Below are 57,671 nucleotides of genomic sequence, written 5' to 3'. Positions count from 1 at the left end.
ACGCGCAACTATGGTGTGGCGCGCGCTACGGGCGAGTACCTCGCCTTTATCGATTCCGATGACTGGGTGGACCCGGAAATGCTGGAAACCGTCTATGCGGCGGCAAAGGAGCAGGAGGCCGACCTGGTGGTGTTTAACTATATGCGCGAAAACCTGATCGATGGGGAGAGCCGCGCGTGCAGCGTGCCATTGCAGGCGGGCGAGTCGGATGAAGAGCGCAACCGGGCATTGTTGGAAGAATTGATCGGCCCATCGGTGAGCGGGAGTTCCTGGCGCACCACGGAGATGCTGGGCTGTGCATGGCGCAGGCTCTACCGGCGTGCCTGGTTTGTGGAAAATCATCTGGCGTATTTCAATGAGCAGGAGATCATGCTGGAGGATCTGCCGGTGTCCATTATGGCGCATACATTGGCCAAGAAGATCGTCTTTGCCAAAGGCGCTTATTATCACTACCGTTACAACCCGGAGTCCCTCAGCACCCGTTACCGTCCGCACAAGATGGAAATGATGACGAAGTGCTACCAGGTTGTGCAGAAATTTCTGAAACAACAGGGGATGGATAAGCAATACCGGGAACGCCACTTGGCTTGGCTGCTCCGCAATGCAGCGCATTCTGCGCTGGTGAACTGCTTCAGCCCGCACAACCCTGCGGACGCCAAGCAGCGCAAGGCGGAGGTGAAGGGGATCTTGGAGACCCCGCTGTTAAAAGAAGCGGCGGCTTCTTCCTATCTGTTGGGCGGGAATCGGTCCGATCAATTGATCTTGCGGGTGATCCGCACGGGGAATCCGTCGATGGTCTATGCATTTTATCGCTTCTATAGCCATATGCTGTTCCGTGATACGCAAAAAAAATAACCGGAGGAGGGGTCGTCATGTCCCAGAAAAAACAGGTGCTTTTTATCAATTACAGTTTGCACAGCGGTGGGATTGAGAAAAGCCTGGTGACATTGCTCTCTCTGTTCGATTTTACAAGATATGACGTTGATTTGCAGCTTTTTGCCAATGAAGGGCTTTTTTTAGAGCGCGTTCCGCCCCAGGTGAACTTGCTTCCGCCCCTTTTCCCGGCAGAGTATAAGCTGAATATCCGCAAAGCGCTGTTTGCCTTGGTAAAGAGCGGCCACCCGCTGGCAGCGGTCTGCCGCTTGCTGGTGACCTTTGCAGGGAAAACCCCTGGGGGGATGGGGGACCGTTTGGCGCGCATGTGGAAAATTGAAAAGCACTTTGTGCATCCGGCCCGCAAAGAGTACGATGCAGTGGTGGCCTTTATGGAGGGGCAGCCCATCTATTATGCGGTCACCAAGGTGCAGGCCAAGCGGAAGATTGGGTTTATCCACGGGGACTACAACGCTATGGGGTTGAGCCAGGACTTCGACCGGTCCTATGTGAAGCAGCTGGACGCACTATGTACGGTCTCAGAGGGCTGTAAGATGGCGTTAGAGGATAATTTTCCGGAGTTCCGGGAGAAATTCCATGTGGTCTATAACATCCTTTCCGCGCAGTTCTTGCGGAAAATGGCGGAGGCGCCCGCGGATTTTGGGGACCGCTATTCGGGCAGCCGTGTGTTGTCCATTGCGCGCCTCTCCGTACAGAAGGGGTTAGACCTCGCCTTGCCCGCGGTTGCTTCCCTTCGCGAGAAAGGGCTGGAATTCCGCTGGTATATCATCGGTGTCGGTCCCGAGGAGGCCGCTTTGCAGGAGCAAGCGCGCTCCCTTGGAATCGAACAGGACGTCTGCTTCCTGGGGGAACAGGCGAATCCTTATCCGTTTCTGCGGGCTTGCGACGTGTATTTGCAGCCGTCGCGCTTTGAAGGGAAGTCCATTGCCGTGGACGAGGCAATGGTGTTGTGCAAGCCTATTTTGCTGACGGATTTCTCCACAGCAGCGGATCAGGTGACCTCCGGGGAAAATGGCTTGATCGTCCCCATGACGCCGGAAGGGATTGCGGAAGGCCTGGAAAAGCTGTTGACCGACGGAGAGCTGCGGCAGCGCTTCCACGACGCCTTGGAAGCAGAGGACTATACAAACGAAAACGAGATCGAAAAGGTATATTCACTGATCGGCTCGGAATAAACATAATTGTTTCCAATAGAAACAATGAACGATGGAAAGGAAGCGCCCTTTTGGACGCATCGGGGAAAGGTTATGCTTTTAAAAGATTTACTGGAAGGGTTGGAGTATCAGAGTTCCGGCAGTACGGAGTTGGAAATCTCCGATCTCATTTATGATTCGCGCAAGGCAAAGCCTGGATGTGCGTTTATCTGCCTGTGTGGGGCGAACGCAGACGGCCATCGCTATGCACAGCAGGCGGTAGAGGCAGGAGCCGTGGCGGTGATAGCGCAGCATGGGGTGGAGGTATCGGGGGCCACCGTCGTATTGGTGGAGGATACCCGCTATGCGCTTGCCGTGCTCTCTGCGGCGTATTTTGGGCATCCCGCGAAGGATCTGCGTGTTGTGGGCCTTACGGGGACGAAAGGAAAGACCACCACCTCGTATATGATCCGTTCCATTTTGGAGGATGCAGGGATCAAGACCGGCTTGATCGGCACCATCGGTACGGTGATTGGCGATCGGGTAATTAAGACGGAGAACACAACGCCGGAGTCGTATGAAGTGCAGAAGTCCCTCCGCCGGATGGCGGACGAGGGGTGTGGGGCGGCGGTGATCGAAGCTTCCTCCATCGGCCTGCGGGATCACCGGGTATCCGGTTTCACGTTTTCCATCGGCTTGTTTACGAATTTTTCGCCCGACCATATCGGCGGAAATGAACATAAGAGTTTGGAGGAGTACCGCGCATGTAAGGCGATGCTGTTCCGCCAGTGCGAGCTGGGGATCGTCAACATCGACGATGAAAATTGGAAGGCCATCACAGAAGGGCACACCTGCCAATTGGAGACCTATGGTTTCCATCCGGAGGCGCAGCTGCGTGCCAAAGGGGAGCGCTTACTCTCCCGCCCCGGCTATTTAGGGGTGCATTTTGAATTGGAGGGACCCTATCGGTTCGGCGTGGATGTGGATATCCCAGGGCATTTCAGCGTGTATAACGCGCTGGCAGCCATCGCGGTTTGCCGTCACTTCGGCGTAACCGAGGAGAACATCCGGCGCGGTTTGAATGCGGTCAAGGTGAAAGGGCGTGTGGAGCCGGTCAAGGTGCCGGGAAATTATACGCTGTTGATCGATTATGCGCACAACGCCGTCAGCATGGAGAACATCCTGGAAACGCTGCGGGAATATCATCCAAACCGGCTGATCTGCCTGTTTGGAGCGGGCGGCAACCGGGCGCGCTCCCGCCGGTATGAAATGGGGGAGGTCAGCGGGCGGCTGGCGGACCTTTCCGTAGTGACCGCCGACAACTCCCGGTTTGAGGATGTCATGGACATTATCTCGGATATCGAAGTGGGGCTGCACAAAACAGACGGGAAGTATATCGTGATCCCGGACCGCAAAGAGGCCATCAAATATTGCATGGACCACGCGCAGGAGGGGGACATTATTGTCCTCGCTGGCAAGGGACATGAAGATTATCAGGAGATCAAAGGGGTCAAATACCATCTGGACGAACGGGAAGTCGTTGCGGACATTTTAAAAGAGGAAGGGTTGTCCTGAATTTGGAACGCCCTAGAACATCCAAGAGAAAAGGAGGCAGAACCATGAAGATGACGGTGGAAGAAATTCGTAGAGCCTGTGGAGGGAAACTTCTGTGTGGGGACCCGGAAGCGGTTGTGACTTCTGTGAGCACCGACAGCCGGAAAATAGAGCCCGGCGCACTGTTCGTCCCCATCAAAGGGGAACGGACCGATGCGCATGCATACATCACGGCGACATTTGCGGCCGGCACGGTGGCAACCCTGACAGAAGAACATACGGAGATGGAGGATTCCCATGCTTGGATCCGGGTCCCCAATACCCTTTCCGCGTTGCAGCTGATCGCCACCGCATACCGCCAGCGGTTTTCAATCCCGGTGGTCGGCGTGACGGGAAGCGTCGGGAAGACGACGACGAAAGAGATGATCGCGCTTGCCCTTTCTGCGGAAAAGAAGGTTATGCGTACGGAAGGAAACCACAACAGCCAGGTCGGATTGCCGCTGACGATGTTCCGTCTGGAGCCGGAGCATGAGGTCGCTGTTGTGGAGATGGGGATGAGCGATTTTGGCGAAATGAGCCGTCTGGCGGAGATCGCAGCGCCCAATTGTGCGGTGATCACCAATATCGGGATTTCCCACATTCAGCAGCTCAAAACACAGCAGAACATCCTGGGGGAAAAGCTGCATATCATTGACCGTTTTCAGGAGGATTCTGTCTTGTTTTTGAACGGAGACGACCCCATGCTGGCGGGCTTGCGGGGAAAGCTCCGGGTAAAAACGCGGTACTTTGGGATGCAGCCATGGTGCGATGACCGCGCCGAACAGATCGCTTTCCACCCCAATGGGGTCCGGTTTGTCTTCCGAACAAATGGGATTGCACAGGAAGTGGATCTGCCCGTTTTGGGGCTGCACAATGTGACGAACGCACTGGCCAGCCTTGCGGTGGCACATTCCCTTGGAGTGGATTTGGAAAAAGCGGCCAAAGCCCTGCAGGAATATCAGCCCCTTGCCATGCGGCAGCAGCTGCACCGCCATAAGGGGATCACGGTCATCGACGACTCGTACAATGCAAGCCCGGATGCACTCAAAAGCAGCTTGGATATGCTGGAAAACCTGCGGGAACAGGATGGGCGTTGCATTGCGGTCCTGGCGGATATGCTGGAGCTTGGTGCCCTGGAGCACCGCGCGCATTTTGAGGTGGGCGCTTACGCAGCCGGAACCGGCGTGGATGCATTGGTGACGGTTGGAACGCGTGCGGCGGCCATTGCAGAAGGAGCGCGTTCTGTCAAACCGGAAATTCCCTGCCATGTTTGCGCTTCCAATGAGGAAGCGGTAGAGGTCTTAAAGGGGCTTCTTCGCTGCGGGGATGTTGTTTTAGTAAAGGGGTCCCGCGGGATGCACACCGATGAAATTGTGAAAAAGCTCTTGGAATATCTTGGCTAAGGGACTTTGCCCTGCCGTTTTACCGCCGGTAACATTTTTGTTACTTTTTAGTTCGAGAAAACCTGCGTAAAAGATGGATTCTTCCCGTCTTTTGCGCAGGTTTTTATATGTTTTTGAGGATTTTCTCCCTCCAACTGGTTACAATTTGTAATTTTTTTTCATGAAAGGGCTTGTCATCCAGTATAATCTGTGCTATACTGTAACCAATTTGTTACAGATTGTAATTTGTATGTAAAAATTGTTACATACTCGAATAAAACGGACAAGCTGTTTCCGCGGGAAGCGGCAGAAAATTGGAGGGGTTACCATTGAATCGGATAAACCGGAAATTTTTGCTTTTCTTTACGTTGCTGTTTGCAGCGCTGACGATTACAGCATCGTTTGGACACAGTGTGACGGCGCAAGCAGCGGAGGAAAAAACCGGCGTGTGTTTGGCGGATCATGTCCTTTTAGCATATAAGAATGGCTGGAAATACCGCAGCGGTTGCTATGGACAGTTCGTGGGAAATAAGCGTGCGAGCGATTGTTCCGGTTTGATTAAATCCTACCTTTGGTGGCAGGGAGAGGGCCAGAATCCAAATCCGGGATCGATGTCGGTGGCTGGCAGCTCCGGTGCGATGCTCCAGAGTGCCGAGGTTTCCGGAGACATCAATTACAATGATCCTTCCTCTCTTCCGCGTATCCACGGCTTGATCCTCTATCAGCCTGGCCATGTAGGGGTTTATGTTGGAAACAATATGGCGATTGATAATCGAAGCTCCGGGGAAGATATGAAATATGAAGAGGTCTTCGGGCGTAGAAACATCAAGTGGACAAAGTGGTTTAAGCTTCCCCAGATTACATATCCGACGACGGGATGGGCTACATATGATGGGGACAAGTACTATTATGAAAACGGACAATATGTGATCAACACGATCCGCATTATTGATGGTATTTCTTATACATTCGGTGAAGACGGAAAGATTGTAGAGCAAAAGCCATATGTCGCTTCATAAAGGGAGGGAATAATCCTCTGCAAAGAGAATCTCTTTGCAGAGGATTATTTTGTTTTGCATTGTTTCAACAAAGTACCGGTTGTTTTTTATCTTCCATTGTTTGAATCATATGTCAAAAATAGGTTTTCATAAAAATATGAATAAATTTTAAAAAAGGATTGCCCTAGTTTGTCCACTTTTGCAATTTTTTGTCGTTGTTAATAGATGTATCAATTTTAAAGGAGGCAGTTCCTATGTTTAAGAAATTCGCAGCCGTATTTTGCGCATTCTGCATGATTGCCAGCGTTGGTACCAACGCGATGGCCGTGGCAGAAGTGCAGCCCGATGAAGTAAGCGCGATTGAGATCCAGCCCCGCTACACTTACGCAGACTATGTAGACAGTTGGCTGGATGTCAGCGGAGGCACCGCTTATGTAGAGGCGGAAGCGGCAGGTAAGTCCAATGTAACCAGTATCCGTTTGACTGTTACGCTTCAAAAGAAGAGCGGCAGCAGCTGGTCGTCTGTCCGCAGCTGGACAGAGTCGGATTCCAGCGATTTTGTAAGCCTCTCCAAGGAGTTGTCCGTTTCTTCCGGAACGTATCGTGTGAGAGCAACAGCCGTCTTCAACGGTTCTGAAACGGTCACGGTTTATAGCAACACAGCACCGTAAGCTACCGATCTTTTATTTAAGACCGTCTAACGGATTTTGGATCAAAATAATTCCATGCGGATTGTTTTGATGGTGTCTTTCCAGCCGCGGGACTACAGTGGCTGGAAAGTGGGTTTCTGTTTTGTACCAGCGGAGCAAGCTCCGTAAAATCTTGCCTACATGCATTTACCAATACAACCAAACGAGAGGGCCGCCCTTCCCCGGGCGGTCCTAGTTTTTTGTCATAAATAATATAAAAAATACCGCTGTAGCGTTTTAACACTACAGCGGTATAGGTCTTTATGGGTGAATTTTTATCGATTGCCGATCATATAATTCAGGAACATGCTCTCATCTTCCGGATTTTCCACCTTCAACTCAGCGGAAACCTTGGAGCTTTTTGCTCCATCCAAGAGAGCCCGAACACCATACAACTGGCACAGCTTGCTTTTCAGGTTGAGGGTGTTTCCATCCTCTGTTACCAAATATACATTTCCTTGTGCTTTATCGAGAAGGTCAAGAAGCTTTTGAATATCGATGTCGTAAAGTTTCATAGTTACTCCCTCCAATGAATTTATAACTTGGGTCTATTATACCATGTAAACTACAGAATTACAATGTGAATGATAGACAAGATTCCAAAGGTTAATCCGCCATTATGTCTTAGTCCACCCACTTACTTTTGCGCAGCGGGACATCCAATAACGGCAAAACATTTCTTCATCTTCTTTGTCTTCAACGATAATTTCAGGAGAGATTTTGTTATCTTTTGAATCCTCGAGCAGCATCTTAATGCCATACAGCTGTGCCAGTTTGCTGTTCATTCCAAAAGAGACGCCCTCTCCCGTAACTAGATAAATGTTCCCTTTTGCATGTTCAAGCAGGTTCACAAATTCACCCACGCTAATGTCGTATAGTTTCATGTTTCCCTCCTTGTAGTTTACATAAAGGATTATATCATACATGTTGCATAATTGCAAGCCTAATTCTTTGTACAATATTTAAAATCCTGTAAAAAATTGGTAAAGGAATTGTGTATTATTGAGAGATAGGCTCCCACTTGCACACTTTTGCTTCATTGGGTTAAAGTATGCGGGCAGCGCCAAGCATGCTACAGGATTCTTTCGATACGTTATCAAAAGGCGAGAAAAACGGGTAATCACATTCACTTCTTGTCCTTGTAGCACATAAGATGGAGTGGCGTTTTTTATAATCAGTAAAGGAGAGAGTTTTCATGCCATCAATTGTTTATACAGTAAGAGAGGGAGATACCCTTTGGAATATCGCAAAAGCTTATGGCACGACTGTCAACGATATCGCCCGATATAATGGAATTGTCGAAACCGATGTGATTTATCCTGGACAGAGACTGCGGATTTTTGTCCCGGAGGAGAGCACACCGAAATGGTATGTCGTCCGTCCCGGTGATACCTTGACAAAAATTGCGGAGAAGTTTGGGACAACAGTGCAACGCTTGATGTGGCTCAACGATATTTCCGACCCGAATCTGATCTATCCGAGGCAGAGGCTGCGGATCCGTCCGTAAGTGCTTTTACGGCGGCTAGACATAGAAAATCCCCGCTCCATAGATCCTGATGGGGCGGGGTTCTCCTTTAAGAGTTTTTAGAATACGGGTAAACCTTTTCACTTAGCGGTGTACGGCATTCGCCTACCGAGGCAGAGTTTTGGCTGTACAACATTACAATTTCCCACATATCACGGATGAACGTGCGGTACTCTTCCTCAGTAATTGGCTTTGGCCAGCTTAGGATCAACAGCTGATGCGGCGTACAACCCTTTTGATAGGAGGGATGAATATAATAATATCCGTTGTAGTGAAAGCCCAGCCGCTCGTAAAAGCTTTTTCTCCGAATGGATATGTCGTCGATCGGCGGGTCGATCTCTAAAACGATCTTTTGGTTCCGTTTGCAGAATTCTTCTAGGCACCGGGAACCGATACCGCTACCCCGTAGGCTAGGTTCAATGGCAAGATGCTCAATATATTGAAATCCGCTCAATTCCCAATAAAATATTAAGCCGCAAAACTGTTCCCCCTCCCAGATGGTTTCACAGAAAAACCTTGGGTCAGCTAGCGCACGGATGTGGTCATCCAGGGAACGCTGTTCCTTCTCTGGGAAACTCACCTGATATAGAGAAAATGCCTTTTGAAATATGTCGTCCTTTTGGTCCATGTGCCGGATAAATTTCATAATATTCTCGTCCCTTCTATGTTGATGGATTAATTTCTTCATATGGTTTTGGAGCAGACCATTTCCATTCTAGCATATGCCTTGTAAAAAGTCACGGTTCCATGTTTGAAAGGGGAGAGAATCCTTGGCCGTTTAAGAAAAATGGAAGAAAACGCCAATTGATATCAATTCAGAAAATCAGACACGGCGGCAGCCGCCTTGCTTTGCTAAACAGAGAAAAATTTACATATTGTTAATTAAATACTGATGGAGGATATAGTAGAATACTAACGAGTCCAATTTATAGAATTTCGAATGAAAATCGAAAAAACGCGGCGAGGTTCCCTTTGAAATTGGCACGTGGATAGCGGGCTTTGCTTGCAGGTAAAATGCCTATAAGGGGGTGGCCTTGTGTTTGGATATGTCCGGCCTCAGAAGTCTGAGTTACGTGTGCGCGAATATGAAGCATATCGGGCGGTTTATTGTTCGTTATGCCGGCAGCTTGGAAAGAGCTATGGGATGTTCGCAAGAATGACGCTCAGCTATGACTGTACCTTTTTCGCATTGTGGCTGATGGCGCTGCACAAGAAATGCTTGGGTTTTCGAGAAGGGCGTTGCGTGGTGAACCCGCTCAAGAAATGTGGAGCTTGTATAGGGGGGGAAGACGAACTCCGTCTGGCTTCTGCGTTATCGGTGATTATGGTTTACCAAAAGGTGCGGGATAATATTGCAGATGACCGTTTTTTAAAGCGTATGAAGTCCTACATGGTACTCCCGTTTGTCTCCCAAATGCGCAGGAAAGCCGCAAAGGACTATCCGGAGCTGGACAAGATCGTGGCCTTGGCGATGATGGAGCAGGCGGCTGCGGAACAAAATCCAGGGCAGAGTATTGACTTTTATGCAGAGCCGACCGCGAAGATGATGGAGCAGGTTTTCGCCTTTGGTGCGGCTGCCCCGGAACTGAGCCCCGAGGACCGTCTTGTGCGGCAGGCGGGGTATTTTTTAGGCCGCTGGGTCTATATTATAGATGCGGCGGACGATTTGGAAAAAGATTTATATGAAGGAGCATTTAACCCTTTTATCATTAAGGAGCAGTTGCAGCCCAACTGTCCGACGGAACGGCTGAAAGAAGTCAAAGAGGAAGCAAACCGGATTTTAAATGCGACGCTTTCCCAGCTGATCGCAGCAGTCAACTTGATGGACCTTGAGCAGCTCGGCGCGATTGTTTCCAATGTGATGTTTCTCGGCTTGCCGGAGATGCAGCGAGCAATCCTGTTTGAGAAGGAGAAAGAAAAGCATGTCTGACCCGTATAAAATTCTTGGGGTACCTCCCACTGCAACGGACGATGAGGTCAAAAGTGCTTACCGGGCACTGGCAAAAAAATATCATCCCGATAATTATGCCGGCAGCCCTGTTGCAGATCTCGCGGATGAGAAGATGAAGGAGATCAACCAAGCGTATGACACAATTATGGCCCAACGCAAAGGACGCACAACAAGTGGTGCGCAGCAGACGGGGTGGGGTTATACAGGATATTCCTCCTATGCCAATCCTAGGTCCGGTTTTAATGATGTGCGAAACTTGATTATGACCGGCCGGATTGCGGATGCAGAGCAGATTTTGAATGGTGTCCCTGCGGAAGGGCGCGATGCAGAATGGCATTTTCTGAAAGGGACCGTATTGTATAAACGCGGCTGGATGGAAGAGGCATACAATCATTTTTCAAGCGCCTGCCAGATGGACCCCAATAATATGGAGTACCGGGCGGCAATGAATCAGGCGATCAACCAACGCAATGGCGTTTACGGCGGATACAACCCGAATGTCCAGACCGTGGGTGGTTGTAGCTTTTGTGATATTTGCGCAACGGCAATTTGCTGTGATGCTTGTTGTAATCCGTATGGTGGGGGCGGCTGCTGTTGAGAAACAATACCATAAAGCTGGCGTTCAGCAGTATGCTGGCTGCATTGAGCACGGCGCTGATGTTTATGACCAATTTGTTTCCCGCTGCATCCTATACGCTTCCAGCGATCGCGGGGGCTTTGATGATGCTGACGGTGATCGAACTGGGCAAGAGATGGGCTTGGCCATCGTTTGTAGTGTCGGCTGTATTATCGTTTTTGGTGGTAGCCGATAAAGAGGCGGTCGCGATATTTGTCCTCTTTTTTGGATATTATCCCATTCTAAAAGCAAATTTCGAACAGCTCCCCAAGCGGTTGTTCAGGTGGCTTGCCAAGTTCCTTTTGTTCAATGTAGCGATGGTTGTGGAGTTTTTCCTCTCCATCCATTTGCTGGGCGTGCCGGAGGAAAGCTTTACGGTTTTTGGCGTGTATCTCCCTTGGGTCTTCCTGTTGGTCGGGAATGTGGCGTTTTTGCTGTACGATTATTGCCTTTCCTGCTTAGTCATCGTCTATTGCCAGCGGATGCATAAAAATGTACAACGGTGGCTTAGGCTGAAATAAAGCTTGATTTTTCAAAATTTTGGTCTTAATATAGAGTGGAACCGTTTTCGCCCTGTGGGCGGCGAAAACAGCTCCACTATTTTTTGCATGATTTGTGGAGGTTGCCGTCGTTTTCTGCATGCGATCGGGCGGCAAATCCGATAAAATACACCGCTCGGAGATGGGATTTGAAATGAATAACTTGTTGACCGCCAGAATTCAAAACAAAATGACCAGTTTTTCGAAAGGCCAGAGACTGATTGCAAAATATATACTGGAGCATTATGACAAGGTGGCGTTTATGACAGCTGCCCGCTTGGGTGCTACGGTTGGCGTGAGCGAATCGACCGTAGTGCGTTTTGCCACGGAGATCGGTTACACAGGATATCCGGAGCTGCAGCAGGCCATGCAGGAGATGATCCGGAACAAGCTTACCTCGGTCCAGCGCATGGAGGTTACGGCCAACCGCATCGGGGACAACGATATCCTCGACTCGGTATTCAACCAGGATATCGACATCATCCGGCGGACCATGGAAGAGACCTCCCATGAGAATTTCTATAAGGCGGCGGACGCGATCTCTTCCGCGCGGAAGATCTATATCTTGGGCGCGCGCAGCTCCTTGGCGCTGGCGACGTTCCTTTCGTATTACATGCACCTGCTGTTTGAGAATGTGCTTCTGGTGCAGTCTACCAGCGAGGGGGAAATCTTTGAACAGATGATCCGCATCGATGAAAACGATGTAGTGATCGGAATCAGCTTCCCGCGGTACTCCCGGAAAGCGGTCAAGGCGATGAATTTTGCCCGCAAGCGTGGGGCGAAGGTGGTTGCGATCACAGACAGCACCTTGTCCCCGTTGGCAGAACCTGCCGACTATCTGCTTTTGGCGCGCAGCGATATTGCCTCCATTGTCGATTCCTATTGCGCGCCGCTCAGCTTAATCAATGCCCTGATTGTCACCATTGCCCTGAAAAAGTCCAATGAGGTCAAAAAGGTCTTCCAGAACCTGGAGGACATCTGGGATGAATACGGAGTTTACGAAAAGGTGGATGAACACAAGAGTGAGCCAAACGTATGATGCGCTAGTGATCGGCGGCGGAGCGGCCGGGATGCTCGCCGCAGGGACGGCCGCGGCCCGTGGACTGCGGACCTGCCTGGTGGAAAAGAATGCACGGCCCGGCCGGAAATTGATGATTACCGGCAAGGGCCGCTGTAATGTAACAAACGATTGCGATGTACAGGAGCTGATCGCCTCGGTCCCCTCCAACGGGCGTTTTTTATACAGCGCGGCATCTGCGTTTCCCCCACGGGATGTGATGTCTTTCTTTGAAGCGCAAGGCCTCCCTCTCAAAGTGGAGCGGGGAAACCGCGTGTTTCCGACATCTGACCACGCGGTTGATGTCGTGGATACGTTGATCCGGTACATGAAGCGCAGTGGTGTGGAAATGCTAACCGGGGAAGCCAAACAACTGCTGTTGGAGGATGGCACGGTGCAGGGGGCGGAGCTGCAGGGCGGCGCACGCATTTTGGCCCGGAATGTGTTGGTTGCGTGCGGCGGTGTGTCGTATCCAGGGACGGGCTCCACGGGGGATGGCTATGCGTTTGCACGTCAGGCTGGCCATATCGTCACGCCGCTGCGCCCCTCGTTGGTGCCCTTGGTGGCCGCCGGGACGGACTGTCCGGAGATGATGGGACTGTCGCTGAAAAACACGGCGATCCATGTCTGGGACACGAAAAAAAAGAAAGAGATTTACCACGATTTTGGGGAGATGCTTTTCACGCATTTTGGCCTTTCCGGCCCGATGGTCCTGAGCGCCAGCGCGCACATGCGCGATATGGCGCCTGACCGGTACCGCGTGGTGGTGGACTTAAAGCCGGCGCTGCGCCCGGAACAGCTCGATGCGCGCCTCCAGCGCGACTTTGAAGCGAATAAGAACCGCGATTTTTCCAATGCGCTTTCTGCACTGTTGCCGCGCAAGATGATTCCCGTGATGGTGCGCCGTTCCGGTATTGCACCGGACACGAAGTGTAATCAGATCACCCGCGAGCAGCGGCGTGCTTTTGCGGAGCTTTTGAAGGCATATCCTGTGGAGATTACGGGATTCCGGCCGGTGGAAGAGGCGATTGTCACCTCCGGCGGCGTATCCGTGAAGGAGATCAACCCGAAGACCATGGAGTCCAAGCGTGTGGCGGGGTTGTACTTTGCCGGGGAAGTGATTGACGTAGACGCCTATACCGGCGGATTTAATTTGCAGATTGCTTTTTGTACCGGCCGCCTCGCGGCGAATTCCATGAGTTAGGGAGGATATACGATGATTGCAATTGCCATTGACGGCCCGGGCGGGGCTGGAAAAAGCACGATGGCCCGCGCTTTGGCCAAAGAGCTTGGATATATCTATGTGGATACCGGGGCGCTCTATCGGGCGATCGGCCTGTATATGAGGCGGAAAGGCATCCCCACGACCGACTTTGCGGCGGTTGCCGGAAATCTGGGAGGCGTGGAGGTCCGGTTGGCCTTCCGCGATGGGGAACAGCGCGTGTTCCTTGCGGAAGAAGATGTTTCCGACGCCATCCGTACGCAGGATATTTCGATTGCAGCTTCCAATGTCTCCGCTGTCCCGGAGGTGCGCGCTTTCCTGTTTGACTTGCAGCGGGATCTCGCAAAGAAAAACCATGTGGTTATGGACGGCCGGGACATCGGGACGGTTGTCCTCCCGAATGCACAGGTTAAGATTTTCTTGACGGCTTCTCCCGAAGAGCGCGCCCAGCGCCGCTATTTAGAGCTTCGGGAAAAAGGCTTAGAGGCCGATTATGACCAGGTCCTGACGGAGCTCAAGCAGCGTGATTACGATGATTCCCATCGCGCGGTCGCGCCGCTCGTTCCGGCAGAAGACGCCATTATGGTGGACAGCACCGGTTTAACGCGGGAGCAGGCCTTCCAGCGCCTTTTGCGCACTGTTCAGGATAAGATTTCTTAAAAGGCCGTTCTCCCAGGGAAGACGGCCAAAACAACACCGGGATTTCCCGGAGATCGGTGGTTTGAAAATGAAGCGTACGCCTCTTTATGTATTTGCGAGGGCAATCGCAGAAAAGGTGACCTTTCCGTTTGTGCCCTATACCGTTAAGAATAAAGAACGGTTCCCGAAAGAGGGCAGGGTGGTGATTTGCTGTAACCATTTGTCCAACTCCGACCCCGTGCGCTTATCCTGTTCCCAGAGACGGCAGATTTTTTATATGGCAAAGGCGGAACTTTTTCAATTTAAGCCTTTTGGCTTCATTCTGAAAAAATTGGGCGCGTTTCCCGTGCAGCGCGGCAAGGGGGATGTCGAAGCGATCGACGCCGCTGCGGAGCTGTTGCATGAGGAATGCGCCATAGGGGTATTCATCGAGGGAACACGGTCCAAGGACGGTGAGTTGGGAAAACCAAAAGCGGGTGCCGTGATGCTTGCCTACCAAAACCAGGCCCCGATCTTGCCGGTTTGTATCACGCCGGTCGGCAGTAAAAAGCCCCGGCTGTTTCACCGTACGATCATTTCCATTGGAGAACTTATTCCCTGCGAACAGCTGGGCATTCAAGAGGGTACCGGTGTGGAATTTCGGAATGCCAGCCGGTTGGTGATGGACAAGATCCGGGAATTGCGGGAGCGTGATTTGCGAGAGATGCAGGGATAACGTTCCTCTTTGAGCGTGAGGGCATGTTTACATAGAGCGCAAAGGAGGCCCGGCTATGTCTGTCTATCCATTTTGGAGGAAGCTCTTGGCGCCGGTCGGGAAGTTGCTGTTCCGTTTACAGATAGAGGGGACGGAGAATATCCCAAAGCAGGGGCCGGTCATCCTTTGCAGCAACCACCGGTCGGTCCTCGATCCCTTTTTTATGGCGGTAGCAGTTCCTCGAACGATCCGTTTTATGGCAAAGTCCGAGCTCTTTGCGGATCACGGCCGCTTTGCACGCTGGCTTTTGTACGCCTTTGGCGCATTTCCTGTCCGGAGGGACAAGGGGGATGCGGAATCGGTGCGGACAGCGGTTCACATTTTGCAGGACGGCGGTGTGGTCGGGATTTTTCCGCAGGGCCGCTGTGTGTTCGATGATTCCCCTTTTCAGCCGAAGGCGGGCGCGGTGTTGGTGGCAGCGAAGGCGCAGGCCCCGATTTTGCCGGCCTGCATTTTTTTCAAGGGGCGTATCCGCCCTTTCAAACGCGTTGTAGTTCGGTTTGGGGAAGTCCTTTCGATACAGGCGCTCGACCTTGCGGACGGTTCGCTTCGACATGTACGCGGGGCGGCGGGGCGATTGGCAGAAAAAATTAACGGTTTGCTTGAAAGAAATTGAGCTTTTGCGTTGTATTATCAGTGATGGCGGGAGAGCGTTCCAAAAAGAAGTTTCTTTTTGGAAGGAAAACAGGCTTCTTTTTGGATCGCGCAGAGACGCCTTTTTCCCGTGAAAGGGTTCATAATTGGAGCGGGGCCGGGTAAACTTTTTGTAAGACCGGCCGGACAGGAGGACGGATTTTTGAAGGTAACCGTAGCAAAATCGGCCGGTTTCTGCTTTGGCGTGAACCGTGCGGTTCAGATGGTATTTGCATTGTTGGATGCGGGGAAACGGGTGTGTACCCTGGGCCCGATTATTCATAACCCGCAAACGCTGCAGGAGCTGGAATCCCGCGGCGTCCAAATCGTGGAATCACCGTCCCAGACGCCGCAGGGTGCGACCCTAGTCATCCGCTCGCATGGGGTATCGGAGGCTGTCCTAGAGGAGATCCACCGCTTAGGGATCGCTTATGTGGATGCCACCTGCCCTTTTGTAGCCAAGATTCATAAAATTGTTTCGGAGGCCTCTGCAAAGGGACAAACCGTGCTGATTGCGGGGAATGCCACCCATCCGGAGGTGGAAGGAATTCGGGGCCATTGCCAGTCCTGTTATGTTTTTAAAAATGCAAAAGATTTGGAAGATTTAACGAACAATTTTCCAGATTTAAAAAATAAACCGGCATGTTTTGTCGCACAGACGACTTTTAGCGTGGCGGAATGGGAAAATTGTTTGGAAATCATAAAAAAGGTATATACAAATGCCACAATTTTTGATACAATATGTAATGCTACTGCAAAGCGTCAATCTGAAGCGGTCGAATTGTCCGAGCATTGCGATGCGATGATCGTCATCGGCGGCAGGCAAAGTTCAAACACTGCGAAACTCCGCGATGTTTGTAGGCAGAACTGCACTACATATCTCATCGAAACAGCGGAGGAGCTTCCGCTGTCGGCTCTGAAGGGAGCCGCTTCCGTTGGCATTACTGCCGGCGCCTCAACACCGGCAAGCATTATAAAGGAGGTACTAGTTACCATGTCAGAAATTATTGAAAACGCAGGTGCGAATTCAACGGAGAATGCCGATACGAGCTTTGAGGAGATGCTTGAAGAATCCCTCAAAAGTTTAAATACAGATGAGAAGGTACACGGTGTGGTTGTCGGCATTGCCCCCAACGAGGTCTATGTAGATGTTGGGAGAAAGCAGGCCGGATTTATTCCGGTTGCCGAGCTGTCTGCTGACCCGAATGCAAAACCCGAAGATCTGGTAAAAATCGGCGACGAAATGGACCTCCTGATCATGCGCACCAACGATCAGGAAGGTACGATCATGCTTTCGAAGAAGCGCCTCGACGCAGCAAAGGGCTGGGAAACCGTCGCGGCTGCAGAGGAGAGCCAGGAGATTCTGACCGGTGTTGTAACCGAAGTGATTAAGGGCGGCGTGATCGCTGTGACCAACGGCGTGCGCGTGTTTATCCCCGCTTCCCAGGCAACGGCGTCCCGCAACGATCCTCTGGAGGATCTGCTGAAGAAGGAAGTCCGCTTCCGCATCATCGAGGTCAACCGCAACCGCCGCCGTGCGGTCGGTTCCATTCGTTCCGTCCTCAAGGACGAGCGCAAGGCTCTGGCGGACAAGTTCTGGGAGACCGCAGAGGTCGGCAAGGAGTACACCGGTGTTGTGAAGTCCCTCACCGCTTATGGTGCGTTTGTGGACCTGGGCGGCATCGACGGAATGATCCATATCTCCGAGCTGTCCTGGAGCAGAATTAAGCATCCGAGCGAGGTCGTCAATGTGGGCGACACCGTAAAGGTATACATCAAAGGTCTGGACCGCGAGAAGGGCAAGATTTCCCTGGGCTACAAGCGTGCAGAGGACAACCCGTGGGAGATCCTCAAGCGCGAGTATCCGGTCGGCACGGTTGCGGATGTCACCGTGGTTGGCATGACCACCTTCGGTGCGTTCGCAAGAATTATCCCGGGCATCGATGGCTTGATTCATATCTCTCAGATTGCGGATCACAGAATCGAGAAGCCGCAGGATGTGCTGAAGATCGGCGATGTGGTCAAGGCGAAGATCACCGACATCGACTTCGAGAAGAAGCGCGTCAGCCTTTCCATCCGTGCGTTGCTTGAGCCGGCGGCTGCTGAAGAAGAAGCGGCTGTTCCTGCACAGGAAGAAGCTCCGGCTGCGGATGCAGAATAAGTTTTTAAAATTTTTCGGGCACAGAGGGATGTTTTCCCCCTGTGCCTTTTTGTTTCTCTGAAATCAGAAAAAGTCTGCACAGCTTTTTTCCTTTTGCGTATGATGGAAAAGAAGCAAAAGGAGGGATGCGCCGTGAGACGATGGAGAAGAAGCAGGCCGCGCCGCCACAGACGTGGAGGGTGGATCGGAAAAGCGGTGGCTATCGTAGCACTGTTGGGCGTAATCTTCCTGTTTCTGGATTGGAGATTGCATCCGGTCGTCGAATCCATGGTGACCAATCAGGCGCGGATCACCTCGGTGGAGGCGATTAACGGGGCGGTCATGGAGGAATTGACTGCAAATTCCGTCTCCTACACAGACTTGGTGGACATCGAGCGCGCAGAGTCCGGGCAGATTTTAGCGGTTACAACCGACATGAATCAGATGAACCAACTCAAAGCATCGATCTTGCAGAGAGTGCAGGAACAACTGGGGGAGCATTTGGACACCGGTGTGCCGTTGGGAACGCTGCTCGGCAGTGAACTTCTGCATGGGCGTGGGCCCAATATCCCTGTGCGCCTGTCCCTTTCCGGCAATGTGACGGCGGATTTTGAGAGTACATTTGAATCAGCGGGGATTAACCAGACGAAACACCGCATCTGCCTGCGGGTGCATGCCAGCATCTATTCGTTTTTGCCGCCTGCCTACAATGGCACGACCGAGATTACAACCGATATCCCTGTGGCGGAAACGGTGATTATTGGGGAAGTTCCTCAATTGATGGCGAATATTCAAGCATAAATTTTCCCAACATCCCTTTACGTGTATAGGCTGGATGGAGTATAATCAAACTAATCGAAAACGGGCCGCCGGGCGGGATACGCCGGCGGCCTCTTTGACGGCGGGTGCGTGGAAAATGCTCGCGCAAAAGAAGGAGAAAAAGCCATGGAAGAACAAGCGGTAAAGCAGCAGATGCAAGAGTTGATCGCACAGATCAACTATCATAACCAAAAATACTATGTGGAAGACGCCCCGGAGATCGATGATTATGAATACGATATGCTGTACCGGCAATTGCAGCAGCTGGAAAACGACCATCCGGAGTGGATTCAACCCGATTCTCCCACCCAGCGCGTGGGCGGTGCGCCCTTGAACACCTTTGAAAAGGTGGAGCATGAGGTCCCTATGGAAAGCCTGCACGATTCCTTTTCCGAGGAAGAGCTGATGGACTTTGACCGCCGGGTGCGCGAGGTCGTGAGCGATCCGGTCTACATTGTGGAGCCAAAATTTGATGGGCTATCCGTTTCCCTGGAGTATCGCGACGGCCTCTTTGTGCGCGGTTCCACCCGCGGGGACGGCCTGGTGGGAGAGGATGTCACTGAAAATTTGCGGACGGTCCGGACCGTGCCTTTGAAGCTGAGCCGCCCAGTTCCGTATTTGGAGGTGCGCGGCGAGGTTTACATGTCGCATGAGAGCTTTTTCAAGTTGGCGGCGCGCCAGGAGCTCAACGATGAAAAGCCCTTTAAAAACCCGCGCAATGCGGCGGCGGGTTCTCTGCGGCAGAAGAATCCGCGCATTACTGCGACACGGACCTTGGATATCTTTGTATTCAATGTACAGCAGGTCTATGGGGAAGAACTGCATTCCCACAAGCAATCACTGGACTTTTTGAAGGAGCTGGGCTTCCCGGTGCCGCCCTCTTACAAAGCTTGTCCTACCATGCAGGAGGTCATTGAAGAGGTACGCCGCATCGGGGAACTGCGCGGTTCCCTGGGATATTCCATCGACGGCGCCGTCGTCAAGGTGGACGACTTCTCGCAGCGTTCCCTCTTGGGAAGCACGGCGAAATTCCCCAAATGGGCGGAGGCGTTCAAATATCCGCCGGAGGAGAAGGAGACAAAGCTCCTGGAAATCGAAATCAATGTCGGGCGCACGGGCGTCTTGACGCCGACCGGTATCTTTGAGCCGGTCACGCTGGCGGGCACAACCGTCAGCCGCGCGACGCTGCACAACCAGGATTTCATCACAGAAAAAGACATCCGCATTGGGGACACGGTTGTCCTGCGCAAGGCGGGGGAGATTATCCCGGAGGTGGTCTCCGTGGCCGCGCACAACCCGGATGCGGAGCCCTACCGTATCCCGGAGGTATGTCCCTCCTGCGGTGGCCCGGTCACCCGTGAAGAGGGCGAGGCCGCTATACGCTGCACAAATCCGGAGTGCCCCGCACAGCTGGTGCGCCACATGATCCATTTCAGCAGCCGTGACGCCATGGACATCGACGGGCTGGGCCCGGCGTTGATCGAACAGTTGGTGGAGCGCGAACGGGTGGCTTCCCCAGCGGATCTTTACCGCCTGACCCAGCCGCAGCTACAGGAGCTGGAGCGCATGGGGGAGAAGTCCTCGCAAAATCTGCTGCAAGCCATTGAACGGAGCAAGGAAAACGACCTCTACCGGCTGGTTTACGCCTTGGGCATCCCGCACATCGGCCTGAAAGCTGCCAAACTGCTGGCCGCCCATTTTGGCAGTATGGATGCCATCTTCCAAGCGAGTGCGGAGGAGATTGCCGCGATTGACGGCTTCGGCGGCATCATGGCGGAGAGTATCCGGCAATTCTTCGACCTTTCCAGCACCGCGCACTTGATTGGGCGCCTGCGCGATGCGGGAGTGAACCTGCTGAGCAAGACCGTGGTGAACGATACCCGGTTTGCGGGAAAGACCTTTGTCCTAACGGGAACGCTCCCGACAATGACGCGAGCGGAGGCTTCGGCGGTGATCGAAAAGCTCGGCGGGAAAGTGAGCGGCAGCGTTTCGAAAAAGACCAGCTATGTCCTTGCGGGAGAGGAGGCCGGAAGCAAGCTGACAAAAGCACAGCAGCTCGGCGTTCCGATCCTCACAGAGGAGGAATTCCTCCAGATGGTCGATTGACCACGCATATTGCTTTATGCGGCTTGACTTGACAAAAAAACAAATCTTTTTTATACTGTAAACGTCAATTTTGAAAGTTAATCTGCGCTAACTTGCGGCGCGGAAATGAATGAGGAAAGTGGGAGCCAGATGAAAAAGCCATTTGTCACCAATGAACAATTGCAAAAAATTGTCGAAGAATATCCGACGCCGTTCCACCTGTATGACGAGAAGGGCATCCGTGAGCGCGCGCGCAATCTCCAGAAGGCATTCGCATGGAACAAGGGCTTCAAGGAATATTTTGCGGTAAAGGCGACGCCGAATCCGTTCATTTTGAAGATTTTGCAGGAGGAGGGCTGCGGCGTCGATTGCTCCTCGCTGACCGAGCTGATGATGTCCGAAGCGTGCGGCTTCTCCGGAAGCGACATCATGTTTTCCTCCAACGACACGCCGGCTCAGGACTTCCAGTATGCGGCAAAGCTGCATGCGACGATCAACCTCGACGACTTCACCCACATCGACTTTTTGAACAGCCTCGTTGGAATCCCGGAGACGATCAGCTGCCGGTACAACCCGGGCGGGAAGTTTGCAATCAGCAATACGATCATGGACAACCCCGGCGATGCGAAGTACGGCTTTACCAAGGAGCAGATGATCGAAGGCTACAAGAAATTGCAGGAATTGGGTGCAAAGCATTTTGGCATCCATGCCTTCCTGGCCAGCAACACCACGACGAACGAATATTACCCCACCCTGGCGCGCATTTTGTTTGAGCTGGCGGTGGAGCTGAAAGAAAAGACAGGGGCCCATATTGCATTTATCAACCTTTCCGGCGGCGTGGGAATCCCGTATCGCCCGGAGCAGCAGGAAGTGGACATCCTGGCCGTGGGCGAGGGGGTACGCAAGGCGTATGAAGAGGTCCTGGTTCCCGCCGGAATGGGCGACGTGGCGATCTTTACAGAACTGGGCCGCTATATGCTTGGGCCAAACGGCTGCCTGGTGACGAAGGCCATCCATGAGAAGCACATCTACAAGGAGTACATCGGCGTGGACGCTTGTGCCGCCAATTTGATGCGCCCAGCGATGTACGGCGCGTATCACCACATCACGGTGATGGGCAAGGAGGATCAGCCCTGCGACCACCAGTATGATGTCACCGGAGGGTTGTGCGAGAACAACGATAAGTTTGCCATCGACCGTATGCTGCCGAAGATTGACATGGGGGATCTGCTTGTTTTCCACGACACCGGGGCGCATGGTTTCTCGATGGGATACAATTACAACGGCAAGCTCCGCTCTGCGGAGGTCCTTCTGAAGGAGGACGGGACCACCCAATTGATCCGCCGCGCGGAGACGCCGAAGGACTATTTTGCCACCTTTGATTTTACGGGATTGTTCGACCAATATTGAGTTTGTCTTTCCAAATTTTATACGCATTGCAACTGCCCGCGGGTTTCCGCGGGCTTTTCTTTTTGAATATCAGTATAAATTTATTGAAAAACGATAAAAATATATTGCAAAACGATTTCAAGCGTGCTAGAATAGAAGCAGAAAAACAAAGGAGGAACCGCGATGTGGACGAAATCCAAATCTCTTATGTTGTCCATCTTCTGCACCAGGCTGTTTTTGGTATTGTTGGTGGCTGGGGTGATCTTTGCCCCGCAGATCGTGGCCTGGTACTTTGGGGAATCGCCGGACGCACAAGCCATCCATCTGGCGTTCCGGATTACGATTTACTGCTGTGCGGTACCCGGCCTATTTCTGCTTCTGTGTTTACACCGCCTTTTGCGCAATCTTCGCCGGGAGAGGGTGTTTGAGCAGGAGAACGTCACGCTGCTGCGGGCAATTTCCTGGCTGTGCATTGCAGTGGGGGTGGTGACCCTGGTTTCCGGCTTTTATTACACGTCGTTTTTTCTGGTGGCGGCTGCGGCGGCCTTCTGCGGGCTGATTGTGCGGGTGGTCAAGAATGTATTTGAACAGGCCATTGAGATTAAGACGGAAAACGATTACACCATTTGACGCCCACGGGCGATGAAAGGAAGAGCGACATGCCGATTGTTGTCAATCTGGACGTCATGATGGCCAAGCGGAAGATTTCGGCGGGAGAGTTGGCGGAGAAGGTCGGGATCACCCCCGCAAACCTGTCGATCTTGAAAAACAACAAGGCCAAGGCGATCCGGTTTTCAACCCTGGAAGCGATCTGCCGCGCGCTGGACTGCCAGCCGGCGGATCTTCTGGAATATCGAGAATCTTAAGAAACATACGGAAAGGAGCATCGGACAAATGCATATGGAACCGAATCATGAGGGCGCGGCAAGCGTACCCCAAACCACTGGTGCGCCCATTTTGCCGGCGGAACGCGTCTATCAGGACCCATCGGCGCCTGCCGGCCTCAAGGGCAAAAAAGAACCGTCGATTCCCTTCACAGGGGTGGATGCCTGCTTTGCGATCCTGGCACTGGTGTGCGGGTATCTCTTTGTCTGGCTGGTAAACCCACTGGCGCTCTTAGCGCCGTATTCCCTCGGCGTAGGCGTTACAATCTTCGCCGCCTGTTTCTATACGACGGCCTTACTCTACATGCGGAAACAGAAGATCTCGCCGCCCAAGAGCAGCTATGGCTGGTTGGGGCTTTCCATGGTCTCCGCACTCTACTTTGCGCTGTTCTCAAATGGAGTGTTGAAATTTTTCAACCTATTCTTTTGCATGATCGTGACTGTGTATTGGATTGCAGCGGCGTGCGGCTCCCGGCTGGAACCCTCCCTCGGTCGGTTTGTTGTGCCGGACCTGCTGGATCAATTGTTTCGGATTCCCTTTTCCAATTTTACTTGCAGCCCCAAGATTTTGCGCGGTGCAGCGGGCAAAAGCCGCCGGAGCAAAAATGCGCTGGCGGCTGTCTTGGGCATTTTGGTGGCGATCCCCCTCGTCATGGTTGTGGGGACGCTGCTGACAAGGGCGGACCAAACCTTTGCGCGGATGGTGCAGGAAATGACCGCGGAATTCGGGGAACGGTTGCTGGAGTTCCTGCTGCGGCTGCTTCCGGCGGCGCTGGTGGGATGCTATTTCTTTGGAATGTTCTACGGAAACCTGCAAAAGCGCTTTGTAGCGGTCCGCGGGAAAGAAGATGTGGAAAAAGCCCGTGAGAAGCGCCGCAAGCTGCCGCCCGCGATGACGGTCACGGTCTTGGCGCTGCTCACCGGGGTTTACCTCCTGTTCTTTGGCGCCCAGGCAGCCACCCTGTTTTCTGCATTTGCGGGCGTGCGTCCGGAGGGGCTTACCTATGCCGAATATGCCCGCCAGGGCTTTTTTGAGCTCTGCGGGGTGGCGATGATCAATCTGGCGGTGTTGGGAGGCGTGCGCCTGTTCACCGTGAAAAAGGGAGAAACACCGGTGCGCCCGCTGGTCGTGTTCTCGGTATTGCTCTCCGCGGAAACCCTTCTGTTGATTGTGACGGCTCTGAGCAAGATGGTCTTATACATCCAACAGTATGGATTGACCCTCCTGCGCGTGTACACCAGCTGGTTTATGGTTCTGCTGTTCATCGTTTTTGCCATCGTGATCGTCGCGCAATTTCGCAGAGTTAATCTGGCCAAGGCATTGGTGCTCGCCTTTTCCATCTGCTTTTTGCTCCTGTGCTACAGCAATGTGGACGGACTGATCGCACGGTACAACATCGGCCGCTATCAGGCGGGGACACTGGATTCAGTGGACCTCGAAGCCCTATACGCTACGCCGGAAGCCTCCCTGCCCTATGTCAAGGAGCTCTACCAGGAGACGGATGACCCGGCCTTGCGCGCTGAGATCCGCAACTATTGGGGCGGTTTTGGGCAGTACGACGTCCCGTTCCACGAACAGAACTTGGAGCATTTTCTAGCACAAGAAAACACGATTTAACCAAAATGGCATTGTTTGCCGGGCCTTCCCAAGATATAATGAAAGAAAACATGGAAATGGGAAGGGTATGGGATGGAACAGGAATCTCTTGGGCGGCGGTGCGCGGCGCTGTTCGTCACCTTTTTAAAGATCGGCGCGTTTACCTTTGGGGGAGGCTATGCCATGATCCCACTGATCCAGCGGGAGACGATTGAGTCGCGCCATTGGATTGACGATCAGGATCTGCTGGATATGTTAGCGATTGCAGAATCAACGCCGGGGACCATTGCGGTCAATTCCGCTACGTTTGTCGGTTACCGTGTGGCGGGGTTCTTAGGGGCCCTTTTTGCCACGATCGGTGTGGTGCTGCCTTCTTTTCTGGTCATCCTGCTCTTAGCAGGGGTCTTGGAACAGTTTAAGGAGCTGAAATATGTCAGCTATGCCTTTGAAGGTGTTCGCGCCGGGGTAGCTGTGCTGATTATAAACGCGGTTTTTAAATTGTCCAAACAATGCCCGAAGAATGTGTTTGCGATCGTGGTGGCAGCAGCGGCCTTTATCTTGGTGGCACTGTTCAGCCTGAACGTGATTGTTGTGATTATATGCGCTGCGGTTGCCGGGATTGCCTTTCAGCTTTGGCAAAAGCGGAAAGGGGGAGAGGCACCGTGATCTTGCTGCATCTGTTCCTAACGTTCTTTAAAATCGGGCTTTTCACCATCGGCGGCGGATATGCGATGATCCCGCTGATTCAGGAGGAGGTCCTACAGAACCACTGGCTGAGCTTCACGGATCTGATCGACTTTATTGCGGTGAGCGAATCCACGCCAGGGCCGTTTGCGGTGAATATCGCAACGTATATCGGTGCGGAGACGGCGGGGATTTTGGGAGCGGTCTGCGCGACGGCCGGTGTCGTGCTGCCGTCCTTTCTCATCATCCTGCTGGTGGCAAAGTGGTTCTTGTCCATGCAGGAAAACCACTTTGTCCAGGGGGCGCTGTATGGTCTGCGGCCCGCCGTAGTGGGGTTGATCGCGGCGGCGGCATTTTCCGTCTGTACGACCAGCTTCTTTCCAGAAGGAAGTTTCACTGCGGTCAATTGGATTGGTGTCTGCATTTTTGCATTGGCGCTGGCACTGTTGCTCTGGAAAAAGCCGCACCCGATCCTGTTGATCCTATTCTCAGCAGGACTGGGGATTGTATTTTGTACCATACAGGAGCGATTCATCGCTTGAATAACAGAAAAAGGCCGTCCCGGAGCTCCGTTTGGATACGCCGGGACGGCTTTTTTTGTAAAGAAGATGGGGAAAACCTTCGAGAAAATTAGAGCTTTTGTACAGAAAAGCAGGTGGAAAGTTTGTATCTACATAAAAAAACAAAAAAGTCAAGGTAAAACCACAAATTACCTTGACAAACACTATATATTGTTATAAAATATTAAACTGCATCATCATGGAAAGATATACGCATATCCATGCTTGCTTATCATATCACAACTCCCCCAAAAAGGCAAGCCCCTCTTGCAAGAGAGTTGTGTTTCCCATTATAGATGCCACAATCAGGATGGTAAATTTTTGAATGGAGTGATTGAGCCAATGGTGAATGTCAAACCGGTACAGGTCGGCAAAAATGTCCGCATGAGCTTCTCGCGCATTGACGAAGTGCTGGATATGCCCAATCTGATCGAGATCCAGAAAAATTCCTATAAGTGGTTCCTGGACGAAGGCTTAAAGGAAGTTTTTAAGGACGTCTCAGGGATTACGGACTATACGGGCAATCTGGTCCTCGATTTTGTGGACTACAAACTGGATGTCGACAAGCCGAACTATAGCGTGGAAGAGTGCAAGGAGCGCGACGCCACCTATGCGGCTGCACTCCGGGTGACCGCCCGCCTCTTGAACAAGGAGAGTGGAGAGATCAAGGAATCCGAGGTCTTTATGGGCGATTTCCCGCTGATGACGGAAAGCGGCACCTTTGTGATCAATGGCGCGGAGCGCGTCATCGTATCCCAGTTGGTTCGTTCTCCCGGCGTCTATTACAAGATGGAGTATGACAAGACCGGCAAGGAATTGTTCAGCTCCACCGTTATTCCGAACCGCGGCGCGTGGCTGGAATACGAAAACGACGCCAATGATGTGTTCTATGTCCGCATCGATAAGAACCGCAAGATCCCCGTGACAGTCTTTATCCGCGCTCTGGGTTTGGGCAGTGACGAGGAGATCCGCGAGTACTTCGGCGACGACGACCGCATCAACGCAACCATCGAAAAAGACCCTTGCAAGAACATGGAAGAGGCGCTCTTCGAAGTCTATCGAAAGCTGCGCCCGAGCGAGCCCCCCACCATTGAGAGCGCACAGTCCCACATCAACGGCCTGTTCTTTGACGCGCGCCGTTACGACCTCTCCCGCGTGGGCCGCTACAAATACAACAAAAAATTGAACCTTGCGGGCCGCATCACCGGCCAGCAGCTCTCCCGCCCGATTGTCAACCCGCTTACCGGCGAGCTGATGGCGGAAGAGGGCCAAGTCGTTTCCCGTGAGCTGGCAAAAGAGATCGACGACGCCGGCGTCAGCGTGGCCTATGTCACCGTGAACGAGCGCGAGGTCAAGGTCATCTCCAACGGCATGGTGGATATTCAGAAGTTCGTGAATTTTGATGCAGCTGCGGAGTGCGACATCAACGAGCGCGTTCGTTTCAGCGTCTTGGCGGAGATTCTCGGCGAGTGCGGAGACGACGAGGAAGCGCTCAAGGACGCGGTCCGTTCCCGCAAGGACGAACTGATCCCCAAGCACATCATCATCGACGATATCTTCTCGTCCATCAACTATATGAACTGCCTGGCAGTTGGGCTGGGCACGGTCGACGACATCGACCATCTGGGAAACCGCCGCATCCGCTCGGTGGGCGAATTGCTGCAGAACCAGTTCCGTATTGGTTTTTCCCGTTTGGAGCGTGTTATTCGCGAGCGCATGACCCTGCAGGCGCAGGACCTGGAGGTCCTGACCCCGCATTCGCTCATCAACATCCGTCCCGTGGTGGCTGCGATCAAGGAATTCTTTGGCTCTTCGCCGTTGTCCCAGTTTATGGATCAGACCAACCCGCTGGCGGAGCTGACGCATAAGCGCCGTCTTTCCGCGTTGGGTCCTGGCGGCCTTTCCAGAGACCGCGCCGGATTCGAAGTTCGCGACGTACACTACAGCCACTATGGGCGCATGTGCCCAATTGAGACGCCGGAAGGTCCGAACATCGGCTTGATCTCCTATCTGGCTACCTTTGCCCGGATCAACCAGTATGGCTTCATCGAGGCGCCTTACCGCCGGGTGGACAAGGAGACGGGCATCGTCACCAACGAAGTGGTCTACATGACCGCCGACATGGAGGACGAATACATCGTTGCGCAGGCAAACGAACCGCTGGATGAAAACGGGCGCTTCCTGCATACAAAGGTCAATGCCCGTTCCCGCGACGAGTTCGTCGAAGTGGAGCGCGAGCGTGCGGACTTCATGGACGTGTCTCCGCGGATGGTTGTTTCCGTGGCAACGGCAATGATCCCCTTCCTGGAGAACGACGACGCAAACCGTGCACTGATGGGTTCCAACATGCAGCGGCAGGCGGTTCCGCTGCTCAAGACGGAATCCCCGATCGTGGGCACTGGTATGGAATATAAGGCGGGCGTTGACTCCGGCGTTTGCGTGCTGGCAAAGCACGCCGGCGTGGTACGCAGCGTCAGTGCGGATGAGGTCCGCGTGACACGCGACGACGGCGAGATCGATACCTACCACATCATCAAGTTTATGCGCTCCAACCAGGGAACATGTGTCAATCAGGTTCCGGTAGTCAGCGTGGGTGACCGCGTCCAGGAGGGCGACGTCATCGCAGACGGGCCGGCGACCAAGGACGGCGAGATCAGCCTCGGCAAAAACGCCCTGATCGGCTTCATGACCTGGGAAGGTTACAACTACGAGGACGCGGTTCTGATCAGTGAGAAGATCGTCCGCGACGACGTCTATACGTCCATCCACATTGAAGAATACGAGACCGAGGCCCGCGATACAAAGCTCGGGCCGGAGGAGATCACCAGAGATATTCCGAACGTCAATGAAGACCTCCTGCGCGACCTCGACGAAAGCGGTATCATCCGCGTGGGCGCAGAAGTGCGTGCGGGCGATATCCTGGTCGGCAAGGTTACGCCGAAGGGCGAAACGGAGCTGACTGCGGAAGAGCGCCTGCTGCGCGCGATCTTTGGCGAAAAAGCCCGCGAAGTGCGCGATACTTCTCTGCGCGTGCCCCACGGCGAATACGGCATCGTGGTCGATGTCAAGGTCTTTACCCGTGAGAACAGCCACGACGAGTTGAGCCCCGGCGTCAACAAGGTTGTGCGCTGCTATATTGCCCAGAAGAGAAAGATCTCCGTCGGCGATAAGATGGCGGGCCGTCACGGAAACAAGGGCGTTGTGTCCCGCATCCTGCCGGTGGAGGATATGCCGTTCCTGCCGGATGGCACGCCGCTCGATATTGTGTTGAACCCCCTGGGCGTTCCGTCCCGTATGAACATCGGTCAGGTTTTGGAAGTGCACCTCGGCATGGCGGCCAAGGCGTTGGGCTGGAAGATCATGACGCCGGTTTTCGACGGCGCGCATGAGGACGACATCCGCGAGTGCTTTAAGCAGGCGGGGATGCGTGAGGACGGCAAGATCATGCTGAAGGACGGCCGTACAGGTGAATATTTCGACAACCCGGTCACAGTCGGCTATATGTATTACCTTAAGCTGCATCACCTGGTTGACGATAAGATTCACGCGCGTTCCACGGGCCCGTATTCGCTCGTTACGCAGCAGCCGTTGGGCGGCAAGGCGCAGTTCGGCGGCCAGCGCTTCGGCGAGATGGAAGTTTGGGCGCTGGAGGCATACGGCGCTGCTTATACCCTTCAGGAGATCCTGACGGTCAAGTCGGACGACGTGGTCGGCCGCGTCAAGACCTACGAGGCGATTGTGAAGGGACAGAATATCCCGAAGCCGGGTGTTCCAGAGTCCTTCAAGGTCTTGATCAAGGAATTGCAGTCCTTGGGACTGGACGTCAAGGTGCTTGACAAGAACAACGAAGAAATCGACCTTAAGCAGAACTTCGACGACGATGACGACATGGGCTTCACCCCCTCGGACGATCTGTTCGACGAGCCGACCGTGGAGGATGGAGAACTGGACGGTTATTCGACGGAAGAACATGAGGACGACGACCTCTTCGGCGGGGACGATTTCCCGTCCGATGGGGACGACGACCTCTTTGAAAAGGAGGAACCCTTTGACATTTCTTCTGATGTAGACGGCGAGCAGGAATAAAGAGAAGGGGGTCACAAAATGGAATTCAACGAATTTGAATCAATAAAAATCGGGCTGGCTTCGCCGGATAAGATCCGGGAGTGGTCTTATGGCGAGGTCAAGAAGCCGGAGACGATCAACTATCGTACCCTAAAGCCGGAGCGCGACGGCCTCTTCTGTGAACGCATTTTTGGACCGCAGAAGGACTGGGAGTGCCATTGCGGAAAGTACAAGCGCATCCGCTATAAGGGCAAGATCTGCGACCGCTGCGGCGTGGAAGTCACGCGGTCCAAGGTCCGCCGCGAGCGTATGGGCCACATTGAGTTGGCAGCGCCCGTATCGCACATCTGGTACTTTAAAGGAATCCCCTCCCGTATGGGTTTGATTCTGGATATATCCCCCCGTATGCTGGAAAAGGTGCTCTATTTTGCCCTGTATATCGTCACAGATCCCGGCAATGTTCGAGAATTGCAGAAGAAGCAGCTCCTGACGGAGAAAGAGTACCGCGATCTGCGGGAAAAGTATGAGGATGACTTCCAGGCCAGCATGGGCGCGGAGGCGATCAAGACCCTGCTGGAAGAGATTGACCTGGAGAAGGAGTCCACAGAACTCAAGGACGAATTGGCGACGGCTTCCGGCCAGAAGCGTGTGCGCATTTTGAAGCGCCTGGAGGTTGTGGAGGCGTTCCGTCTCTCCGGCAACCGCCCGGAGTGGATGATCCTCGACGTGGTACCGGTTATTCCGCCGGACATCCGCCCGATGGTCCAGCTCGACGGCGGCCGCTTTGCCACCTCCGACCTGAACGACCTCTATCGCCGTGTTATCAACCGCAACAACCGCTTGAAGCGCCTGTTGGAACTCGGTGCGCCGGATATCATTGTCCGCAACGAAAAGCGCATGCTGCAGGAGGCGGTTGACGCTTTGATCGACAACGGCCGCCGCGGCCGTCCTGTGACGGGCCCGAACAACCGCCCGTTGAAGTCCCTCTCCGACATGCTGAAGGGCAAGCAGGGACGTTTCCGCCAGAACCTGTTGGGCAAGCGCGTGGACTACTCCGGCCGTTCGGTTATCGTGGTTGGGCCGGAATTGAAGATGTACCAGTGCGGCCTGCCGAAGGAGATGGCGCTGGAGCTGTTCAAGCCCTTTGTGATGAAGCGCTTGGTGGAAACCGGCGCCGCTGGCAACATCAAGGCGGCAAGAAAGGCGGTCGAGCGCGCGAAGCCAGAGGTGTGGGATGCGCTGGAAATCGTCATCAAGAACCACCCGGTGTTGCTCAACCGTGCGCCGACGCTGCATAGACTGGGCATCCAGGCGTTCGAACCGGTCCTGGTGGAAGGCCGCGCCCTGAAGCTCCATCCGCTGGCATGTACGGCGTATAACGCGGACTTCGACGGCGACCAGATGGCTGTGCACGTTCCGCTGTCCTCCGAAGCGCAGGCGGAGGCCCGCTTCCTGATGCTGGCGGCTGGCAACCTGCTCAAGCCTTCCGACGGACGTCCGGTGACGGTTCCGACGCAGGACATGGTCCTGGGTTCCTATTACCTCACCTTGGAAAAGGACGGCGAGCCGGGCGAAGGCAAAGTCTTCCGCGACTTCGACGAGGCGATTATGGCATATGATGCGCATATCGTCGGCCTGCACGCGAAGATCAAGGTCCGCCGCACCATGGAGATCGACGGCAAGATGGTTTCCCGCCTGGTGGATACCACGGTGGGACGCATGATCTTTAACCGCCCGATCCCACAGGACCTCGGCTTTGTGGACCGCTCCGATCCGGAGAACCGCTTTAAGTTTGAAATTGAATTCCTGGTTGGCAAGAAGCAGCTGGGAAAGATTATTGATAAATGCATCAAGGTACACGGCGTTCCGAAGACCTCGGAAGTGCTGGACGCGGTGAAGGCGCAGGGATATAAATATTCCACCAAGAGCGCCATCACAGTTGCTGTCTGCGATGCAACGATCCCGCCGCAGAAAAAGGAGATCATCTCCGAGGCGGAAAAGAAGATCGACCTGGTCACCGATCAGTTTAAGAACGGTTTGCTTTCCGACAGCGAGCGTTACAACGCCGTACTGAAGACTTGGGAAAAGGCGACCAACGATGTAACCGACGCCCTGCAGAAGGGCCTGGACCGCTACAACCCGATTTTCATGATGGCGGATTCCGGCGCTCGTGGTTCCATGAGCCAGATCCGTCAGCTCGCGGGCATGCGCGGCCTGATTGCAAACACCTCCGGTAAGACGATCGAGATCCCGATTCGTGCAAACTACCGTGAAGGCTTGAACATTTTGGAATACTTCATTTCCTCCCGTGGCGCCAGAAAGGGCTTGGCAGATACCGCTCTGCGTACAGCGGACTCCGGTTACCTGACCCGCCGTCTGGTTGACGTCTCGCAGGATGTCATCATCCGCGAAGAGGACTGCGGTGCAACCGACGGCCTGGAGGTCTTCGATATTAAGGAAGGCAAGGAGTCCATCGAGTCCCTGCACGAGCGTTTGATCGGGCGTTACCTGGTGGAAGACTTTGTCGATCCGGAGACGGGTGCCGTGCTTGTTTCCAAGGACAAGATGATGGACGACAACGATGCGGACATCATTGTTGGGCACGGCGTGGAGCGCATCAAGGTGCGTTCGATCCTGAATTGCCGCGCGCGCCACGGCGTCTGCAAGAAGTGCTACGGCGCAAACCTGGCAAACGGCCAGCCGGTCACGGTCGGCGAGGCGGTCGGCATCATCGCGGCCCAGTCCATCGGCGAGCCTGGTACGCAGTTGACCATGAGAACGTTCCACACCGGCGGCGTCGCCAGCGCAGAGGATATTACACAGGGTCTTCCCCGCGTCGAAGAGCTGTTCGAAGGCCGCAAACCGAAGCATTTGGCCATTATCAGTGAGATTGGCGGCCGGGTGACGTTTGAGGACATCAAGAAAAACCGCCATGTGGTCGTGACCGATCAGGAGAGCGGCGAGAGCAAGTCCTACCTGATCCCGTTCGGCTCCCGGATCATCGTCAACGAAGGCGATGTGATCGAAAAGGGAACCCGGATCACCGAAGGTTCGGTCAACCCGCACGATGTGTTGGCCATCAGCGGCACGCATGCCGTGCAGGATTACTTGATCGAAGAAGTGCAGCGTGTTTACCGGATGCAGGGCGTTGACATCAACGACAAGCACATCGAGGTCATCGTGCGTCAGATGATGAAGAAAGTCAAGGTCGAAGATCCGGGCGATACAAAGCTGCTGCCCAGCTCTTTGGTGGAAAAAACCGAGTTTGAAGCGGAGAATCAGATTGTCCGCGAGCGCATTGCCGCCGGAGAGACCGATCTCCGCGAAGCGACCTGTTCGCCGACGCTGCTCGGTATCACAAAGGCGTCTTTGGCAACCGATTCCTTCCTCTCCGCAGCTTCCTTCCAGGAGACGACCCGCGTGCTCACCGATGCTGCAATCAAGGGCAAGGTGGACCCGCTGCTCGGCTTGAAGGAAAACGTCATCATCGGCAAGCTGGTCCCGGCCGGTACGGGCATGAAATGCTACAGTGGCGTCGAGATTCAGCATGAAGGTGAGGACTTGACAAATCAGGCCATTTAGCGCTATAATATCCAATTGTAACGGTGGGCTGGAGAAGATTCTTCCAAATGCTACAGTTTGTGGAAAGGATGAATAAAATCCGCAGGAAATGCTGGGGAAATTCAGCATATTTTGCCCCCGTGTTGTGAAGTTTATAAAAATTTATCCTGTTCCAGGAATTCCTTTTCTGGAACAGGATAAAATTGTGTTTAATCCCTTTTTATTTGGTGTTTAGCGGTTTTCCGCTTAACATATATTAACTTTTATGTGAGGAGGTGTCGTATGCCAACATTTAACCAGTTAGTTCATACTGGCCGTGAGGTAAGCGAAAAGAAGGCGAAGGCTCCTGCACTTTTGAAGGGTTGGAACTCCAAGAAGCGCATTGCGATCGATCAGGATTCCCCGCAAAAGCGTGGTGTTTGCACGTCTGTTAAGACGGCTACCCCGAAGAAGCCGAATTCCGCACTTCGTAAGATTGCCAGAGTAAGGCTCTCCAACGGAATCGAAGTCAGTGCGTATATCCCTGGCGTGGGCCACAACCTGCAGGAGCACAGCGTCGTGATGATCCGCGGCGGCCGTGTTAAGGACCTGCCTGGCGTTCGTTATCACATTATCCGCGGTACGCTGGATGCGCAGGGCGTTGCCAAGCGTATGCAGGCTCGTTCCAAGTATGGTGCGAAGCGTCCGAAGGCTGGTAAGGCTACAAAGTAAGCCGGCCCCCACACTCTAATTTGACAATATCCGAACGGCTGCATGTAAAACATGAATGACAATGCAGCGGCGTTTTATATAGATTTTCTATAGCGGACGCCTCTGTATTGGCCAACGGGAGTTTGTCGCTTTCGAGTACCTATGATATCATTCTGTGAAGGAGGGAAGTAAAGTGCCAAGAAGAGGAAATATCGCAAAACGTGATGTTTTGCCCGATCCGCTTTACAATTCGAAGCTTGTAACTCGTCTGATTAACAATGTCATGTACGACGGCAAGAAGGGCGTTGCCCAGAAGATTGTCTATGGTGCATTCGACATTATCCGTGAAAAGACCGGCAAAGAGCCGCTGGAGGTCTTTGAGCAGGCGATGGAAAATGTCATGCCGCAGCTCGAAGTCAAGGCCCGCCGTGTTGGCGGCGCTACCTATCAGGTGCCGATGGAGGTTCGTCCAGAGAGAAGACAGACCCTGGGCCTGCGCTGGATGACCAACTATTCCAGACTCAGATCTGAAAAGACCATGAAGGAGAGACTTGCTGGCGAGATCCTTGATGCTGTTAATGGTGCTGGCGGTGCTGCCAAGAAGCGCGATGATACGCACAAGATGGCAGAGGCTAACAGAGCTTTCGCACATTACAGATGGTAATCGGCGCAAGCTGTCAACTATTCTCAGAACTTTAAGGAGGAAACTATGCCAAGGCAGGTATCACTCGAAATGACCCGCAATATCGGTATCATGGCGCACATCGATGCCGGTAAAACAACGACGACAGAACGTATTCTGTACTATACGGGTGTTAACCATAAGATCGGCGAGACGCACGATGGCGCTGCGACGATGGACTGGATGGCGCAGGAGCAGGAGAGAGGCATCACCATTACCTCCGCTGCAACAACCTGCTTCTGGAAGGGCCACCGTATCAACATCATCGACACCCCCGGCCACGTGGATTTCACCGTAGAAGTGGAACGTTCCCTGCGCGTTTTGGACGGTTCGGTAACCGTTTTCTGTGCAAAGGGCGGTGTTGAGCCCCAGTCCGAAACCGTTTGGCGTCAGGCGGAAGAATACCATGTTCCGCGTATGGCGTACGTCAATAAGATGGACATCATGGGCGCTGATTTTTATAATGTCGTCAAAATGATGAAGGAACGCCTCAAGTGCAACGCCGTTCCGATTCAGCTTCCGATCGGCAGTGAAGATACCTTCCGTGGGATCATCGACCTGATCGATATGAAGGCCGACGTCTACTATGACGACATGGGAAAAGATATGCGCGTCGAGGATATTCCGGAGGATATGCGTGATATCGCTGAGGAATATCACAATGCACTGCTTGAGCATGTCGCTGAGCAGGACGACGAGCTCATGGAGAAATACCTCTCTGGTGAAGAGCTCACGAAGGAAGAGATCGTCCGTACGATCCGTAAGTCCACGATTGCCAACACCATGGTGCCGGTAACCTGTGGTACTTCCTACAAGAACAAGGGCGTGCAGAAGCTCTTGGATGCAATTGTCGATTATATGCCGGCCCCGACCGACATCCCCGCAATCCGTGGTACAAACCCGGAGACCGGCGAGGAAGAAGACCGCCATGCATCCGACAGCGAGCCGTTCTCTGCGCTTGCGTTTAAGATTGCGACCGACCCGTTCGTTGGAAAGCTGTGCTATTTCCGTGTGTACTCCGGCACATTGAGTGCAGGCGCCACGGTTTACAACTCGGTGAAGGATACCAATGAGAGAATCGGCCGTATTCTGCAGATGCACGCGAACCACCGCCAGGATATCGACATTGTCTACGCAGGTGATATTGCCGCGGCAATCGGTGTGAAGAACACCACCACGGGCGACACCCTGTGCGATGAAAAGCATCCGGTTATTCTGGAGTCCATGGAATTCCCGGAGCCGGTTATCCGTGTGGCTATTGAGCCGAAGACAAAGGCTGGCCAGGAGAAGATGGGCATTGCGCTGGCAAAGCTGGCGGAAGAGGACCCGACCTTTAAGGCCTATACCGATGAGGAGACCGGCCAGACGATCATCGCCGGCATGGGCGAACTGCACCTGGAAATCATCGTAGACAGACTTCTGCGCGAATTCAAGGTGGAAGCGAATGTCGGTAAGCCGCAGGTTGCTTACAAGGAGACCATCCGCAAGCTGGCGGATGTGGATACCAAGTATGCAAGACAGTCCGGTGGTAAAGGCCAGTATGGTCATGTTAAGATTAAGATCGAGCCGAACCCGGAAAAGGGTTACGAGTTCGTCAATGCAACGGTTGGCGGCGCGATCCCGAAGGAATACATTCCTGCGGTCGATCAAGGTATCCAGGGAGCAATGCTCTCCGGCGTACTGGCTGGCTACAACGTTGTGGATGTAAAAGTTACGCTGTATGATGGTTCCTATCATGAAGTTGACTCCTCTGAAATGGCCTTTAAGATCGCCGGTTCCATGGCGTTTAAAGAGGCTATGAAGAAGGCTGACCCGGTGATTCTGGAGCCGATCATGAAGGTTGTTGTTACGGTGCCTGAGGACTATATGGGCGACGTTATCGGCGACCTGAACGCCCGCCGCGGTATGATCCAGGGCATGGACGCCGTTTCCGGCGCACAGCAGATCACCGCGATGGTCCCGCTGTCCGAGATGTTTGGTTATGCAACCGACATGCGTTCTAAGACGCAGGGCAGAGGCCAGTATACGATGGAGCCCGACCACTATGCAGAAGTTCCGAAGTTTGTTTCGGATTCCATCATCAGCGAACGCGGGAAAAAGGCTGAATAAGTTACAAAATGTGCTTGATTTTTCGCCATGTCCTTGGTAAAATGATAGCATAGTTCTAACTTTAAAAAATCTCTGATCTGTATTATAAAAAGGAGGAGAATCCCAATGGCAAAAGCAAAATTCGAAAGATCCAAACCGCATATTAACATTGGCACCATCGGCCACGTTGACCATGGTAAGACCACGCTGACCGCTGCGATCACGAAGGTCCTCAACCTCGAGGGCGACGCAGAGTTCGTCGATTACGCAAACATCGATAAGGCTCCTGAAGAGAGAGAGCGTGGTATCACGATCAACACTGCGCACGTCGAATATCAGACCGCGACCCGTCACTATGCACACGTTGACTGCCCCGGCCATGCTGACTATGTTAAGAACATGATCACCGGTGCTGCTCAGATGGACGGCGCTATCCTGGTTGTTTCTGCTGCTGACGGCCCGATGCCGCAGACCAGAGAGCACATCCTGCTCTCCCGTCAGGTTGGCGTGCCGTATATCGTTGTGTTCATGAACAAGGCGGATCAGGTTGACGATCCGGAGTTGCTCGATCTGGTCGAGATGGAAATTCGTGACCTGCTGAACGAGTATGAGTTCCCGGGCGACGACACCCCGATCATCCGTGGTTCCGCTCTCCAGGCTCTGGAGTCCGATTCCAAGGATCCGAATGCACCGGAGTACAAGTGCATCCATGAGCTGATGGACGCTGTCGATAGCTACATTCCGACTCCGGAGCGTAAGTCCGACCTGCCGTTCTTGATGCCTGTTGAGGACGTATTCACCATCACCGGCCGTGGCACCGTTGCAACTGGTAGAGTTGAGCGCGGCATGGCAAAGGTTGGCGAAGAAGTCGAGATCATCGGCTTGACCGAAGAGCGCAAGAAGACCGTTATCACCGGCCTTGAGATGTTCCGTAAGGTCCTCGATTTTGCTGAGGCTGGCGACAACGTCGGTGCTCTGCTCCGTGGTATCCAGAGAACGGAAATCGAGCGTGGACAGGTTCTCGCAAAGCCGGGCACCATTCATCCGCACACGAAGTTCCGCGGCCAGGTTTACGTCCTGACGAAGGATGAAGGCGGCCGTCATACTCCGTTCTTCAACAACTATCGTCCGCAGTTCTATTTCAGAACGACCGACGTTACTGGTGTTATCAGCCTGCCGGAAGGCACCGAGATGTGCATGCCTGGCGATAACGTCGAGATGGACGTTGAGCTGATCACCCCGATTGCAATCGAGGAAGGTCTCCGTTTCGCTATCCGTGAAGGCGGCCGTACGGTTGGTTCCGGCGTTGTTATTAAGATCAACGAGTAATTTTCTTGCTTAATAAAGGGCTTCATCCGCTTGGGTGAAGCCCTTTTTGCATGCTGTTCGTTCCGATTTTCATTCTATAAAGATTCTTTTCGTTTGGAATCAGCCATTGACGATGGTTCCTCCGTCCGGATGCAATACCTGTCCCGTCATATAGCTGGAATCGTCGCTGGCCAGGAATACGTAACAAGGTGCAACTTCAAAGGGCTGGCCGGCGCGCATCATCGGGACCTGCGAGGTATAGGTTCCGAAGGTTTCCACTTCACGTGCAGAATAGGAGGCGGGGATCAGAGGGGTCCAGATTGGCCCGGGGGCAACGCCGTTGACGCGGATACCACGTTCCACCATGCTTAGGGAAAGGGAACGTGTCAGCGCCAGAATGGCCCCCTTTGTGGCGCTGTAGTCCAATAGTTCCGGGCTGCCTCTATACGCGGTGACGGAAGTCGTATTGATGATGGAGCTGCCCGGTTTTAAATAGGGCAGTGCTGCTTTTATCATATAGAAGAACCCATAGACATTGGTGCGGAATGTCAAATCGAGCTGCTCTGCGGAAATATCCAGGATGCTTCTTTGGACGAATTGAACCGCATGGTTGTTGACTAAAACATCGATTTTTCCGAAGCAATGCATTGTTTGCCGGACAATTTCCTGGGCGACGGCTTCCTTTTTTAGATCTCCGGAGACCACAAGACATTTACGCCCCAGTTTTTCCACATGTTGCTTAGTTTCCTGAGCATCACGGTGTTCGTTGAAATAGGCGATGACGATATCCGCGCCCTCCCTGGCAAGGGCATAGGAGACCGCACGCCCGATGCCGCTGTCTCCTCCGGTAATAATTGCAACCCGATCTAGGAGTTTCCCGCTCCCCTTCTGTTCCGGGTTTTCTGAGATGGGGCGCGGGTCCATGAGAAATTCGGCGCCGGGCTGATTGTATTGGTGTTGCGGCGGGAATGGAATGGGAATTTCCTTGCATTTGGTTTCACGTTTTATGTATGGATATATGGGGATCATGGGAATACCGCCTTTCTTGGATATTGCGTGCCGCTGGTGTGAGCCACTGTTTTTATAGAATATTCTGCTGGAAGGTGAATCATGCCGGAAAGGGGATGGGGATACATCCGATACAGGCAATTGGTATCATTCATTCTTCCATCCCATATGGCTCTTCCTGGCTCAGGTTTTTACTTAAAAATGTGCGGAAGCATCCCATCAAGAAATCAGCCTTTTGCTTTCGGTAATATCGGAAGAGGAAAGGAAGCCATAGGAGGCTTCCAACCAGGCAAACAATCATATCCTGCATGGTATCGGATACGCCCGTCAAGGCCACTTGCTGTGGATCACAGGGAAAAAATAAGCCGACCAGATATTCGCCGATCTCCCATAATCCGGCAGCCGCCATCGATGCGGAAATGGAGAAAATGGCTACCAAGGGAAAATCCTGCTGCTGTACCCGCCGGCCGTGTTTCAAGATATAGAACAGTACCACGCCTAGAAAGGTTCCGAAGGTGCCCGACAGAGTATGCATCACTTTGTCGTACAACGGAATAAAATGGTATCCCTGCATGGCGAGCCCCACAACGTAGGCCAAAAAACTGAACCCGTAGAGAAGAAAACGAAACTGGTAGACGGGGACAAGGCCGCATACACGCTCAAAAGCGGCTGGCAGTAAGAGGAGAAGAATCCCTCCCAGCCCCAAGGTCGCATAATAGAGTCGCCCGTTCGCCAGATAGTATGTGATGAGGCAAATGCTGAAGATCAAATAGAACCCCACGAAATAGATATTCAACTTTTGGTACCAAATTTCTTTTTCCATAAGATCCTCCATGTTAGCCTTTTTGGTTGAATATCCATATGCATAAAGAGGAGAGTGAACCAATGGATAATCCCATTTTACAGAGCCTTTGGGATCGAAAATCGACGCGTGTTTTTTTAGAGAAACCGATCACCAAGGAGGCGCAGGAGATTATTTTAGGAGCTGCGATGCAGGCGCCGACCGCCGGAAATCAAATGCTATACACCATTTTGCAGATCACCGATCAAAATTTGAAAGAACGCCTGGCGGAAACGTGCGATCACCAGCCATTTATCGCCAAAGCGCCGCTGGTGTTGGTGTTTTTGGCGGATTTTCAGCGCTGGTACGACGCATTTGTATTTGCGGGATGTAATCCCCGTCTGCCGGCGGAAGGCGACCTGATGTTGGCTGTAGCTGACGCGTGCATCGCCGCCCAGAACAGTGTCGTAGCGGCGCAAAGTTTGGGAATCGGTTCCTGCTATATCGGTGACATTTTGGAGCAGGTAGAAATCCATCGAGAGCTGTTGGATTTGCCCGATTACGTGATGCCTGCCGCAATGGTGGTCTATGGGTATCCGACGGACCAGCAGCAAAACCGAAAGAAACCGGAGCGTTTTGCTCCGGCGTATATTGTCCAGGAGAACCGTTATCACACATTCTCTGCGTCCGAACACGAAAAATGGTTCTGTGAGCGTGCGGAGCGTGAAAAGCAGACGGATTTTTCGTATCCATCCTATATGGATGCGTTTTGCAAACGAAAGTACCTATCTGCATTTTCCAGGGAAATGTCGCGTTCTGTGGCGGTCTATTTGGAAAAATTTAAACATTCCTAAAAAGCAGAAGAATCCGCATGTGTAGATGCACGATGCGGATTTTTCTTTTCCGGTTTGCGTTTATTCGTTCCCTTTGGGACATATTGGCCGGCACAATTTGTAATGCTCTTGATACGCCGCCTTTGTGCCGGATAACAGTCCAAGCTGTTCGCCGATTACTTGGAATAAGTTACCGAGCAAAGCCAAGTCTTCTGGCGGACATTCCTGTGCAAGCTGGAAAGCGATGGCAGTCCCGGCGGCGATTAGTTTCTCTCCATAGCAACAATCGTTCATTGATCCCACCCAAAATAGAAGAAAATAGGATACAGCGTTTCGGACGTTCGCCCCTTTTTGTAGTTCGCTGTATGCCGGTCTATGAAATGGATGGGAATTGGTGCGGTCAGCCCTGTGCGGAATGGTTGGCCAAGTGGTCTACAAAGGCTTGCATCTCCTGCTTGGAATGAATCTGATGGGTATGGTCGATAACCATACGCTGCTCTTCATCGGTAAGCGCACAGAAGCGCTGCATGGCTTCGGAGCGCTGTGCCAAGGCCATGCCAAAGCCGAGCGGTAAATCTTCCATGGTTTTTCCTCCTATCTGCATAAGTGGTACTAGTGTTTACGGAAAAGGGGCAAAACATGAAGGTTCCGGATTGTCAAAACCTGGCTATCCAGCAAAAGCGGTATGATTTCCCTGCTTTGTGTAACAATAGTTTTGGGAAATACACCCCGCAAAGCTTGAAGAACAGGGATGAAGCAATCAATGAGAAAAAGAAAATCCAAAGTACAAATGTTTTTTCTTTCCGTTGGAGCCTTGGTCGCCGCAGCCCTCACCACAGCGGCAGTGAGCACCGTTTTTATTTTTACTATGGAACAGGCTTCGGCAAAACCGGAAGAAGCCCCGGCAGTATCCGAGGTCGAGAGCGAACCGGCCTTCTCGTCCGCACAACCGCCGAAAAGCGGGGCGGCACAGGCAAATGCAAAGCCGGAGGAATCCCCGGCGGAAGACGACCGGATCGTGCTAGTCAATTATGCGGAAACCATGCCGGAGGATTTCCATCGCAATATTGTCAATCTATACGGCGTGGATGTGGACGAGCGCATTGTGGAGCCATTTCAACAGATGCAGGCGGCCGCCCAAGCGGACGGCGTCTCACTGTGGATTTCCTCCGGGTATCGCAGTGTACAGCGGCAAAGCGAGTTGTTTGATCGGGCGGTAGAAGAAAATCTGGGCAATGGGATGGGGCAGCAGCAGGCGGAGGCAGTCGCGGCGCTTTCCGTGGCGCGGCCGGGATGTAGCGAGCACAACACGGGGTTGGCGATCGATTTGAACGGCGTCCGGGAGAATTTTGATACCACCCCCGAATACGAATGGCTGACGGAACACGCGGCGGAATATGGATTTATCCTGCGCTATCCGGAGGATAAACAGGAGATCACGAAAATTCGCTTTGAACCATGGCATTATCGCTATGTAGGGGTGGAACACGCGAAAGCGATGCAGGAACGCCACTTTTGCTTAGAGGAATATGTGGAATACCTGGAAAATCAACATTGAAATCCTGCGTATATTTGGTATAATAAAAGAATTGAGACGCCGGAGGGTTCCTTCGGGCGTGAGGGGTTGCGCTGGAGCTTTTCCGGCGCGCCGATCAAAAGGAGAGGCGGATTTAGGAATGCAAAACGAGACAGTGAGAACACGGTTTGCGCCGAGCCCCACAGGGTTTATGCATGTGGGAAATCTGCGTACGGCGCTGTACGAATATTTGATTGCAAAGTCCATGGGCGGCCAATTTGTGCTGCGCATTGAGGATACCGACCAGGAACGTCTGGTGGAGGGCGCGGTCGATGTGATCTACCGGACGCTCAACCAGGTGGGCCTGAAGCACGACGAAGGCCCGGATGTTGGCGGCGATTATGGCCCGTATGTCCAGAGCAAGCGCAAGGATCTCTATAAGCCCTATGCGGAGCAGCTGGTCCGGGAGGGAAAGGCGTACTATTGCTTCTGCACCAAGGAACGCCTGGACGCGCTCCATGAGGCGCAGGAGGGCGGCGGGTACGACCGCCATTGCCGCAATCTTCCCCAAGAAGAGGTGGACAGGCTTTTGGCTGCCGGGACGCCCTATGTTATCCGCCAAAAGATGCCGGTCGAGGGGTCCACAACCTTCCATGACGTTGTATATGGCGACATCACCATTGAAAACCGCGAGCTGGAGGACCAGATCCTTTTGAAATCCGACGGCTATCCTACATACAATTTTGCAAACGTCATCGACGACCATCTGATGCACATCACGCATGTGGTGCGTGGGTGCGAGTATCTAACCTCGACGCCCAAGTACAACCTGCTTTACGAAGCATTTGGCTGGGATGTGCCGACCTATGTGCATCTGCCCCTGATTATGGGCAAAAACGAGGACGGCAGCGTGTCCAAGCTTTCCAAGCGGCACGGTGCAACCGGTTTTGCCGATTTGATGGCAGAGGGGTATCTCCCGCAGGCGATCACCAACTATATTGCGCTGCTGGGCTGGTGTCCAAAAGAAAACCGCGAGCTGTTTACGCTGCCGGAATTGGTGGAAAACTTCTCCATTGAAGGCATCAGCAAATCGCCGGCGGTGTTCGACTATGACAAGCTGACGTGGTTTAATGCGGAATACATCCGCGCCATGACACAGGACGAGTTTATTGCGGCGGCAATGCCGTATTTCCAGCAGGTATTTGGCGACAAGCAGATGAATTGGGAGGTATTGGCCTCCATCTTGCAGCCTCGTGTGACCAAGTTGACGGAGATCCCGGGGATGATCGGTTTCTTCCAGGAGCTGCCGGAGTATTCGGTCGATCTCTTTGTCAATAAGAAGAGCAAGACCAATTTGGAGAATTCCATCACGATGCTGGAGGCTGCGATTCCAGAGCTGGAAAGCGTGTCGGATTGGCAGTTGGATACCATCCATGACCAATTGATCGCCTTGGCCCAGCGCTTGGAGGTTAAGAACGGCACATTGCTCTGGCCGGTGCGGATCGCAGCGGCGGGCATGCAGGTGACACCCGGCGGCGCGATGGAAATTTTGGCCATTTTGGGCAAGGAGGAATCCCTGCGCAGGCTGGAGATTGGCTTGGAGAAGCTGAAGAAATAAAGAGGAGATGGCAACATGAGCGACGAGATGAAGAAGCCAGGGGAGACCGAAGGCTGGAGCAATTTTATTCACGACTTTATTGATGAAGATATCGCCGAGGGAGGCCGCTATGCAGGCCAAACCGTGCACACTCGCTTCCCGCCGGAGCCGAATGGCTATTTGCACATCGGCCATGCCAAGGCCATCTGCATTGATTTCGGCACAGCGGAGAAATACAACGGTGTTTGCAACCTGCGCATGGACGATACCAATCCCACCAAAGAGGATGTGGAGTATGTCGATGCGATCAAAGAGGATATTGCATGGCTGGGATTCTCCTGGGAGGACCGGTTCTATTATGCATCCGATTACTTCCCGAAGATGTATGAGGCGGCGGTGCAGCTGATTCAAAAGGGCTTGGCGTATGTCTGCGAGCTGACGCCCGAACAGATGCGTGAAAACCGCGGCGATCTGACGCATCCTGCGGTCAGCCCCTATCGCGACCGGCCGATCGAGGAAAGCCTGGACCTCTTTGCCCGCATGAAGGCAGGGGAATTCGAGGACGGGAGGATGACGCTGCGCGCAAAGATCGACCTGGCCTCTGGAAACTTTAACATGCGCGACCCGGTGATTTACCGGATCAACCACTTGCACCACCATCGGACGGGCGACCGTTGGTGCATTTATCCGATGTACGATTTTGCCCACCCGATTGAGGACGCCTTGGAGGGGATTACCCACTCCCTGTGCACCTTGGAATTTGAAGACCACAGGCCGTTGTACGATTGGGTGATTGAACATGTCGACCTTCCCGCAAAACCGCGGCAGATCGAATTTGCACGTTTGGGAATCGACCATACGGTGATGAGCAAGCGCAAACTGCGCAAGCTGGTGGAAGAGCACTATGTCTCCGGTTGGGACGACCCGCGCATGCCCACGCTGTGCGGCCTGCGCCGCCGTGGATATACGCCGGCGTCCATCCGCAATTTCTGCGAGCGCATCGGCGTTTCCAAGGTGAACAGCACCGTGGAATACGGCTTTTTGGAGCACTGCCTGCGGGAAGACCTCAACGAGCACGCACAGCGCGTGATGGCCGTCCTGCACCCGGTCAAACTGATTCTCACCAATTATCCGGAGGGGCAGACGGAGACCTTTGAGGTGGAAAACAATCCCGGAAAGCCGGAGGACGGAACCCGCACGGTTTCCTTCTCCCGTGAGCTTTGGATTGAGCAGGAGGACTTCATGGAAGAACCCGTAAAGGGCTATTTCCGTTTGTTCCCGGGCAACGAGGTGCGCCTTAAGACCGCCTACGTCGTGCGCTGCACCGGCTGCAAAAAGGATGCGGACGGCAATGTGATCGAGGTCTATGCGGAATATGACCCGCAGACCCGCGGCGGCAATACGCCGGATGGCCGGAAGGTCAAGAGTACCATTCACTGGGCGGACGTTCAGACCGCTATCGATGCGGAAATCCGTCTCTACGGCAATCTGTTCTCCGTGCCGGACCCGGATGCACACGATTTCCTGGAAGTGCTCAACCCCGATTCTTTGGAAGTGCTCACCGGCTGCAAGGTGGAGCCCTGCTTGGCGCAGGCAAAGCCCGGCCAGTCCTTCCAGTTCATGCGGCAGGGATATTTCTGCGCGGATAACCGCGACAGCACCCAGGAGCATCCTGTGTTCAACCGTTCCGTCTCCCTGAAAGACGGCTTTAAACGGAAATCATAAGAAAACAAAAATCGGCCCATTGCAGCCTAGTAACACTGCGATGGGCCGATATGTTTCTAGCAAAAAAGAGAGCATGCACAAGACAACCATCTATGGGAAACTTCATACGTCTATTTCCTTGCGATGGGCTGAATATCCCGAGACACATTAAAAAGGTACATTGCGTCTTTTTCACGCGGGATCAAGCACGTTTCGAGCCTTCCGGATTCGGAAGATGTTCCCCATAGATTCCCTGGACAACGACCTCCCCGGCGTTGATGGATATACGGCCGCCTCCATCCCGCTCCACGATCAATTCACCGGAGGGGGAGACGTCCACCGCCATTCCTGTCTGCTGCTCACTGTTCCAGAAGAAACCCACGCGGCGGTTCAGGGAGACACAGAGGGATTTATACTCGTCAAGAATCTCCTGGAAGGCGCTGCCTGCCTTGGCGTTCAGCAACAGGGATTCCAGCTCCTCCAAGACGGCGCGCAGTATGGCGGCGCGAGGGAAAGCGCTTCCGGCTTCGATCCGCAGGGAGGTGGCCTTTTCCGCCAATTCCGCGGGGAAGGCTTCCGTATTGGCATTGATTCCAATGCCCAAGACCACGTATTCCACCCGCTCGATTTCCGCAGCCATCTCGGTCAGAATGCCGCAGACCTTGCGGCTTCCAATGACCACGTCGTTCGGCCACTTGAGCTTAGCCGCACATCCGGTCACAGAGCGGATGCCCCGGCAGACCGCAATGCCGGCCAAAAGGGTGATGCTGCTGATTTCCGACGGGACCAGGCTTGGCCGCAGCAAAACGCTGAACCAAATCCCCGTGCCCGCTGGGGATTCCCATGTGCGGCCCAAACGTCCTTTGCCGCCCGTCTGCCGTTCCGCGAGGAACACACTGCCGTCCGGTGCGCCGCATTGCGCTTGCCGTTTGGCCTCTTCGTTGGTGGAATCTACCTCTTGCAGCGCAACGATGTTTTTGCCGATTGCCCGCGTATGTAATCCACAGCGGATCTCCTCTGGGGTGAGGACGTCGGGCGATGCGGTCAGGCGATACCCCCGGTTCGTGGCCGAATCAATGGCATAGCCGGATTCCCGCAGAGCAGTAATGGCTTTCCAAACGGCCGCGCGGGAAACGCCCAGCGTTTCGCTGAGCTGTTCGCCGGAGAGATACCCCTCGGTCTGGCGAAGGCGTGTTAAGATTTCCTCTTTTGTGTTCATGGAACCCCTGCTTTCTATCGAGCCTATTTGAGAAATAGTATAGCACAAAAGGGAAGCTTCTGCACGCGCTGGCTGCGTTGGGAGAGAATCCCAAAAAAACATTGTCTGTTTTGTGGGATTGGTGCTATAATATATTCTCGAACGCATGAAAATCACTTGAGAATGGAGGTGCGGATGCAGATGGATGTGCGTCCTGGCGACCGTTTACAGATGAAAAAACCGCATCCGTGCGGCGGCAAAGAATTTTTGGTCTTGCGGGCCGGCATGGATTTTAAGATCCGCTGCACCACCTGCGGCCATGAGGTTATGCTGCCGCGATTGAAATGCGAGAAAAACATTAAGAAAATCATTCGGGAAAACACAGGGGACGAACTCTAGCTCCTTTGCCTGTAAAATGTAATTGATTTGCAAAGGAGAATGGATATGTTTGAAAATATACAGGTGTTTGAGAAGCGCTATGAAGAGCTGAACCAAAAACTCTGCGACCCGACCATTTTGGCGGACCCAGCTGTCTATGCGGAGCTGATGAAAGAGCACAAGTCCATCACCCCGATCGTCGAAAAATATCGCGAATATAAACACGCGGAAGATTCGGAAGCGGAGGCGTTGGCCCTGCTGGAAGAAAGCGGCCTGGAGAAGGAATTGCGGGAATTGGCGGAGCAGGAACTGGAGCAGGCAAAAAAGGATATCGCCCGCACGTCGGACGAGTTGAAAATCCTTCTGCTGCCGCGTGACCCCAACGACGAAAAGAACGTCATCATGGAGATTCGGGGCGGTGCAGGCGGCGAGGAAGCGGCGCTCTTTTCCGCCGTCCTATTCCGCATGTACAGCATGTATGCCGAGCGCCACGGCTGGCAGACGGAGCTGCTCAACGTGAATGAGACGGAGCTCGGCGGCTATAAGGAGATCAGCTTTATGATCTCCGGCGACGGGGCATATTCCCGCTTGAAATACGAGAGCGGCGTGCATCGCGTACAGCGCGTGCCGGAAACGGAAACGCAGGGCCGCGTGCATACGTCCACGGCGACCGTTGCTGTGCTTCCCGAAGTGGACGACGTCGAAATTGAGATCAATCCAAAGGATTTGCAGATCGATACCTTCCGTTCCAGCGGCGCGGGCGGCCAGCACATCAACAAGACGTCGTCCGCCATCCGGATCACGCATTTGCCCACGGGCATGGTGGTGGAATGCCAGGACGAGCGCAGCCAGTTCAAAAATAAGGATAAGGCGATGCGGGTGCTGCGGTCCCGTCTGTATGAGATCGAGCAGGCAAAGCAGGATGCGAAGGTGGCGGCGGACCGCCGCTCCCAGGTGGGCACGGGCGACCGCTCCGAACGGATCCGCACCTACAATTACCCACAGGGCCGCTTGACCGACCACCGGATCGGCTTGACGCTCTACCGCCTGGACGACATCCTCAACGGGGATCTCGATGAGGTGATCGACGCGCTTGTGGCGGCGGACCGTGCGGCCAAACTTGAGCAGTCGGTGGAAAGCCAGGGATAAGGGGGCATAGATATGCAGACACAGCTTTTACAGGCGGATGCGCCAGGTGCAATCCAAACGGCCGCTGCCATCCTGCAAAACGGCGGCTTAGTCGGCATCCCTACGGAGACCGTCTACGGCCTGGCGGCCAATGCGTTGGATGGGGCAGCGGTGGCAAAGATTTTTGCCGCGAAGGGCCGCCCGATGGACAATCCGCTGATTGTGCATATCAGCCATTTTGAACAGATTTATGACCTGGTGCGCGAAGTACCGGAAGCAGCCAAAAAGCTGGCCGAACAGTTTTGGCCTGGCCCATTGACCATCATCCTGCCTAAATCGGCCCGCATCCCAGATGAGGTGAGCGCAGGGCTGGATACCGTCGCGGTGCGGTTTCCCTCCCATCCAGTGGCGCGTGCAGTGATCGACGCGGCGGGTGTGCCGCTTGCCGCGCCATCTGGGAATCTCTCCGGGCATCCGAGCCCCACGACAGCGGCCCATGTGATGAACGACATGGACGGAAGGATTGAAGCCGTGTTGGACGGCGGCCCATGCTCCGTCGGGGTGGAATCCACCGTGGTGACGCTGGCTGAACAGCCGCCGCGCCTTCTGCGCCCCGGCGGGATTACGTTGGAGCAGCTTCGAGGGGTGCTCGGCCAGGTGGAGATGGACGATGCGGTCCTTCACCCTTTGGCGGACGGAAAGCGCGCCGCTTCCCCTGGTATGAAATATAAACACTATTCCCCAAAGGCAAATGTGATTATTTTGGACGGTTCCTTGGAACACTATATCGACTATGTCAACACACATGCAGGGGACGGCGTCGCGGCGCTGTGTTACGATGGAGAGGACAAAGCGCTACAGGTGCCGTCGATTTGTTACGGCGGGGAAGAGGACTGCGGCGAACAGGCGCGCGAGCTGTTTGACGCACTGCGGGAGTTGGACGAGCAGCTCCATGCAAAGACCGTCTATGCACGCTGTCCAGAGCCGGAGGGCGTGGGGTTGGCGGTATACAACCGTCTGATCCGTGCCGCGGGATTTGAGGTGATCGACGTTGGATAAGCCTTTTGTGATCGGCCTGACCGGTCCGACCGGCGCGGGAAAATCCACCGTGGCGGCGGCGTTTGCCTCGCTTGGATGCGATGTGATCGACTGCGACTGCGTTGCGCGGGAAATCACCGATACCCCCGCATGCCTTTCGGCGTTGCAGGACGCCTTCGGAAGCGACGTTGCGTCCAATGGGATTTTAAACCGTCCACTTTTGGCCGAACGTGCCTTTGCGGATGCGGTTTCCTCGCAAAAACTGAACGGCGTCACCCATCCGCTCATCATGAAAGAAGTGCGCCGGCGCATTGCAGCCAGCGGCCAGGACATCGTCGTGGTGGACGCGGCGCTGCTGTTTGAGAGCGGGGCGGATGCGCTCTGCCATGTCACGGTGGCGGTTGTAGCAGACCCGGCCCTGCGGATGCAGCGGATTATGCGGCGGGACGGCATCACAGAAGCGCAGGCGCGCGCCCGCATGGATGCCCAGCAGCCCAACGCATATTATACGGAGCGGGCTTCATATGCTATGGACGGGGGGATTGACGCCGCCCAGGTCCCGCAGGAGACAGAAAAATTGCTGCAAGTCCTGCTGTCATCCCGTTAAACGGAGGATTTCCCATGAGACGATCTGTAAAAACCATCCTTCTTTTGATTGTCCTGGTGGTTATAGGCGCGGCCGTATTGCGGCTGGGGCATGATTACTTTATGCGCACCGCCTATCCATTGGGATACAGGGAGATTGTGGAGGAAGAAGCCCGCACGCAGGGGGGTGACCCGGCCCTGGTGTATGCGGTGATGAAAGCAGAGAGCAATTTTGATCCGGACGCCACCTCACACGCGGGGGCGCGGGGGCTGATGCAGATTACACCGGATACATTCGATTGGCTACAGACCAAATTGCGGGAAGGGGTTTCCTATACGGCGGATGACCTCTATACGCCGCGGGTCAATATCCGTTATGGGTGTAAATTTTTACAGATTTTGCAGGATGAATATACTGAACAGGTCACTGCACTCAGTGCCTATAATGCGGGCATGGGGACGGTGAACCGTTGGCTAAGCGATCCCAGCATTTCCGAGGACGGCGTGGAGCTGAACCGCATTCCCTATCCGGAGACGGAACGGTATGTAAGCGCTGTGCTGCGGAATTATCAAACATACAGGGAACTCTATGAATTTGATGAAATAGGAGGAACATTTCATGGCTAAGAAAAAGGAACAGGTGGATGTGGAGCAGCTCCGCGAGGAATTGCTGATCTGCCGCAAAAATGGATACCAGAAGCTCTCCGATGATCGCGTAAAGAAGGCGGATGCCTTCTGCGAGGATTATAAGGTATTTCTGGACCACAGCAAGACCGAGCGCGAGGCGGTGAAGTCCGCTATTCTGCGCGCGGAAAAAGAGGGCTTTGTGGCGTTTGATCCCAAAAAGACCTATAAGGCCGGGGACAAGGTGTATTACAACAACCGGGGCAAGGCATTGATTCTGGCTGTGATCGGCAAAAACGGCTGCAAGGACGGTGTCCGCATTGCAGCGGCGCACATCGATTCCCCGCGTCTGGATCTCAAGCCCCACCCGCTCTATGAAAAGGACGAGCTGGCACTCTTCAAGTCGCACTACTATGGCGGGATTAAGAAGTACCAGTGGACAGCCATCCCGCTTTCCATGCACGGCTTGGCCGTTCTGAAGGACGGCACGCATGTGGAAATTCGTCTCGGCGAGGAACCCGGCGAGCCGCAGTTCTGTGTGACCGACCTGCTGCCGCACCTCGGCACGGAGCAGATGTCCAAGACGCTCAACAAGGCGATTGAGGGAGAAAATCTGAACATTCTGGCTGGTAGCCGCCCGGTGCGTGCGGACGAAGGGGACAACCTCTTCAAGCTGAACACCATGCGGTTGATTCATGAGAAATACGGGATGACGGAAGAGGATTTCGTCTCCGCCGATATTGAATTTGTCCCGGCATTCAAGGCGTCGGACGTCGGTTTTGACCGCAGTATGGTCGGCGGATACGGCCAAGATGACCGTGTCTGCGCGTACCCGTCCCTGATGGCGGTGCTGAACGCCAAGAATCCGCAGCACACCATTATCACGGTTCTCGCGGACCGTGAGGAGATTGGCAGCGACGGAAACACGGGCCTGAATTCCGAGTTTATGCGGTACTTCATCGCAGATCTGGCCCAGGCGGAGGGCTTGGAGCCGCGTCATGTACTCAGCAAGTCCAAGTGCCTTTCCGCAGACGTCACAGCGGCGTACGATCCCACCTATGCAAGCGCTTATGAGAAGACCAATTCTACTTTCCTGAACAACGGCATTGGAATGAGCAAATACACCGGTTCCCGCGGGAAGAGCGGCACTTCGGAGGCTTCGGCGGAGTTTGTTGCAGAGATCCGTAGCCTTTTCGAAGAGAACGATGTGCTTTGGCAGATCGGCGAGCTGGGCAAGGTCGATGGCGGTGGCGGCGGAACGGTCGCTATGTTCATTGCCAACCTGAATGTGGATGTGCTCGACGTCGGCGTACCGGTGCTTTCCATGCACTCGCCGTTTGAAATTGTCTCGAAGACGGACATCTATATGACCTACAAAGGGATTAAGGCGTTCTTCGAGTCTAAAGTGTAAGGAAAGGGCCGTTGCGCTGCCCGGTTTTTAAAAGGGTTTAGGTGAACGCTAAGCTCTAAATAGATCAACCCCCTGGGTTCCATCTGAACACAGGGGGTTGATGGGAAAGAGAAGGAGCTCCATTTCTCTATGAAATGGAGCTCCTTCTCTTTGGGTGTATGGAAATCACAGTGTGATGGAATCAAGGATGCCGTTTAGTTTGGCCAGAAGGACGCCATAATTGGTGATGGGGACCTGCGCTTCCTCTGCACGCGCAATGCGCGAGAGCAAATATTTGCGGTTGAACATACAGCCGCCGCAATGGACAATCAGATCGTAGGGGGTGAGGTCGTCCGGGAAATCCGCGCCGCTCACCACCTGAATGTCCATATCCTTTCCATACTTTTTGCGAAGAAGATTGGGAATCTTCACACGCCCGATATCCTCACTCAAAGGGGCATGGGTACACGCTTCCGCGATGAGCACATGGGATTGGCTGTTCAGCCGTTCCACGGCTTGCGCCCCGCGCACATAGGCATCTAAATCGCCCTTGTAGGCGGCAAATAGCACGGAAAAGGAGGTCAATTTGCTCTCCTTAGGCGCCTTCTCATAGACCGTTTTGAAGGCCTGGGAATCGGTGATGATGAGATCTGGCGGCGCTTTCAGCGCGGCCAGTGCGCCCTCCATCGTGTCCGGCGTCACGTTGATGGAGATACAGCGGTTGTCCAGCAGGTCGCGGATGGTCTGCACCTGTGGGAGGATCAGCCGCCCTTTGGGGGCTTCGCTGTCCTGGGGCATCACCAGCATCACCACGTCGCCGTCCTTTACCAGGCGTCCGGTAATGCTCTCCGCACCATATCCCTCCGGCAGCGCGCGCGTCAATTCCGCCAGCAGTGCAGGGATCCCCGTGCGGTCCACGGCGCTCACCGCCAAGGGGGAGAGGGAGAGTTCGGTCCGGATGCGCTCCATCAGCGGAGCGGGGTCCTGTAAATCGCTCTTGTTGACCACGGCGATCACCGGGACGCCGCTGCTTTTGAGCGCTTCCAGCCAGGACTTTTCCAAGGAAAAATCTGTGTCGCTGAATAGCATAATGGCAATATCGGCTTTGGGAAGCGTTTCGCGCGTCTTCTGCATGCGCAGTTCTCCCAGCGCGCCTTCATCGTCAAAACCGGCGGTGTCGATAAATACGCAGGCTCCCAACCCGCGGACCTCCATCGCCTTGTAGACCGGGTCGGCCGTTGTGCCGGCGATGTCCGATACCAACGCCACCTGCTGGTTGGTGAGTGCGTTAATCAACGAGGATTTCCCGCTGTTCCTTCTGCCATAGATGGCGATGTGCAGCCGGTTCGCATTTGGGGTTTGGTTGAGATTGTTCATAAGAATCCTCCTACAGAGAGATCAAGTCCGTATCGCGGTTGCGCTCCGGCTGTAATCCAGACGCAAACGGGATTAGAAGCGGAAATCGCGAAGGCCCTCGTCGAGCCCATGGAGATTCTTGAGCGCGATTTCGCGCACTTTGTCGTTGGGAATGGTCTGGACTTCCTTCTCGATCATCTCCAGGGCCAGGCGCTTTGTCTCCGGGCTGGCATAGTCCTCTGCATATTCTTTCAAGGTCATCAGGGCGTTGGGAAGGCAGCAGTTCTTAATCTGCCCGGCCTTCACAAGGGTCATAAAGCGGTCACCCGTGCGTCCTTCGCGATAGCAGGCCGTGCAGAAGCTCGGGATATAGCCCAGCTTCAGCAACCAGTTGACAACTTCGTCCAGCGTGCGGTGGTCGCTCACTTCGAACTGGGCGGAATCCTCTTCCATGCGGTCCTCCTCGGCATAGCCGCCGACGCTGGTGCGGGAGCCGCCGCTGATTTGGGACACGCCGTATTTGATGACCATTTCGCGGGTGCGCTGCGATTCGCGCGTGGAGACGATCAGGCCCGTATAGGGGACGGCGATGCGCAGGATGGCCACGATCTTCTGGAAGAGCTCGTCGGAGATGGCATTGCTGAAGTCGTTCACGTCGATGTCATCCGCATTGCGCAGGCGGGGGACGCTGATCGTGTGCGGCCCGACGCCGTAAACCGCTTCGAGGTGTTCGGCGTGCATCAGAAGGCCGACAAAATCATAGCGGTACAAGTTCAAGCCAAACAGGACGCCACATCCTACGTCGTCGATGCCGCCCTGCATGGCGCGGTCCATCGCTTCGGTGTGGTAGGCGTAGTTGCTCTTCGGCCCTGTGGGATGTAGCTTTTCGTACTGCTCCTTGTTATAGGTCTCCTGGAACAGGATGTATGTACCGATGCCTGCCTCCTTGAGTTTGCGGTAATTTTCCACTGTGGTCGCTGCAATATTGACGTTTACCCGGCGGATGGCGCCGTTTTTATGTTTGATGGAATAGATCGTCTTGATGCTCTCCAGCACATATTCGATCGGGTTGTTGACAGGATCTTCGCCGGTTTCCAGCGCCAGGCGTTTGTGGCCCATATCCTGCAGTGCGATGACCTCGCGGCGGATCTCCTCCTGCGTCAGCTTTTTGCGCGCGATATGGCCGTTTTTCTTATGATAAGGGCAATAGGTGCAGCCGTTTACACAGTAGTTGGAGAGGTACAGCGGCGCAAACATCACGATGCGGTTGCCGTAGAACTCCTGCTTGATCTTGGTAGCCTGCGCAAAAATGCGCTCCAGCGCGTCCTTGTCCTCGCAGGCAAGCAGGACGGCCGCTTCCCGGTGCGTCAATCCCTTGAGTTCGTCGGTCTTGTCGATCAAGCGGTTGATCAATTCCAAGTTGTCTTTGTTTTCGTCCGCATAGCGGAGCGTATCGCGAATTTCTTGATCGTCGATAAATTCGGTTGCAATGGTGGACTTTGGATTATACATATTCCATCTTCCTTTCAATCAGTTGAAATCCATACAGAAAAATTTGAAATTATACAGGCGTCCGCTGCATCGAACGGATTTCCGCTTCGGTTTCACGCCGGCCGGTGCGGATATCCACATCGGAAAAAGACGCCGGATAGATTTGGTAGAGCTTTTTGAGGTTGTTTGGGGTCACTTTGCGCATGATGACGTTGGCGCCGCAGGAGAAGACGTTCTCCTTTTGCGCGCCGTCCAACACGCCGAGGGCGGTCGTAGCGGGAAGATTGGCCTTTGGAAGCAGCAGGCGCGCCAATGCCACAGCGCGCTTGGTAAGTTCCGTACTGCCGTGCGGTGCATCGCGGAGGGGGGTGTCCGGATGGGGGATAAACGGGCCGATCCCCGCCATGTCGCACCCGATGTCCTGCAAGAGGAGTAGATCCCCCGCAATCGTAGACAGCGTCTGCCCAGGAAGCCCGATCATAAAGCCTCCACCGGTCTCATAGCCGAGCTTTTTTAACGTTCGCAGGCACGCCACGCGCGCGTCCAGGGAGCTATCGGGGTGCAGGGAGGCATAGAGCGCTGGGTCGGATGTTTCGTGTTTAAGCAAATAACGGTCCGCGCCGCAGTCCCGCCAGTACTGGTAGACGTCTTCCGGAAACTCCCCACAGCTCAGTGTGATGGCCATGCCGGTTTTTTTGATCTGTTTGACGATGTCGCCGATCCGATCCGGCGTGTACCAGGGGTCCTCGCCCGATTGCAGGACGATGGTTCTGTAGCCCGCCCGGGCAGCTTCCTGTGCGGTGGCGATCATATCGCGGGGGTCCATACGAAAGCGGGAGAGCTTTTGATCGGTCGCATTCAGCCCGCAGTAGGTACACAGCCGTTTGCAGTGGTTGGAGAACTCCAGCAGTGCGCGGATATGAACCACATCGCCCACCGTTTCCCGGCGGAGCGCATCTGCCTGTGCGTAGATGTCATGGAAATCCTCCAATGCGAGAAGCGACTCCAATTGTTCACGTGTATAGGTCATTCTGCCTGCCCAGCCTTTGAATAGATGGTTTTGACACTGAGGCCCTTGAGCATTCCCAGTTTGCCGGAAATAGTGCTGATGACATTCATCGGGGCGTCCACAGCAATGCTGATGATAGAGATCCCACGGCAGCGGTAGGGGATCCCCATGCGCCCAATGATATAGTCGCCGTATTCATGCAGGATATGATTGAGCGCTTCGACGCTCTCTATATCCTCCACCACGATGCCGATTAAGGCTACACGCTTTTCCATATCGTTTCCTCCCAGAAATCAAAAAGCTCCGCGCAAAAAAGCGCGGAGCTACCCTGATCCTTCAGTCATAACAACCGCCTTCTTTCTCGGGAAACCTCCCTCGTAAATCAGAACGTATTTGTGTTTTGGTCCATCCTCGCCCGCGGAAAGACTCCTTGGGGTAGGAAGTTTGTTTCATTCTACCAAGATTGCGAAAAAAAGTCAATAGACAGTAGAAAAACAATACAAAATTTGTCTATTTCAAATGAGAGCCGTTTCCCTTCGGCATGATCTCGTCCGTATCCAGCGGGATGGTGACGGGGCCGTCGTTTTCGATGGAGACGAGCATGTCCGCTCCAAATTCACCGGTGGCGGTGCGGATTCCCTGCGCCTGGATCTGCGCGATAAAACGCTCGTAAAGGGGGATGGCCTTTTCCGGGCGCGCTGCGCGGACAAAGGACGGCCGCCTTCCTTTCCGGCAATCGGCACAAAGAGTAAACTGCGAAACAATCAGCATTTCGCCTTGGATATCCAACAGAGAACGGTTCATTTTGCCTGCGCCGTCTTCAAAGATGCGCAGCCCTGCAATTTTATCCGCAAGATAATCGCATTCCCGTTCCGTATCCTCCTCCGATACGCCGAGCAGGACCATCAGCCCCTGCCCAATTTCCCCAACCATTTTTCCGTCGATTGTAACGCTGGAACGCTTGACGCGTTGGACAACTGCTTTCATAAAAGAAGTTCCTCCCTGCTACAAAGTTACTGTTATTGTAGACTGCAACGGAGAATTTGGCAAGTGCGGGCTCTTTCTGGTAAAAATTGCACGGGGTAGATTCGGCAAAAAAAAGTAGCTTTTTTGCAAGGCAATGTAGTATAATAGAAATGTTCGCGAATGGGTCGCTTTGTTAAAAAGGAGTTTTTATCTATGTGGAATAGCAGCAATCGAATGCTTTTTCGTGCTTGCATTGCGGATTTGATCGATACGCCCAGTGTGCAGGCCATGCGAAATGTCAGCCAGCATGTGGATATCAACTGTCTGGAGCACTGTGTTTTTGTGGCATATGTGAGTTTCCTGATTTGCCGGCGCATGGGATGGGATTTTCGTGCGGCAGCGCGGGGAGGACTATTACACGACCTGTTCCTCTATGATTGGCACCAAAAAGGAAGCCACCAGGGGTTGCATGGGTTTACGCATCCGGAGGCGGCGCTGCGCAATGCCAGCCAGATTTGTGCGTTGACCGAGGTCGAACAGGACATTATTGTGAAACATATGTGGCCTTTGACTCTGCGGAAGGTTCCAAAATATCGGGAATCGTTTGTAGTCAGCAGTGCGGATAAGATCTGTGCGTTGGCGGAAATGTTGCAGATCTATCGCTTGATGCGCGTGGCGAAAAAACTAAATGTCTGTTGCAGCCAAGCGTGAGGAACGCTTGGCTGTAACGAGGCAGAAGTTTGGCCGGTCAAGTACAGCGGAAGAAGAGGAATGAACCGCTCCGAACAGCAGAAAACGTAGACTTAAAAAATTTTTTCCATTTTTTTTAAAAAAAGACTTGCTTTTTTTGAAACGGTGTCATATAATAGTCAAGGCGATTCGCTCCAAAGGG

53 protein-coding genes (1 of these 53 only partly in view) are annotated in these 57,671 nt (G+C 53.8%); 41 read left to right on the top strand and 12 right to left on the bottom strand.

Annotation, left to right across the window (positions count from 1 at the left end):
* The 6 genes from B5F54_RS00555 to B5F54_RS00530 all read left to right on the top strand — a co-directional run.
* Positions 1-855, top strand: partial view of a glycosyltransferase gene (locus B5F54_RS00555; RefSeq protein ID WP_087228982.1) — the 3' portion only. 210 nt of this gene lie to the left of the window's left edge; the window shows 855 of its 1,065 coding nt (coding positions 211-1,065); the start codon falls outside the window, past its left edge; the stop codon is at positions 853-855.
* Positions 856-872: 17 nt separating this feature from the next.
* The gene (locus B5F54_RS00550; RefSeq protein ID WP_087228979.1) at positions 873-2,069 is read left to right on the top strand and encodes a glycosyltransferase; all 1,197 of its coding nucleotides are present in this window, start codon (positions 873-875) and stop codon (positions 2,067-2,069) included.
* 72 nt (positions 2,070-2,141) lie between these two features.
* Complete coding sequence (locus B5F54_RS00545; protein ID WP_087228976.1) at positions 2,142-3,602, top strand: UDP-N-acetylmuramoyl-L-alanyl-D-glutamate--2,6-diaminopimelate ligase; 1,461 nt, start codon at positions 2,142-2,144, stop codon at positions 3,600-3,602.
* A gap of 44 nt (positions 3,603-3,646) precedes the next feature.
* Complete coding sequence (locus tag B5F54_RS00540) at positions 3,647-5,023, top strand: UDP-N-acetylmuramoyl-tripeptide--D-alanyl-D-alanine ligase (protein WP_087228974.1); 1,377 nt, start codon at positions 3,647-3,649, stop codon at positions 5,021-5,023.
* Between the two features lie 308 nt (positions 5,024-5,331).
* Positions 5,332-6,021 (top strand): NlpC/P60 family protein, encoded by a 690-nt coding sequence (locus B5F54_RS00535; protein ID WP_087228971.1) that lies wholly within the window; start codon positions 5,332-5,334, stop codon positions 6,019-6,021.
* Between the two features lie 233 nt (positions 6,022-6,254).
* Entirely contained in the window at positions 6,255-6,671 is a 417-nt protein-coding gene (locus B5F54_RS00530; protein WP_087228969.1) for a hypothetical protein, read from the top strand.
* Between the two features lie 293 nt (positions 6,672-6,964).
* On the opposite strand, the gene B5F54_RS00525 is transcribed toward B5F54_RS00530, so the two are convergent.
* Positions 6,965-7,204 carry a hypothetical protein gene (locus B5F54_RS00525; RefSeq protein ID WP_087228966.1) on the bottom strand — a complete coding sequence of 80 codons (240 nt, stop codon included), beginning with the start codon at positions 7,202-7,204 and terminating at the stop codon, positions 6,965-6,967.
* Between the two features lie 102 nt (positions 7,205-7,306).
* A complete protein-coding gene (locus tag B5F54_RS00520; RefSeq protein ID WP_087228964.1) occupies positions 7,307-7,573 on the bottom strand; it encodes a hypothetical protein in 267 nt (88 codons plus the stop codon).
* Between the two features lie 311 nt (positions 7,574-7,884).
* Here B5F54_RS00520 and B5F54_RS00515 point away from each other — a divergent pair, with 311 nt between their 5' ends.
* Entirely contained in the window at positions 7,885-8,196 is a 312-nt protein-coding gene (locus B5F54_RS00515) for a LysM peptidoglycan-binding domain-containing protein (RefSeq protein WP_087228962.1), read from the top strand.
* A 67-nt stretch (positions 8,197-8,263) separates the two neighbouring features.
* Here the strand turns inward: B5F54_RS00515 and B5F54_RS00510 are convergent, their stop codons facing one another.
* A complete protein-coding gene (locus B5F54_RS00510; protein ID WP_087229571.1) occupies positions 8,264-8,860 on the bottom strand; it encodes a GNAT family N-acetyltransferase in 597 nt (198 codons plus the stop codon).
* A 390-nt stretch (positions 8,861-9,250) separates the two neighbouring features.
* On the opposite strand from B5F54_RS00510, the gene B5F54_RS00505 reads away from it, so the two are divergent.
* The 23 genes from B5F54_RS00505 to tuf all read left to right on the top strand — a co-directional run bounded on the left by B5F54_RS00505 (position 9,251) and on the right by tuf (position 38,198).
* Positions 9,251-10,144 (top strand): DUF5685 family protein, encoded by an 894-nt coding sequence (locus tag B5F54_RS00505; RefSeq protein WP_087228960.1) that lies wholly within the window; start codon positions 9,251-9,253, stop codon positions 10,142-10,144.
* Positions 10,137-10,763 (top strand): J domain-containing protein, encoded by a 627-nt coding sequence (locus tag B5F54_RS00500; RefSeq protein WP_087228957.1) that lies wholly within the window; start codon positions 10,137-10,139, stop codon positions 10,761-10,763. The genes B5F54_RS00505 and B5F54_RS00500 overlap by 8 nt, the downstream gene beginning before the upstream one ends.
* A complete protein-coding gene (locus B5F54_RS00495; RefSeq protein WP_237966327.1) occupies positions 10,760-11,302 on the top strand; it encodes a hypothetical protein in 543 nt (180 codons plus the stop codon). The genes B5F54_RS00500 and B5F54_RS00495 overlap by 4 nt, the downstream gene beginning before the upstream one ends.
* Positions 11,303-11,474: 172 nt before the next feature.
* Positions 11,475-12,359, top strand: coding sequence for a MurR/RpiR family transcriptional regulator (locus B5F54_RS00490; RefSeq protein ID WP_087229568.1), 885 nt, complete (start codon positions 11,475-11,477; stop codon positions 12,357-12,359).
* Positions 12,331-13,581, top strand: coding sequence for an NAD(P)/FAD-dependent oxidoreductase (locus B5F54_RS00485; protein WP_087229566.1), 1,251 nt, complete (start codon positions 12,331-12,333; stop codon positions 13,579-13,581). The genes B5F54_RS00490 and B5F54_RS00485 overlap by 29 nt, the downstream gene beginning before the upstream one ends.
* Before the next feature lie 12 nt (positions 13,582-13,593).
* Positions 13,594-14,259 carry a (d)CMP kinase gene (gene cmk, locus B5F54_RS00480; protein ID WP_087228953.1) on the top strand — a complete coding sequence of 222 codons (666 nt, stop codon included), beginning with the start codon at positions 13,594-13,596 and terminating at the stop codon, positions 14,257-14,259.
* 67 nt (positions 14,260-14,326) lie between these two features.
* Positions 14,327-14,953 (top strand): lysophospholipid acyltransferase family protein, encoded by a 627-nt coding sequence (locus B5F54_RS00475; protein WP_087229563.1) that lies wholly within the window; start codon positions 14,327-14,329, stop codon positions 14,951-14,953.
* 55 nt (positions 14,954-15,008) lie between these two features.
* Positions 15,009-15,608, top strand: coding sequence for a lysophospholipid acyltransferase family protein (locus B5F54_RS00470; protein WP_087228950.1), 600 nt, complete (start codon positions 15,009-15,011; stop codon positions 15,606-15,608).
* Between the two features lie 180 nt (positions 15,609-15,788).
* The gene (locus B5F54_RS00465) at positions 15,789-17,786 is read left to right on the top strand and encodes a bifunctional 4-hydroxy-3-methylbut-2-enyl diphosphate reductase/30S ribosomal protein S1 (RefSeq protein ID WP_087228948.1); all 1,998 of its coding nucleotides are present in this window, start codon (positions 15,789-15,791) and stop codon (positions 17,784-17,786) included.
* 132 nt (positions 17,787-17,918) lie between these two features.
* On the top strand, positions 17,919-18,566 hold the full coding sequence (gene yunB, locus B5F54_RS00460) for a sporulation protein YunB (protein WP_172749482.1): 648 nt from the start codon (positions 17,919-17,921) through the stop codon (positions 18,564-18,566).
* A 144-nt stretch (positions 18,567-18,710) separates the two neighbouring features.
* On the top strand, positions 18,711-20,690 hold the full coding sequence (ligA, locus tag B5F54_RS00455) for an NAD-dependent DNA ligase LigA (RefSeq protein WP_087228943.1): 1,980 nt from the start codon (positions 18,711-18,713) through the stop codon (positions 20,688-20,690).
* 129 nt (positions 20,691-20,819) lie between these two features.
* Positions 20,820-22,079: a diaminopimelate decarboxylase gene (locus B5F54_RS00450; RefSeq protein WP_087228940.1), complete on the top strand. Its 1,260-nt coding sequence runs from the start codon at positions 20,820-20,822 to the stop codon at positions 22,077-22,079.
* A gap of 162 nt (positions 22,080-22,241) precedes the next feature.
* A complete protein-coding gene (locus B5F54_RS00445) occupies positions 22,242-22,688 on the top strand; it encodes a DUF2975 domain-containing protein (protein ID WP_087228937.1) in 447 nt (148 codons plus the stop codon).
* Positions 22,689-22,717: 29 nt separating this feature from the next.
* Positions 22,718-22,924 (top strand): helix-turn-helix domain-containing protein, encoded by a 207-nt coding sequence (locus B5F54_RS00440; protein ID WP_087228936.1) that lies wholly within the window; start codon positions 22,718-22,720, stop codon positions 22,922-22,924.
* Between the two features lie 28 nt (positions 22,925-22,952).
* Positions 22,953-24,560 (top strand): DUF4153 domain-containing protein, encoded by a 1,608-nt coding sequence (locus B5F54_RS00435; protein WP_087228933.1) that lies wholly within the window; start codon positions 22,953-22,955, stop codon positions 24,558-24,560.
* 72 nt (positions 24,561-24,632) lie between these two features.
* A complete protein-coding gene (locus tag B5F54_RS00430; RefSeq protein WP_087228930.1) occupies positions 24,633-25,205 on the top strand; it encodes a chromate transporter in 573 nt (190 codons plus the stop codon).
* Complete coding sequence (locus tag B5F54_RS00425; RefSeq protein ID WP_087228927.1) at positions 25,202-25,765, top strand: chromate transporter; 564 nt, start codon at positions 25,202-25,204, stop codon at positions 25,763-25,765. The genes B5F54_RS00430 and B5F54_RS00425 overlap by 4 nt, the downstream gene beginning before the upstream one ends.
* Positions 25,766-26,125: 360 nt before the next feature.
* Complete coding sequence (gene rpoB, locus B5F54_RS00420) at positions 26,126-29,869, top strand: DNA-directed RNA polymerase subunit beta (RefSeq protein WP_087228924.1); 3,744 nt, start codon at positions 26,126-26,128, stop codon at positions 29,867-29,869.
* Between the two features lie 18 nt (positions 29,870-29,887).
* A complete protein-coding gene (gene rpoC, locus B5F54_RS00415; protein WP_087228920.1) occupies positions 29,888-33,430 on the top strand; it encodes a DNA-directed RNA polymerase subunit beta' in 3,543 nt (1,180 codons plus the stop codon).
* A gap of 261 nt (positions 33,431-33,691) precedes the next feature.
* Positions 33,692-34,120 carry a 30S ribosomal protein S12 gene (gene rpsL / locus B5F54_RS00410; protein WP_054324206.1) on the top strand — a complete coding sequence of 143 codons (429 nt, stop codon included), beginning with the start codon at positions 33,692-33,694 and terminating at the stop codon, positions 34,118-34,120.
* Positions 34,121-34,292: 172 nt separating this feature from the next.
* Positions 34,293-34,763 (top strand): 30S ribosomal protein S7, encoded by a 471-nt coding sequence (gene rpsG / locus B5F54_RS00405; RefSeq protein ID WP_191362370.1) that lies wholly within the window; start codon positions 34,293-34,295, stop codon positions 34,761-34,763.
* Positions 34,764-34,808: 45 nt separating this feature from the next.
* The gene (gene fusA / locus B5F54_RS00400) at positions 34,809-36,890 is read left to right on the top strand and encodes an elongation factor G (RefSeq protein WP_087228914.1); all 2,082 of its coding nucleotides are present in this window, start codon (positions 34,809-34,811) and stop codon (positions 36,888-36,890) included.
* A gap of 105 nt (positions 36,891-36,995) precedes the next feature.
* On the top strand, positions 36,996-38,198 hold the full coding sequence (tuf, locus tag B5F54_RS00395) for an elongation factor Tu (protein ID WP_087228911.1): 1,203 nt from the start codon (positions 36,996-36,998) through the stop codon (positions 38,196-38,198).
* A gap of 99 nt (positions 38,199-38,297) precedes the next feature.
* On the opposite strand, the gene B5F54_RS00390 is transcribed toward tuf, so the two are convergent.
* Together B5F54_RS00390 and B5F54_RS00385 are read right to left on the bottom strand one after the other, a co-directional pair.
* Positions 38,298-39,206 (bottom strand): SDR family oxidoreductase, encoded by a 909-nt coding sequence (locus B5F54_RS00390; protein ID WP_087228908.1) that lies wholly within the window; start codon positions 39,204-39,206, stop codon positions 38,298-38,300.
* A 130-nt stretch (positions 39,207-39,336) separates the two neighbouring features.
* A complete protein-coding gene (locus B5F54_RS00385; protein ID WP_087228905.1) occupies positions 39,337-40,008 on the bottom strand; it encodes a hypothetical protein in 672 nt (223 codons plus the stop codon).
* Between the two features lie 62 nt (positions 40,009-40,070).
* On the opposite strand from B5F54_RS00385, the gene B5F54_RS00380 reads away from it, so the two are divergent.
* Positions 40,071-40,820 (top strand): nitroreductase family protein, encoded by a 750-nt coding sequence (locus tag B5F54_RS00380; protein WP_087228902.1) that lies wholly within the window; start codon positions 40,071-40,073, stop codon positions 40,818-40,820.
* Between the two features lie 379 nt (positions 40,821-41,199).
* On the opposite strand, the gene B5F54_RS00370 is transcribed toward B5F54_RS00380, so the two are convergent.
* Positions 41,200-41,382, bottom strand: a complete 183-nt coding sequence (locus B5F54_RS00370; protein WP_087228897.1) for a hypothetical protein — start codon at positions 41,380-41,382, stop codon at positions 41,200-41,202.
* 180 nt (positions 41,383-41,562) lie between these two features.
* Here B5F54_RS00370 and B5F54_RS00365 point away from each other — a divergent pair, with 180 nt between their 5' ends.
* The 3 genes from B5F54_RS00365 (at position 41,563) to B5F54_RS00355 (ending at position 45,637) form a co-directional block, all read left to right on the top strand.
* Positions 41,563-42,357, top strand: coding sequence for a M15 family metallopeptidase (locus tag B5F54_RS00365; RefSeq protein ID WP_172749475.1), 795 nt, complete (start codon positions 41,563-41,565; stop codon positions 42,355-42,357).
* Between the two features lie 118 nt (positions 42,358-42,475).
* Positions 42,476-43,933, top strand: a complete 1,458-nt coding sequence (gene gltX / locus B5F54_RS00360) for a glutamate--tRNA ligase (protein WP_087228891.1) — start codon at positions 42,476-42,478, stop codon at positions 43,931-43,933.
* Positions 43,934-43,948: 15 nt separating this feature from the next.
* Entirely contained in the window at positions 43,949-45,637 is a 1,689-nt protein-coding gene (locus tag B5F54_RS00355; protein WP_087228889.1) for a glutamine--tRNA ligase/YqeY domain fusion protein, read from the top strand.
* 181 nt (positions 45,638-45,818) lie between these two features.
* On the opposite strand, the gene B5F54_RS00350 is transcribed toward B5F54_RS00355, so the two are convergent.
* A complete protein-coding gene (locus B5F54_RS00350) occupies positions 45,819-46,835 on the bottom strand; it encodes a biotin--[acetyl-CoA-carboxylase] ligase (RefSeq protein ID WP_087228886.1) in 1,017 nt (338 codons plus the stop codon).
* A gap of 180 nt (positions 46,836-47,015) precedes the next feature.
* On the opposite strand from B5F54_RS00350, the gene B5F54_RS00345 reads away from it, so the two are divergent.
* The 6 genes from B5F54_RS00345 to B5F54_RS00320 are packed head-to-tail and all read left to right on the top strand — an operon-like array spanning position 47,016 to position 51,978.
* Positions 47,016-47,213, top strand: a complete 198-nt coding sequence (locus tag B5F54_RS00345) for a DUF951 domain-containing protein (protein ID WP_087229560.1) — start codon at positions 47,016-47,018, stop codon at positions 47,211-47,213.
* A gap of 45 nt (positions 47,214-47,258) precedes the next feature.
* Positions 47,259-48,341 (top strand): peptide chain release factor 1, encoded by a 1,083-nt coding sequence (gene prfA / locus B5F54_RS00340; RefSeq protein WP_087228883.1) that lies wholly within the window; start codon positions 47,259-47,261, stop codon positions 48,339-48,341.
* Positions 48,342-48,353: 12 nt separating this feature from the next.
* The gene (locus tag B5F54_RS00335; RefSeq protein WP_087228881.1) at positions 48,354-49,379 is read left to right on the top strand and encodes an L-threonylcarbamoyladenylate synthase; all 1,026 of its coding nucleotides are present in this window, start codon (positions 48,354-48,356) and stop codon (positions 49,377-49,379) included.
* Positions 49,372-49,965, top strand: coding sequence for a dephospho-CoA kinase (coaE, locus tag B5F54_RS00330; protein WP_087228878.1), 594 nt, complete (start codon positions 49,372-49,374; stop codon positions 49,963-49,965). The genes B5F54_RS00335 and coaE overlap by 8 nt, the downstream gene beginning before the upstream one ends.
* 14 nt (positions 49,966-49,979) lie before the next feature.
* Entirely contained in the window at positions 49,980-50,570 is a 591-nt protein-coding gene (locus B5F54_RS00325) for a lytic transglycosylase domain-containing protein (protein ID WP_087228875.1), read from the top strand.
* Positions 50,563-51,978, top strand: a complete 1,416-nt coding sequence (locus B5F54_RS00320) for an aminopeptidase (protein WP_087228872.1) — start codon at positions 50,563-50,565, stop codon at positions 51,976-51,978. The genes B5F54_RS00325 and B5F54_RS00320 overlap by 8 nt, the downstream gene beginning before the upstream one ends.
* A gap of 165 nt (positions 51,979-52,143) precedes the next feature.
* On the opposite strand, the gene hydF is transcribed toward B5F54_RS00320, so the two are convergent.
* The 5 genes from hydF to dtd all read right to left on the bottom strand — a co-directional run bounded on the left by hydF (position 52,144) and on the right by dtd (position 56,800).
* Complete coding sequence (hydF, locus tag B5F54_RS00315) at positions 52,144-53,334, bottom strand: [FeFe] hydrogenase H-cluster maturation GTPase HydF (RefSeq protein ID WP_087228870.1); 1,191 nt, start codon at positions 53,332-53,334, stop codon at positions 52,144-52,146.
* Positions 53,335-53,406: 72 nt separating this feature from the next.
* Entirely contained in the window at positions 53,407-54,825 is a 1,419-nt protein-coding gene (gene hydG, locus B5F54_RS00310; RefSeq protein ID WP_087228867.1) for a [FeFe] hydrogenase H-cluster radical SAM maturase HydG, read from the bottom strand.
* A gap of 49 nt (positions 54,826-54,874) precedes the next feature.
* Positions 54,875-55,834 (bottom strand): [FeFe] hydrogenase H-cluster radical SAM maturase HydE, encoded by a 960-nt coding sequence (gene hydE / locus B5F54_RS00305; RefSeq protein ID WP_087228864.1) that lies wholly within the window; start codon positions 55,832-55,834, stop codon positions 54,875-54,877.
* Positions 55,831-56,088 (bottom strand): TM1266 family iron-only hydrogenase system putative regulator, encoded by a 258-nt coding sequence (locus B5F54_RS00300; protein ID WP_087228861.1) that lies wholly within the window; start codon positions 56,086-56,088, stop codon positions 55,831-55,833. Before B5F54_RS00300 ends, hydE begins: the two co-directional genes overlap by 4 nt.
* Before the next feature lie 235 nt (positions 56,089-56,323).
* Positions 56,324-56,800, bottom strand: a complete 477-nt coding sequence (gene dtd / locus B5F54_RS00295; protein ID WP_087228858.1) for a D-aminoacyl-tRNA deacylase — start codon at positions 56,798-56,800, stop codon at positions 56,324-56,326.
* Positions 56,801-56,992: 192 nt separating this feature from the next.
* Here dtd and B5F54_RS00290 point away from each other — a divergent pair, with 192 nt between their 5' ends.
* On the top strand, positions 56,993-57,490 hold the full coding sequence (locus B5F54_RS00290; RefSeq protein ID WP_242969601.1) for an HD family phosphohydrolase: 498 nt from the start codon (positions 56,993-56,995) through the stop codon (positions 57,488-57,490).
* Positions 57,491-57,671: the final 181 nt, after the last annotated feature.

Source organism: Anaeromassilibacillus sp. An250 (assembly GCF_002159845.1).
GTDB lineage: Bacteria > Bacillota > Clostridia > Oscillospirales > Acutalibacteraceae > Anaeromassilibacillus > Anaeromassilibacillus stercoravium.
This window is presented reverse-complemented; position numbering and strand designations above follow the sequence as displayed.

What these genes read in the sequence shown, in the direction of transcription:
- B5F54_RS00550 (WP_087228979.1), top strand. Translation starts at nt 873, where the DNA reads ATGTCCCAGAAAAAACAGGTGCTTTTTATCAATTACAGTTTGCACAGC.
- B5F54_RS00545 (WP_087228976.1), top strand. Translation starts at nt 2,142, where the DNA reads ATGCTTTTAAAAGATTTACTGGAAGGGTTGGAGTATCAGAGTTCCGGC.
- B5F54_RS00540 (WP_087228974.1), top strand. Translation starts at nt 3,647, where the DNA reads ATGAAGATGACGGTGGAAGAAATTCGTAGAGCCTGTGGAGGGAAACTT.
- B5F54_RS00530 (WP_087228969.1), top strand. Translation starts at nt 6,255, where the DNA reads ATGTTTAAGAAATTCGCAGCCGTATTTTGCGCATTCTGCATGATTGCC.
- B5F54_RS00525 (WP_087228966.1), bottom strand. Translation starts at nt 7,204, where the DNA reads ATGAAACTTTACGACATCGATATTCAAAAGCTTCTTGACCTTCTCGAT.
- B5F54_RS00520 (WP_087228964.1), bottom strand. Translation starts at nt 7,573, where the DNA reads ATGAAACTATACGACATTAGCGTGGGTGAATTTGTGAACCTGCTTGAA.
- B5F54_RS00515 (WP_087228962.1), top strand. Translation starts at nt 7,885, where the DNA reads ATGCCATCAATTGTTTATACAGTAAGAGAGGGAGATACCCTTTGGAAT.
- B5F54_RS00510 (WP_087229571.1), bottom strand. Translation starts at nt 8,860, where the DNA reads ATGAAATTTATCCGGCACATGGACCAAAAGGACGACATATTTCAAAAG.
- B5F54_RS00500 (WP_087228957.1), top strand. Translation starts at nt 10,137, where the DNA reads ATGTCTGACCCGTATAAAATTCTTGGGGTACCTCCCACTGCAACGGAC.
- B5F54_RS00490 (WP_087229568.1), top strand. Translation starts at nt 11,475, where the DNA reads ATGAATAACTTGTTGACCGCCAGAATTCAAAACAAAATGACCAGTTTT.
- B5F54_RS00485 (WP_087229566.1), top strand. Translation starts at nt 12,331, where the DNA reads ATGAACACAAGAGTGAGCCAAACGTATGATGCGCTAGTGATCGGCGGC.
- cmk (WP_087228953.1), top strand. Translation starts at nt 13,594, where the DNA reads ATGATTGCAATTGCCATTGACGGCCCGGGCGGGGCTGGAAAAAGCACG.
- B5F54_RS00475 (WP_087229563.1), top strand. Translation starts at nt 14,327, where the DNA reads ATGAAGCGTACGCCTCTTTATGTATTTGCGAGGGCAATCGCAGAAAAG.
- B5F54_RS00470 (WP_087228950.1), top strand. Translation starts at nt 15,009, where the DNA reads ATGTCTGTCTATCCATTTTGGAGGAAGCTCTTGGCGCCGGTCGGGAAG.
- ligA (WP_087228943.1), top strand. Translation starts at nt 18,711, where the DNA reads ATGGAAGAACAAGCGGTAAAGCAGCAGATGCAAGAGTTGATCGCACAG.
- B5F54_RS00450 (WP_087228940.1), top strand. Translation starts at nt 20,820, where the DNA reads ATGAAAAAGCCATTTGTCACCAATGAACAATTGCAAAAAATTGTCGAA.
- B5F54_RS00445 (WP_087228937.1), top strand. Translation starts at nt 22,242, where the DNA reads ATGTGGACGAAATCCAAATCTCTTATGTTGTCCATCTTCTGCACCAGG.
- B5F54_RS00440 (WP_087228936.1), top strand. Translation starts at nt 22,718, where the DNA reads ATGCCGATTGTTGTCAATCTGGACGTCATGATGGCCAAGCGGAAGATT.
- B5F54_RS00435 (WP_087228933.1), top strand. Translation starts at nt 22,953, where the DNA reads ATGCATATGGAACCGAATCATGAGGGCGCGGCAAGCGTACCCCAAACC.
- B5F54_RS00430 (WP_087228930.1), top strand. Translation starts at nt 24,633, where the DNA reads ATGGAACAGGAATCTCTTGGGCGGCGGTGCGCGGCGCTGTTCGTCACC.
- rpoB (WP_087228924.1), top strand. Translation starts at nt 26,126, where the DNA reads ATGGTGAATGTCAAACCGGTACAGGTCGGCAAAAATGTCCGCATGAGC.
- rpoC (WP_087228920.1), top strand. Translation starts at nt 29,888, where the DNA reads ATGGAATTCAACGAATTTGAATCAATAAAAATCGGGCTGGCTTCGCCG.
- rpsL (WP_054324206.1), top strand. Translation starts at nt 33,692, where the DNA reads ATGCCAACATTTAACCAGTTAGTTCATACTGGCCGTGAGGTAAGCGAA.
- fusA (WP_087228914.1), top strand. Translation starts at nt 34,809, where the DNA reads ATGCCAAGGCAGGTATCACTCGAAATGACCCGCAATATCGGTATCATG.
- tuf (WP_087228911.1), top strand. Translation starts at nt 36,996, where the DNA reads ATGGCAAAAGCAAAATTCGAAAGATCCAAACCGCATATTAACATTGGC.
- B5F54_RS00390 (WP_087228908.1), bottom strand. Translation starts at nt 39,206, where the DNA reads ATGATCCCCATATATCCATACATAAAACGTGAAACCAAATGCAAGGAA.
- B5F54_RS00385 (WP_087228905.1), bottom strand. Translation starts at nt 40,008, where the DNA reads ATGGAAAAAGAAATTTGGTACCAAAAGTTGAATATCTATTTCGTGGGG.
- B5F54_RS00380 (WP_087228902.1), top strand. Translation starts at nt 40,071, where the DNA reads ATGGATAATCCCATTTTACAGAGCCTTTGGGATCGAAAATCGACGCGT.
- B5F54_RS00370 (WP_087228897.1), bottom strand. Translation starts at nt 41,382, where the DNA reads ATGGAAGATTTACCGCTCGGCTTTGGCATGGCCTTGGCACAGCGCTCC.
- B5F54_RS00365 (WP_172749475.1), top strand. Translation starts at nt 41,563, where the DNA reads ATGAGAAAAAGAAAATCCAAAGTACAAATGTTTTTTCTTTCCGTTGGA.
- gltX (WP_087228891.1), top strand. Translation starts at nt 42,476, where the DNA reads ATGCAAAACGAGACAGTGAGAACACGGTTTGCGCCGAGCCCCACAGGG.
- B5F54_RS00355 (WP_087228889.1), top strand. Translation starts at nt 43,949, where the DNA reads ATGAGCGACGAGATGAAGAAGCCAGGGGAGACCGAAGGCTGGAGCAAT.
- B5F54_RS00350 (WP_087228886.1), bottom strand. Translation starts at nt 46,835, where the DNA reads ATGAACACAAAAGAGGAAATCTTAACACGCCTTCGCCAGACCGAGGGG.
- B5F54_RS00345 (WP_087229560.1), top strand. Translation starts at nt 47,016, where the DNA reads ATGGATGTGCGTCCTGGCGACCGTTTACAGATGAAAAAACCGCATCCG.
- prfA (WP_087228883.1), top strand. Translation starts at nt 47,259, where the DNA reads ATGTTTGAAAATATACAGGTGTTTGAGAAGCGCTATGAAGAGCTGAAC.
- B5F54_RS00335 (WP_087228881.1), top strand. Translation starts at nt 48,354, where the DNA reads ATGCAGACACAGCTTTTACAGGCGGATGCGCCAGGTGCAATCCAAACG.
- B5F54_RS00325 (WP_087228875.1), top strand. Translation starts at nt 49,980, where the DNA reads ATGAGACGATCTGTAAAAACCATCCTTCTTTTGATTGTCCTGGTGGTT.
- B5F54_RS00320 (WP_087228872.1), top strand. Translation starts at nt 50,563, where the DNA reads ATGGCTAAGAAAAAGGAACAGGTGGATGTGGAGCAGCTCCGCGAGGAA.
- hydF (WP_087228870.1), bottom strand. Translation starts at nt 53,334, where the DNA reads ATGAACAATCTCAACCAAACCCCAAATGCGAACCGGCTGCACATCGCC.
- hydG (WP_087228867.1), bottom strand. Translation starts at nt 54,825, where the DNA reads ATGTATAATCCAAAGTCCACCATTGCAACCGAATTTATCGACGATCAA.
- hydE (WP_087228864.1), bottom strand. Translation starts at nt 55,834, where the DNA reads ATGACCTATACACGTGAACAATTGGAGTCGCTTCTCGCATTGGAGGAT.
- B5F54_RS00300 (WP_087228861.1), bottom strand. Translation starts at nt 56,088, where the DNA reads ATGGAAAAGCGTGTAGCCTTAATCGGCATCGTGGTGGAGGATATAGAG.
- dtd (WP_087228858.1), bottom strand. Translation starts at nt 56,800, where the DNA reads ATGAAAGCAGTTGTCCAACGCGTCAAGCGTTCCAGCGTTACAATCGAC.
- B5F54_RS00290 (WP_242969601.1), top strand. Translation starts at nt 56,993, where the DNA reads ATGTGGAATAGCAGCAATCGAATGCTTTTTCGTGCTTGCATTGCGGAT.